The following is a 57,671-nucleotide window of genomic DNA, read 5'->3' as shown; positions in this document are numbered from 1 at the left end:
TGGACCGGGTATTGCCACGACGACGCTGACCTATTTCATCTATCTGAAGGCGCTCCTTCAGTGGGATATCGGTGGCGCTTCCGCTGCCGGTGTCGTCGCCATCATCCTCGCCAATATCGTTGCCGCGTTCCTCATCCGAACCGTGGCGCGCAATCTGGATAATTAGGGGAGACGAACGATGGCTGCAAAACGCAAGTTCGACAAAGCCGCGCTCTCCGCCGGGATTATCGGCTGGATCGTGGCGCTTTTGATGTTCTTCCCGATCCTCTGGATGCTGCTTGCGGCATTCAAGACAGAGATCGACGCGGTGGCCCCGCCAAAGTTGTTCTTCGAGCCGACGCTGGAAAATTTCGCGGCGGTCAATCAGCGCGCCGACTATTTCCGCTACGCCATGAACAGCGTGATCGAGAGCCTTGGCGCGACGATCCTGTCGCTGCTGATCGCCGTTCCGGCGGCATATGCGGCGGCATTCTTTCCGGGAAAACGCACCAAGGATCTGCTGTTGTGGATGCTCTCGACCAAGATGCTGCCTGCGGTGGGTGTTCTGGTGCCGATCTATCTTCTGGCGCGCGATACCGGGCTTCTCGACACGCGCACCGGTCTGATCATCATCTTCACCCTTTCCAATCTGCCGATTGTGGTCTGGATGCTCTATTCCTTCTTCAAGGAAGTGCCGCATGAAATCCTTGAGGCGAGCCGCATGGACGGGGCGAAGGTCGGCCAGCAGATACGCTATCTGCTCCTGCCGCTAAGCCTGCCCGGCATTGCATCGACGGCGCTTCTTTCCATCATCCTGTGCTGGAACGAAGCCTTCTGGAGCCTCAATCTCACGGCCTCGCAGGCCGGGCCTCTCACGGCATTCATCGCGTCCTTCTCGTCACCGGAAGGGCTTTTCTGGGCAAAACTCTCGGCAGCGTCCACGCTCGCCATCGCGCCGATCCTCGTCTTCGGTTGGGTTACGCAGCGCCAGCTGGTGCGCGGTCTCACCTTCGGCGCCGTGAAGTAAAGGGAACCCCATGGCTACGCTTTCTTTTCATAACGCCACCAAGTCCTTCGGCAATATCGATGTCATCAAGGGTGTGGACCTAGCCATCGAAGACCGCGAATTCGTGGTCTTCGTCGGGCCGTCCGGTTCGGGCAAATCCACGCTTTTGCGGATGATTGCGGGGCTGGAAGAAATCACCAGCGGCGATCTTTTGATCGACGGGCAGCAGTGCAACGATACGCCGCCGGATGAACGCGGGCTTGCGATGGTGTTCCAGACTTATGCGCTCTATCCGCATATGAATGTGCGCGACAATATGGGTTTCGCGCTCAAGCTGGCAGGTGTGGGCAAGGCCGAGCGTGACCGCAAGGTGGAAGGTGTTGCCAGGACATTGCAGCTGGACAAATTGCTGGACCGCAAGCCGCGCCAGCTTTCGGGCGGTCAGCGCCAGCGCGTCGCCATTGGGCGCGCCATGGTGCGCGAGCCGAAGATTTTCCTGTTCGATGAACCGCTGTCCAATCTCGATGCGGCGCTGCGCGTGCAGATGCGCATCGAATTGGCGCGCCTGCATGACCGGTTGAATGCGACGATGATCTATGTCACGCATGATCAGGTGGAAGCCATGACGCTGGCCGACAAGATCGTCGTGCTGCGCGATGGCAAGCTGGAACAGGTCGGTTCACCGCTGGAGCTTTATCACCACCCGGTCAATCGCTTTGTGGCGGGTTTCATCGGATCGCCGACCATGAATTTCATCGAGGTCAAGGCGGGCGCCGTCGATAGCGATGGCGTGACGGTGCAGCTTGCCAATGGGCGTTCGGTCAAGGTGCCGGTTGCCGGTGAAGGGGTGAGCGCCGGTGCGCCGCTTGTGCTGGGCGTTCGCCCGGAACATCTGCATCCGGCGGATGACGGCATTCTCGAAGGCGAGATCATGGTGGTCGAGCGTCTTGGCGGCCAGACTTATCTCTATGTGCAAAACGATGCCGCTTCCGGCCTGATCGTGGCGGAAGCTGGCGGCAACAGCACGGCCCGTGCGCATGAAACGGCGCGGCTCGGTTTTGATGCCGCCGACGCGCATCTCTTTACGCCCGATGGCCTGTCGCTCCAGCGCCGTGACCGCCATCCGCTGATCCTGTCTGAAAAGAAAACGCATCTTTAAAGAAGCATTTCCAGCAAAAGCGCGAAGCGGTTTTGCGTCGGATAATGCGTAAGGAAAAACAATCACATTATCGGAGAAAGTCCATGAGACTGAAAGACAAGGTTGCCCTCATCACCGGCGCTGCGCGTGGCATCGGGCTTGGCTTTGCGGCGGCCTACGCGCAAGAGGGTGCAAAGGTCATCATTGCCGATATCAATATCGAGCGCGCGGAAGAAGCCGCGCGCGGTATCGGTCCATCCGTGAAGGCGGTGAGGCTGGACGTGACCGATCTGGGCGCAATCGACAAGGTGGTGGCCGCCATCGATGCCGAATATGGCGGCATCGATATTCTGGTCAACAATGCCGCAATCTTCGACATGGCACCGATCAATGAACTGACCGAGGACAGCTACGAACGCGTTTTGGGCATTAATCTCAAGGGCCCCCTTTTTATGATGAAGGCGGTTTCGAATGTGATGATCAAGCGCGGACGCGGCGGCAAGATCATCAATATGGCGAGCCAGGCGGGTCGCCGTGGTGAGGCGCTGGTGACGCTCTATTGCGCATCCAAGGCGGCAATCATCTCCGCCACGCAGTCGGCGGCTCTCGCTCTGGTCAAGCATGGCATCAACGTCAATGCGATTGCGCCGGGGGTGGTCGATGGCGAACATTGGGATGTGGTGGATGCGAATTTCGCCAAATGGGAGGGCCTGAAGCCGGGCGAGAAAAAAGCAGCCGTGGCGAAGTCGGTGCCGATCGGTCGCTTCGCGACGCCGGAGGATATTACCGGCATGGCGGTGTTCCTCGCCTCGTCCGACAGCGACTATATTCTCGCCCAGACCTTCGGTGTCGATGGCGGCAACTGGATGGCGTAAGGCGAGGCCGGGATAGTGCAATGAAAGCGATCTATTTTACCGGCCATGGCGAAGCAGGCATGGCCGATCTGCCGGAACCGGCATTGCTGCCGGGTCACGCGCTGATCGACGTCAAGGCGTCGGGCCTCTGTCACACAGACATTGATGTCCTGCATGGCCGCTATGGGTCGAGTGCCTTTCCGCTGGTGCCGGGGCATGAATATGCGGGCAGGGTGATGGCCATCGCCGAAGACGTGACCAATGTGAAGGTCGGCGACCGCGTTGCGGTCGATCCGAATATTCCCTGTGGTCACTGCCGCGCCTGCCTCAAGGGGCTGACCAATCTCTGCTCCGACCTGAAAGCTTATGGCGTGACCCATAATGGCGGCTTTGCTGGCATGAGCCTCGTCAATGCCAGCCATCTCCATTCTATCGGTGATCTGCCTTATGATATCGCGGCCCTTGCCGAACCGTTGGCCTGCGTGCTGAACGGGCTTGGCGCGGCAGGCTTGAAGACTGGCCCGCACGGTACTGAAAATGCGCTGGTTTTCGGGGCAGGCCCAATCGGCCTGTTGCTGGCCCTGTCGCTGAAAGCGCAGGGCGTGTCCGAGGTTGCGGTCGCCGACATCAATGAACACCGGCTGGCTTTCGTTGAAAGCCTCGGGCTTGAGCCGGTCGTGTCCGGTTCGCAAGCGCTGGACAGGCGCCAGCGCAGCTTTGATTTTGTCGCCGACGCCACCGGCATAGCCGGGGTGGTCGAAAGCATGGTCGGCTTCACCGCCGATGGAGGAACCGTTCTGGTATTTGGCGTCTGTGCGCCCGACGCACGAATTTCAGTGGCACCCTTCGAGATTTTCCGTCGCCAGATCAGGATTGCCGGTTCGCATTCTTTGAACCGAAACATTCCGCAGGCATTGGACATATTGAAACAGGACTTTTCAAACGGTGGCTCTATGGCGCGGCTCATTTCCCACCGGCTGCCGCTGGAGCAAATGCTGCCATTCTTCACCAAAAATGGCGGCGATCCCGCGACCATGAAAGTCCAGTTCGTACCCGATTGAATAGAGGATACCGTCATGACCAAGCTATCGCGCGCAACGCTTCAAAGCTTCGATAAGGTGCACAAGCCCGGCTACGATCCTGCCGGGTTGAAGCCGGGTATCGTGCATTTCGGCGTCGGCAATTTTCACCGCGCCCATCAGGCAGTCTATCTGGACGATCTGTTTGCGACCGGCGAGGGGCATGACTGGGCGCTGGTGGGTGCCGGTGTGCGTGGTAGCGACGATGCCATGCGTGATACGCTCAAAGTCCAGGACTGGCTGACCACCGTTGTGGAACAGGAAGCCGATCATGCAGGCGCGCGCATCACCGCATCGATGGTCGATTATGTGACGATTTCGACCGAGGAAGGGCGCAAGGCCCTGATGGCCTATCTGACATCAGCCGATACGCGCATCGTTTCGATGACGATCACGGAGGGCGGCTATTATATCGACCCGGCGAGCCAGACCTTCGATCCGGCTCATCCGGATATCGTGGCGGATGCCGCGCATCCGGACCATCCGAAAACCGTGTTCGGCCTGATCGTTCAGGCGCTGAAACTGCGCAAGGCGGCGGGTGTCCAGCCTTTCACGGTCATGTCCTGTGATAACATTCCGGGCAACGGGCATGTGACGGAAGACGCCGTGACGGGGCTTGCCAAGCTGAGCGACCCGGCCTTTGCCGACTGGATTTCTGCCAATGTCGCTTTCCCGAATTCGATGGTGGATCGCATTACGCCCGCCACCGGCGCGCGCGAACGCGAGATTGCCGCGAAGGATTTCGGTGTCGATGACGGCTGGCCGGTCTTCTGCGAAGTTTTCAAGCAATGGGTGATGGAGGATAATTTCCCGACCGGACGCCCGGCTCTGGAAAAAGTCGGCGTCACCTTCACCGATCAGGTTGCCGCTTATGAACTGATGAAAATCCGCATCCTGAATGGCGGCCACGCGGCCATCGCCTATCCGGGCGGCTTGCTCGACATTCATTTCGTGCATGAGGCCATGGAGCATCCGCTGATCCGGCGCTATCTGGAGAAGTTGACCAAGGATGAGATCATCCCGGAAGTGCCGCCCGTGCCGGATACCGATCTTGAAGCCTATCGCGTGTTGATCGACAAGCGCTTCGCCAATCCAAGCATCGGCGACACCATCCGCCGCTTGTGTCTCGATGGCTCCAACCGCCAGCCGAAATTCATTCTGCCCACCGCTGCTGACCGCGTGGCGAAGGGCCATTCGGTGACCGGGCTTGCGCTCGTTTCCGCTTTCTGGTGCCGCTATTGCTATGGCACCACAGATAGCGGCGCTGTTATCGAGCCGAATGATCCGTCATGGGATCGCCTGACCAAGCAGGCAGCGCGCGCCAAGGCCGACCCGGCTGCGTGGCTTTCCATGGATGATATTTTCGGAGCGCTTGCCGCCAATCCCGCCTATGTCACCGCGTTCAGCTCTGCACTGAAAGCAATCTGGCGGGATGGCACGGTCAAGACATTGGAACGCTATCTTGCAGGTCAGCAGTTTTAATTACAAAGGAGCTGCAATCAGATGCCCGGTCGCGGCGTGGCGCATGACTTCCATCGGCACGCCGTAAATCTCCCGAAGCTGATTGGGCTCCATCACACCGGCGGGTGTTGATTGGGCGATCAGGCGGCCACTGTGCAGCGCGAAGATGGAATCGCAGAAGCGGGCGGCCATGTTCACATCGTGTAGGACGATGAAAACGCTCAGTTCCTTCTCCTGCGACAGCTTGCGTACCAGCGACAGAACTTCCAGCTGATGGGCAATATCGAGCGCCGATGTGGGCTCATCGAGAAGCAGGCATTGCGCATCCTGCGCCACCAGCATGGCCAGCCAGACGCGCTGGCGTTCGCCGCCGGAAAGCGTATCGACAAGCCGGTCCGCAAAAGGTGCTATGCCGGTCAGTTCGATGGCCTCTTCCACCTTCGCCCGGTCGGTATCACCAAAGCGGCCCAGAGCGCCGTGCCACGGATAACGGCCAAGCGCGACCAGTTCCTTGACCAGCATGCCCGATGCGGATGCCGTCTGCTGCGGCAGATAGGCAAGCTTGCGTGCAAATTCGCGGTCGCCCCATTGGTCGAGGCGCTTGCCTGCAAAATGGATTGTGCCTCCCGACGCTGGCTGCTGGCGGGCAAGTATTTTAAGCAGTGTCGACTTGCCTGAACCGTTATGTCCGATCAAGGCTGTCACACTTCCTGCCGGTATCGACATGGTCAAAGGCTGCAACAGCGTGCGCCCGGCAACCGAAAAGCTGACATTCTCAAGTTCGAACAAGTTGGTCATCAATCGTCGTCCTCTGGCGCAGTGCTTTCCCTGCAATAACGCAGCTTTTCGAAAGTTGCCACAAAAACATGAGTAAGTTATACCTCTTTTAGATTAAGATTTCAGGAAAGCAGATTTGGGTTTCCATCCGCATATGAAAAGCCGGATCGAAGACGTCACCTTGCTGGACGACCTTCACTATCGCGTCTGGAATGGCGCGATTGCCGACGTGTGGTCTGTCGAATGTGGTCCCGGCGCGCGCGGTGAATATGTCTCGCAAGCGCCACGCCTGTTTCTCGTCTGCGAAAGCCAGGGCGCGCTCGATATCCGTCCCGGCAGCAAGGGGCGTGCCGTTGCGCAAGGCGCGAACCCTTCGCGTCTTTGCTATATTCCGGCGGGCATGACGATCTGGAGCGAGAGTGCGAGACCGGGTAAGCTCAAGCATCTTGATCTGCATCTCGACATCAACACGCTGCAGCAGCGCTTTGGTGGCGCGCTCGACAGGGCTGCGGTCGAGCGTCCACGCCTTTTGTTTTCCAATGCCAGGATTGAGCAGATCGGCGGGCTTCTGGCGGAAGAGTGCCTGTCCAATGCGCCGTTGCACGATCTCTATGGTGAAGGCCTGATCAACGCGCTTGTCGCGGAACTGTTCGGGGCGGAAGCGCAGCCGCGTGCAGGCGCGAGCAGGCTGTCACCATGGCGGCTCCGGCGCGTGACAGATTTCATCGAGGACAATTACGCGCGCATCATCCGCTTGCAGGAACTGGCCGATCTGGCTGGTCTGTCGGAAACATATTTCTGCAGCGCCTTCAAGGCATCGACGGGGGTGTCGCCCCATAGCTGGCAGATGGAGCGACGCATCGCGCGTGCGCAGGCGCTGCTGCTTCAGGCGCACACGCCGCTGCCGCATATTGCGGCGCTGGTCGGGTTTTCCGATCAGGCCCATTTCACGCGTGTTTTCAAGAAGCAAACCGGCACAACGCCGGCGGCATGGCTGAGACAACAGGTGTAGCAGAGCCACAGAAAGGATTGCTTTTTTACTGCACGCTGAGATGAACTGAAGATCGTTCAATTTGCCATAAAAACGAACAATCCTGCCGAATATTCTTGATATAAGCACTCATATTAACGCGCCCGTCTGCGGGGTCGCGGGAGCCTGTGAAGGTTCGCGTTTTTATCCGTCTTAGGGGTCACATCATATGCCGTCGATGAAGCACAATCTTCTCGTCCTGCTGGCAAGCGGTACTGCGCTTGCCGCCATTCCTGCCTTGGCGCAGGAAGACAGCAAACCCCTTCAGCTAAACACGGTTGTCATTCAGTCTGATGGAAATGGCGGCACCACGCGGGCCGACGGTGTTGCGCCGGTCCGGGGCTTTGTGCCTCAGGCGACCACCACCGGCTCGAAGGACAGCGTTGCAATCGACAAGATCCCGCAATCCGTATCGGTCGTCGGGCGCGATCAGATGGATGCGCTCGGCGCGCAGAAGATCGACGAAGCCTTGCGCTATACGCCCGGCGTGCTGGCGCAGCCTTTCGGCGTCGATAATGACACGAACTGGCTCTATATTCGCGGTTTCGACGCGACGGCCAATGGCACCTATCTCGATGGGTTGCAGAATTTCAGCTACGGCTTTGGCGGCTTTTTAATCGACAGTTTCGGTATCGAGCGCATCGACGTGCTGCGTGGTCCGGCATCGGCTCTTTATGGCGGTGCCAATCCCGGCGGTATCGTGAATTACATCAGCAAGCGCCCGACCGGCGAACGCCTGCGCTATCTTGAGGCGGGCATCAACAGCTATGGCAATGGCTATCTCGGCTTCGACATTGGTGACAAGGCGACGGAGACGGTTAATTACCGCGTCAACGGCAAGATCCAGGGTGGCGACAACTATACGGATTTTTCCAAGGAATTTCGTGGCGTCATCTCGCCAAGCATCGAATACAAGCCGGATGAATCGACCAGCCTGACCATTCTGGCCAACTATACCCATCTGGACCTGACGCATGATGGCGGCTTTCTGCCTTACTATGGTACCGTGGTGCCGACCGAGTTCGGCAAGATTTCGCGCAAGGCGAATTTTACCGAGCCGGATGTCGATTCCTATAATCGCGAACAGCTATCGATCGGCTATGAATTCGAACACACATTCGACAGTGACTGGACCGTCCGTCAGAATGTGCGTTACGGCTTTGCCAATGTGAAGGAGCATAGCCTCTACCCTTACGGCTATGACGGATTTCTGGCGCAGCCAGCTGCTGGCAATCCCTACCTCGCCCGCATCAATTTCAAGCACGATACCACGGTCAACACCTTTCAGGCTGATAACCAGCTTGAAGGCAAGGTGACGACCGGGGCCATCGACCACAATCTGCTGTTCGGCGCGGAGTACCGCTATTTCCGCATCGACCAGATGCAGCAGACCGGCGGCGCAACGATCATCGACGCCTATAACCCGGTTTATGGCGAGCCGCAGGGGCCTATGTGGGACCCCTATATTGATCAGGATCTGCGCCGCAATCAGGTGGGTGTCTATGCGCAGGATCGCATGGAATTCGGCGATGGCTGGATACTGACGCTGAATGGTCGTTACGATCATGTCTGGACTGAAGCCTCAGGTCTGCCGAGCTTCGAATATGATACGGGCCGCTTCTCCGGTCGTGCAGGTCTCGGCTATGAGTTCGAGAACGGCATCACGCCTTATGTGAGTGCTGCGACCTTCTTCAATCCGATTATCGAGACCCTGTATGACGGCAGCTATGCCAAGCCGGAAACCGGCGTTCAGTATGAAGCCGGTGTCAAATATCGCCCGGCATTCTTCGATGGCCTGATCACCGCGTCCTTCTTCGATCTGACCAAGGAAAATTCGCTGACCGGCTCCAGCTTTGCCCGTGAACAGCTCGGCAAGGTCAATTCGCGCGGCTTCGAACTCGAAATGCAGGCCAATATTGCCGAGGACTGGAAGGTGACGGCAAGCGTGACCGCCTATGACCTGAAGGTCAAGGAAAACGCCTCGGACCCAACGCTGGTCGGCAAGCGTCCTTATCTCCTGCCGGAGCAACAGGCTTCGGTCTTCGTCGAGTATAAGGTGCCCGAAGGCGCGCTGAAAGGCGTGACGCTGGGCGGCGGCGTCCGTTATATCGGCTCGTCCTATGCCGACGAGCAGAACACGCTGAAAGTGCCCGCTGTGGCACTCGCCGATTTGAAACTCGGCTATGAAAAGGATAATTGGGGCATCGATCTCAACGTGACCAATCTTTTCGACAAGGATTATGTTGCTGGATGTCAGGGCGTCTATGTCTGCGGTTATGGCGAGGGCAGGAAGGCTTTGCTCAAGGTGCACACCAAGTGGTGATGCGACGGTTTTCGCCGCGCGTTCCGTCATGACAGTCACCCGTCGCGCGGTTCTCGGATTCGCAGGCGCCCTTTTTGCGGCGCCTGCACTGCGTTCGGCCCATGCCGCGACGATGCGTTTTGCGGTGATCGACTGGGCCATGCTTGAGACCGCTCTGGCGATCGGCGCTGTGCCGGTGGCAGCGGCAGAACTGCGCCAATACAGGCAAATGCAGCTTGAGCCGGCGGTGCCGGAAAATGTCGCTGATCTTGGTCTGCGCGGAGCGCCCAATCTTGAGCTTCTGCGCATGATGGAACCGGATCTGATCGTCGCGTCCAATTTTTACGAATATCAGCGTGCAGCCTTCGAGCGCATCGCGCCGGTCTTCGCGCCGACTGTCTATAGCGCCGGTCAGCCGCCCTATGCGATGCTGGAAGAGGCGACGTTAAGTCTTGGGGAAAAGCTCGGTCTGGCTGCGGAAGCGCGCGCTTACGTCGCGACTGTTGCACGCGAGATTGCGGAGGCGCGGCAGCGCTTCGCTGCGATACCGGGACGGAAGGTCTTCGTCATCAGTCTGGGCGATGCCCGGCATTTTCGCGCTTTCGGGCGCGACAGCCTGTTTGGCGATGTGCTGGTTCGGCTCGGTTTTGAGAATGCGTGGACGCGCGATACAAGCTATTCAGCCGCGGCGCCGGTGGGGCTGGAGCAATTGGCCGAAACGCCGGACGCATCCATCGTGATCGTCGGCCCGACCGATCCTGAAACGCTTTATCGTCTGCCGCAAAATGCCTTGTGGAACGCGCTGCCCGCTATCCGTGAAAAGCGGGTTCTGTTTCTGCCGCCGCTCGATCATTTCGGCGGATTGCCTGCCGCGCGCCGCTTTGCCCAGCTTCTTCGTGAAAACTGGAAGAGCAGCCCATGACGGAGAAGAGTGTTGCAGGCATAAGGCCGCTGCTGTTCTGGGCGCTGCTCGCGCTTGTCGCGGCACTGATGGCCGCTTTCGAATTCACGCGGGCGCTGAATGCCCCTGCCGGTTCACCGGAACTGCTGGCGCTGCACCGGGTCATCGCGTTTGACACCGTCTTACCGCGCAATGCTATGGCCCTGATCTGTGGCGCAGGCCTTGGGCTTTCCGGCCTGCTGTTGCAGCAGGTTTTACGCAATCCGCTCGCCGAACCCTCGACGCTCGGCATTGCTGCCGGAGCGCAGCTCGCCATGACGGCGGGTATACTTTATCTGCCCGCAGCCTTCATCTTTCGAGAATGGCTGGCTTTGGCGGGCGGTCTGGCGGCGGTCAGTCTGGTGCTGGCGCTCAACTGGAAACGCTCGCTGGAACCCGCTTCTGTCATTCTCTGCGGAATGATCGTGTCGCTGACCGCAACGGCGGCAAGCACGGCGCTCATCCTCGCCAATGGCGAATATGTGTTCTCGCTGTTCGTCTGGGGCGGCGGTTCGCTGGAACAACAAAGCTGGGGGCCGGGCATTGCGCTCTCCCTGCGGGTTCTGATCGGCGGCGGGATTGCCTTCTTCCTGCTGCGCCCGTTGACATTGCTGGCGCTCGACAATGCCAATGCGCGCAGCCTCGGCCTGTCGCTGGCGGCAAGCCGCCTTCTGGTGATTGCCATTGCCGTCTGGCTGGCGGCAAGTATCACGGCAGAAGTCGGCATATTGGGCTTTGTCGGTCTGGTCGCTCCGACGCTGGCGCAGCTTTCCGGCGCGCGCCGTCTCAAGACAAAGCTGATCGCCGCGCCCGCCATTGGGGCAATTCTGCTCTGGTTGACCGATGGCTGCGTCAGCCTGTTGCAGGCCGTCACCGGCGACCGCCTGCCGGTGGGCGCTGCGACTGCATTGCTCGGCGGTCCGCTGCTGCTCTGGATGCTGCCGCGTCTGCGCATGTTTGAATGGCCGTCGGGCCAGAGCGAGGCCAGCGCTGTTCGCCTCAAGCGTACCGGCTTGTTCTTCGCCATTTTGCTGCTGCTTGTCCTGCTTGTGGCCGCCATCACGCTGGGTCTCGGCCGGGGGCAGGACGGTTTTGTCCTTGCCCGTGGTGAAGTGTTCGATGCGCTTTTCGACTGGCGCGTGCAAAGACTTGCTCTTGCGGGCCTATCGGGCGGCATGCTGGCATTGGCCGGAGCCATTCTCCAGCGCATGACGGGTAACACGCTCGCCAGCCCCGAAATTATGGGCGTCGGCCTTGGTGCTGGTGCGGGTTTGGCGGTGGTTCTCCTGCTTCCCGTCGCAAGCCTTTCCCTGCAATGGCTGGGCGCTTCCATCGGCTCGGTGCTGGCGCTGATCTTCATTCTGGCGATTGCCGCGCGCAGCGGTTTTGGTGCGGAAAAGCTGCTTCTGGCCGGTGTCGGCCTTGGCGCTATGGTCAGCTCCATTCTGACAGCCATCATTGCAACCGGCTCTCCACAAGCCTTTGTCCTGCTCGGCTGGTTGAGCGGTACCGGCACGCAGGCGACGCCTATGCAGCTTTGGCTGGCCGCTCTTGCGCTGGCTGCCAGTTTCACGATCCTGCTTGCTTTGTCGCGCTGGCTCGACATTCTGCCGCTTGGTTCGGTGACGATGCGCACCCTCGGTCTTTCGCTCGTCCTGCCGCGTCTTGTGATCGTGCTGATTGCAGCGCTTCTGACAGCGATTGCATCGATGATGGTGGGGCCGCTCTCGTTTGTCGGGCTGATCGCTCCGCATCTGGCGCGCAATTTCGGCCTGCATACGCCGAAGCGCTTCCTGACGGCATCCATGCTGATCGGCGCGCTGATGATGGTAAGCGCCGATTGGCTCGCGCGGATGGTGGCCTTTCCCTACAATCTGCCGCTTGGCCTGTTCGCCTCGCTTCTGGGTGGGGCCTGCTTCATCGCGCTGCTATCGCGGCGCGGGTAGCCTTTATGACGTGGCCTTCGCCGGGGCGGTTCTAAGCACGCGCCAGCCGAGAAGACTGAAGCCGATGGTCATCAGCGGATTGAGAATGTTGAAAAAGCAAAAGCCGAGATAGGCGGTGGTGCTGACCCCCAGCGCCGCAGCCATATAGGCGCCGCAACTGTTCCATGGGATCAGCGGAGACGTCACGGTTGCGCTGTCGCCAATCACGCGGGAAAGAAGTGCCGGTGCCAGTCCGCGATTGGCAAAAGCCTGCTTGAACATGCGCCCCGGCAGGGCAATGGAAATATACTGATCGGACGTGACGACATTCGACAGGACAGCGGTTCCTGCGACGGTCGAGATCAGACTGGCATCGGATTTCGCGCGATGGATCAACGGGTCGATCAGGCGATTGAGAATGCCTGCATGTTCGATTACCGCGCCAAAGGCGAGCGCCGTGATGATGAGCCAGATGGTCGTCATCATGCTCGCCATGCCACCCCGGCTGAGAATCATGTCGATATCGGGATCGCCGACGGAGCTCGTATAGCCGGTGGCAAGCGCCAGCCATGCGCCTTTCAATAGGGCGAGCGCACTGGGAAGTGCTGCATCATTGGCAAATGCGATCACCCGTTGTGGGTCCATGATGACGCCCTGGATAGCGCCTGCCAAAGCGCCGCTGAATATCGCCACGACCGGAGATACCCGCGCTACCGACAGCACGAAGACCAGCAGCAGGGGCAGGAAAGCCCAGAGCGAAACCTGAATCTGGCTGTCGATCTTTGTGAGAAGCGAGCTTGCGTCAAAATCGTTTTGCTCACCAAGAAAGCCGAACAGCACAATGGACAAAAGCAAAGCGGGGATCGAGGTCCAGAGGGATTCCCGGATGTGGTCGAATATTTCCGAACCGGCGGAGGCGGCCGCCAGATTGACCGTGTCGGAAAGCGGCGATGCCTTGTCGCCAAAATAAGCGCCGGAAATGACGGCGCCCGCTGTGATTGCGGGGGAAAGGTCCATATGAGCCGCGACACCCATAAGCCCGATGCCGATAGTGCCTGCGACGGTCCATGAACTGCCGATGCTGAAGGCCACCACCGCGCAGACAATGGTGGTCGTCGCGTAGAAATAATCGGGGTTGAGAAGCTTCAGCCCGTAATAGACCATGGACATGATCGTGCCGCTGAGCGCCCATGTGCCAATCAACGCGCCAACCGCCATCAGGATGAGAATGGCGGGCAAGCCGGTCGCGATCCCGTCAACAACGGCGGCGCGGACCGCGGCCCAGCTCGATCCGTTCTTATAGGCAACACCGGCGGCGATCAGCCCGCAGACCGCAAGGGCGATCTGGTTGGGGCCGGACGAGGCCGCATCACCAAACAGATAATAGGAAAGGGCGAGGAAAACGATAAGCGCAATACATGGAACAAGTGCATCCAGCATGGATGGAATATGACCGCCAGTGGTCGGCGCCGGTTCGTTTTCGCTCACCTTGTGGTCTCCCCTGATAGCGACTTTAGTAGATTAAACGCTGAAAACTCCGGTCTTCCCTCAAAGACCGGAGCTTCCAATATTTCATTCAATGCCAGGTCAGTTTTGAAAAGCCTGTACTGACAATGGTTCCTTTTTTGCCATCGACAATGCCGGGAATGTCGGCCAGCGCGCCGATGGCGGCGGATTTTCCGGTCGCCTTGGCAAAATTGCAGGCGGCATCCACCTTCGGTCCCATCGAACCTGCCGGAAACTGATAGTGCGAAAGGGATTCCGGGGTCGCTTCGTGGATGCCCTTTTGCGTCGGCTTACCCCAGTCGGTAAAGACCGCTTCGGCGTCGGTCGCCATGATGAAGAGGTCGGCGCCAAGTTCACGTGCGAGAAGCTCGCTCGCCAGATCCTTGTCGATGACGGCCTCCACGCCGCCAAGCGAGCGTTCCTTGCCTTTCTCATACATGGTGGGAATGCCGCCGCCGCCCGCGCAGATGAGAATGGTGTTCTTTTCAAGCAGCCATTTCAACGGGCGAATTTCGAAAATCCGCTTCGGAAGCGGCGAGGGCACAACCCGTCGCCACTTGTCGCCGTCCTGCTTGAAGGTCCAGCCTTTTTCGCCACGGATGCGGTCGGCATCGTCTTTGGAATAGACCGGGCCGACGAACTTGGTCGGGTTTTGGAAGCCGGGATCATCGCCATCCACCTCAACCATGGTAAGGACGGTTGCGATGGGAATGTCGAATGGCAGAACATTGCCAAGTTCCTGTTCCAGCATATAGCCGATCATGCCTTCCGTCTGGGCGCCAAGCACGTCCAGCGGATAGGCCTCGTCAGGCTTGTAGGCAGCGCCCTGCAAGGCAAGCAACCCCACCTGCGGACCATTGCCATGGGTGATGATGACCTGATGGTCCTTGGTGACCGGCGCGATGGCTTCGACAGCGGTGCGGATATTCCTGCGTTGCACCTCGGCTGTCATCGGCTCGCCGCGCCGTAAAAGGGCGTTGCCGCCCAATGCGATGACGATGCGCATTCTCAATCTCCAATCGTTGCCACAAGCAGGGCCTTGATGGTGTGCAGACGGTTCTCCGCCTGTTCGAATGCGATATTGGCGTGGGATTCGAAAACTTCGTCGGTCACTTCAAGACCGTCCGAGATGCCGAACTGATCGGCAATCTGCTTGCCCACGACGGTTTCGGTATCGTGGAAGGCTGGCAGGCAATGCATGAACTTCACCTGCGGATTGCCTGCGGCTTTCATCAGCGCAGCATTGACCTGATAGGGCTTCAGCAGCTTGATGCGTTCGGCCCAGACTTCCTTCGCTTCGCCCATCGACACCCAGACATCGGTGTGGATGAAGTCCACGTCCTTGACCGCCGCCTTGACGTCATCGGTGATGGTGACCTTTGCGCCCGATGCAGCGGCGAGGTCTTCTGCAATCTTGCGATATTCGTCAGCGGGCCACAGTTCTTTCGGTCCGCAGATGCGGACATCCATGCCCATCAGGCTGCCGACGATCAGAAGCGAATGACCCATATTGGACCGCGTGTCGCCGACATAGGCATATTTGATCTGGGGGATCGACTTGTCGCTGTGTTCCCACATGGTCAGCACGTCGGCCAGCATCTGTGTTGGATGATATTCATCGGTCAGGCCGTTATAGACCGGTACTCCGGCATATTTGGCCAGCGTTTCAACACCGCTCTGCGATGAGCCGCGATATTCGATAGCGTCATACATACGCCCCAACACACGCGCCGTGTCCTTGAAGGATTCCTTGTGGCCGATCTGGGATCCGGCAGGATCGAGATAGGTGACATTGGCGCCCTGATCCGAACAGGCGACCTCGAAGGCGCAGCGGGTGCGTGTGGAGGTCTTTTCAAAGATGAGGCAGATTTCCTTGCCTGACAGGTGCTTTTGCTCGGTGCGGGCATATTTGGCGCGCTTCAGATCGCGCGCTAGATCGAGCAGGAAGCGGAATTCGCGTGGCGTGTAATCCTGCACCGTGAGGAGGGAACGATTGCGCAGATTAAAGCTCATGATACGTCTCCAAAACTATATTATGTTGCGATGGAAGTCCGGTTCTCAGACCGGATCGCGCCATATGGGGCAGGTCATGCAATGCCCGCCGCCCCGACCACGGCCAAGCTCGGAACCGCGAATGGTGATGACTTCAACGCCCGCCTTGCGCAGCAGCGTGTTTGTGTAGGTGTTGCGGTCGTAGGAAACCACCACGCCGGGCTCCAGCGCGACGACATTGTTGCCGTCGTCCCACTGTTCGCGCTCGGCTTCGTAGGCGTTGCCGCCAGTTGCCACCGAGCGCAGTTTCTTCAGTCCCAGCGCTTCCGCCGTCACTTCCAGCAGGTGCTTTGTTTCGGGACGAACGGCTATTTTTCCGTCGTCGCCCGGATAAATGCTGAAGCAGCGAATCTGGTCCACGACTTCGCCAAAAATCGTAACGAGGTCGCGGTCGCAGAAACTAAACACCGTATCGAGATGCATGGCCGCACGGCTTTTCGGCATCACACAGGCGATGACGCGGGTGGCGGCATTGGCGGCAAACAGCGCTTCCGCCACCTGACCGACAGCCTGATAAGTTGTGCGTTCGCCCATGCCGATCAGCACAACGCCATTGCCGATGGGCATGACATCGCCGCCTTCCATCGTGGCGTTGCCGTGGTCGGTGTCGAAATCGCCCCACCAGATTTTGAAATCGCCGTCCTTGAATTCCGGATGATATTTGTAGATGGCGCGCTGGATCAGCGTTTCCGGCTGACGGGCTGGCCAGAACATCGGGTTCACGGTCACGCCGCCGTAAATCCAGCAGGATGAGTCGCGCTGGAACAACGTGTTGGGGATCGGCGGAATAATGAATTCCGTACCGCCCAGCACGTCCAGCATCAGTTCCTTGCCCCATATGTCCGGCAGGTCGGAAACGGCCACGCCGCCGATGAGAAACTGGGCCAGGTTTTTCGATGGCAGTTCATCCAGCCAGGGGCGCATGGAATTGGCGACATTGCGCCCGATCTGATTAGGCAGAATACGCCGGTCGAGAACGAATTGGCGTGCTTCCTTGTCGTCCAGCGTTTCGGCGAGCAGGTCCTGCATTTCCAGAACCTCAACGCCGCGCTCCCGCATTTTGAGCACGAAATCGAAATGGTCCTTCTGGGCCTCGTGCACCCAGATCACGTCATCGAACAGAAGGTCATGGCAATTGGCTGGCGTCAGTCGTTGATGGGCGAGCGATGGGCTGCAAACCATCACTGTGCGTAGCTTGCCGACTTCCGAATGCACTCCAAATTGTCTCATCTCGATGCTCCTGTTTGAAAGGGTGATCTGGGCGGGAAGATTTTCCGGTAGCCGGCAAAAGATCGTTCCCGTGGATGAATGCGTTAGAATGGTGTGATAACTCCCGTCCACATCAGATAGATGGCGACGAGGGCGAGCAGGGTTATGCCTGCCGCGATCCAAACTTCATGTCCCTCAAAGATCGGTTCTCCATGTTCCTTGCGGGCTTTCGCGTAAACCAGAATGCCGGGTGCGAAGAGCACCGTGCACATCAGGAGAAAGCTTAGTCCCGCCGCGTAGACGAGCCAGACGCCGTAGAGCGTCGCTATCAGGCTCACCCACAGGTCTCGCCGTCGCGACTTGCTGTTGGCGCCATATGTCTCGCCGCTGAGCGCGAGTTTCAGTGCAAAAGCGCCGGAAAACACATAAGGCGGCAGAATGGCGACCGATGCGATGAAGTAGAAGAACTGGTAGGCGCTTTCGGAAAAATAGGTCAGCAGCAGGAAGAACTGAATCGCGAGGTTCGTTGCCCAGAGCGCATTGGCTGGCGACCCGTTCTTGTTCTCGACCGCAAACCACTTTGGAAATGTGCCGTCGCGACCGCAGGAAAATGGGATTTCCGCGCAGAGCAGGGTCCAGGACAGGAAAGCCCCACCCACTGAAATCAGAAGGCCGATATTGATGAGCAGCGCGCCCCAATGACCGACAAGCGGCTCGAAGACGCCTGCCATGGAGGGCACTTTCAACCCGGCGAGTTCCGGCTGGCTCATCAGCCCGGTCGAGAGCAGCGATACCAGCACATAGATGCCGAGTGCGCCGAGAAAGCCGATCACGGTCGCGCGGCCCACATCCTTGCGGTTGGCGGCGCGGGCCGAATAGACGCTGGCGCCTTCAATGCCGATGAACACCCACAGCGTCACCAGCATCGTGCTTTTGATCTGGTGCGTAATGCTGCCAAGTGTGGCTTCCTCACCACGGCCCCAGAAATTGAAGGTGAACTTGTCCCAATGGAAAGCAACGATGGCGATCAGGATGAACAGCATCAGCGGCACAAGTTTGGCTATCGTCGTGACGATATTGACGAATGACGCCTGCTTGATGCCGTAGAGGACAAGCGTATGGATCAGCCAAAGGCAGATTGACGCGCCGATGATTGATGGCAGGTTGGAACCGTCGCCGAAAACTGGGAAAAAGAACGACAAGGCCGAGAAGATCGCCACCGCATAGGCAACATTGCCGAGAAAGGCGCTGAGCCAGTATCCCCAGGCGCTGTTGAAGCCGATAAACGATCCGAAACCGGCCTTAGCATAGGCGTAAGGTCCGGCATCGAGATCGGGACGACGATTGGCGAGCGACTGATAGACGCGCGCCAGCATCAACATGCCGATGCCGGTGATGATCCAGCCGATAATGATTGCGCCCGGCGATGCCGCGCGAGACATATCCGATGGCAGATTGAAGACGCCGCCGCCGATCATCGATCCCAACACAAGCGCAATCAAAGGAAACAATGTCAGTTTGTGCGGCTCTTTTTCTGCCGTGACTTGCCCACTCTGCGTATCGGCCATGCAATTCTCCAATCGTGCGCGATTATGAGCATGAAACGAAATTTCACAGACAATGATGTGATCGCTAATCTCACGTCATTGATCAAGATCAATGGTATAATTATTATTTATCAAATGCATAGATGCGGGTTTAGTAAGTGATATTAGCGTAAATAAAATAAAGTCAATAATTTTTTTAAATTAAAATAGATCGAATAGACCTAGTTTTGCTGTTAATCAGTTAAACATATTCAAAAATATTTCTCGTACTGCGCAGGATGCTTGATATATATTTAAATTACGCAAAACTCCTTGGACGCCAATGGCAGTTAAGCCATGCGCCGGTTGTGGTGGATCAATCTCTCTTTTTTAAAGAGCCGATGAGCCGCGAAGCGGTCCCGGCTCATTCTTCAATAAGGTTTGTTTTTCATGCGATCCCCGCGATACGCATTTGATCTACACCGCGACCAGATCCAAAGTTCGCTATTAAGCAAACGATAAATCAGGCCAAGCTAACGGAGAGCTATGGCAGAGCTGGATTTTATCAATATGGTTTTCTTTAAAAAAATTCCGGTGGTGCCGCGTTTCAAGGCCGGCCGCGCAAATGGGTTGCGCAGAGCGCCCACATTGCGGGGATGGCCGCCAGCGCAAGGGCGCCGACGATGGAAAAGAAGACGCCATAGCCGAAATACTGGGCGGCATAACCCGCCGCCACACCGCCCGCCATGCTGATCAGCGCATCCATGCATTGGAACAGCGTGAAATCCACTCCTGCCTGGCGCGGGTCAGACCACAGCATAAATTGCGCATAAAGCGCAACGAAACCCAGCGCTACCACACCGGATGAGCTGATAATCGCAACCGCGATCAATTGCACGCTGGCGGTCTTGTCGCCGGCATGTATGGCGAAAAACAGGAAGCACAGAGCCTGAAGCAAGAGCGCTACAGCCAGTATCTTGCGCATGCCGAAGGCGCGCACCAGACCGCCACCGGCAAGTGCTGCGGCAAGGCCGACAAACATGCTTCCGGCGCCGTTCAGCAATCCGACGGTGGTGAGGTCGAGACCGCTATCGATCAGGAAGGGTCCAAGCATTGCGAGCCCCGCCTTCTGTGCGATGACATAGACCGCTGCCGCCGCCAGTCCGCGCCGGATATCACGCCGCCGCAGTGCTGCCGCCAGCGACGGCACATGCGGGCGTGTTTCCGCGACAGAACCTTTGCGGGCGAAAAGCGCGAAGGGCAGGCCGAGCAGCACGAGGATCAGCGCCATTGTCCAGATGGCGATACGCCAGCCGAATGCACCGACGAGAACGAGAAACAATCCGGCGCCGATCGCCGAACCGAGATAGGCGCCGCCGACCTGTGCGGCATTGCCCCAACCGTAATTGTCTTCCGACAGGCTTTGCACGGCATAACCGTCGCAGGCGATATCGACGGTGGCCGTTGCAAAGGCGATCAGCATCAATATGCCGAGAAGCGGATAGATCTGTGATGGGTCGATAAGCCCGATGATCAGGAGGCCGATGACCGAGACAGCGCCGCCGCCCAGAATGATGGTTGCCGTTCGGGCGGCGCCGCTATGCGGCAGCCGGAAACGTTCCACTGCGGGCGCCCAGAGAAATTTGAGCGCCCATGGCAGTATGATCAGCGAAACGAGGCCGATGCGGTCGAGCGGCACGCCGCTGTCGCGCATGATGGCAGGCAAGCCTGACCAAGTGATGCCGCCAATGACGCTTTGCGCCACATAGAGCCCGCTGATCGTCAGGAACACGCGGGCTGGCGCGACGGTCGGTGACGGCTGGTCGGCCTGTTTCTGCATCGACGTCATCAGAAGCGATAGCGCAGGCTGCCGAATATCTGGCGGCCTTCCTGCTGGTAGCAATAGCCAGCGGTGCAGACCGGATCGCGATTGTCGAAGATGTTCTTCGCATTCACTTGCAGCTGCATGCCGTCGAGCTTCGGATTGCGATAGCTGAAGTCATAGGACAGCGCCGCATCCACCATGACACGCGAGTCGTTCTTGAAGGTGTTTTCGTCATCGCCATAGCTGGAGCTGACATAGCGCACACCGGAGCCAAAACCGAGGCCAGCCAGCACGCCGTTCTCGATCTTGTAATTGCCCCACAGCGACAGCACGTCATTGGGCGTGCCGGAAAGCTCGTTGCCTTCCGTACCTTCGGTGCCGCCTTCGATCTTCACGCGCAGATGGGTGTAGGACGCGATGATGCCGAGACCGTTATCGAGCGTGGCATTGGCTTCCAGTTCGAAGCCACGCGAGTTGAGATCGAGCTGGCGCTGCTTATTGCGATCTGCCGAGGCGACGAGGACAACACCGTCTTCCTGATCGATATCGAAGAAAGCGGCGCTCACTACGGCATTATAGCCGGGGATTTCGTATTTGACGCCGATTTCCTTTTGCGTGGCGATGGTCGGCTTGGCGACATGTTTGTCGTCGCTGGCGATATCGTCATAGACGAAGCCGATATTGGGCGAGAACGAGGTGGAATAGTTCACATAGGGGATGAAGCCCCATTCCGTCTTGTAGGCTGCGCCGACGCGACCGGAGAAGGCGCTGTCCTTCTGTTCGCTTTCCGAATAATCCACATCGGTGGTGTTGGTTTTCACCCAGTCATAACGGCCGCTGCCGAACAGGGTGAAATTATCCCATTCGATCTGGTCATGGGCATAAATGCCGACCTGATTCATCTTCTGCCCGCCATAATAGGGCACGTCCTGGGCCCGCATGTCCTCGACGGACACATAGGACAGGCCGCTATAGGCGTTATAATCCGACCAGCCATAATCGATGCCAGCAATGGCCTTATGGGTCATCGGGCCGGTGTCGAAATCGAACTGCGCCATCGTATCGACGACAAAATTCTTCATCCGCTCGGTGTAATGGCCCCAGTAGCGTGACAGGTCTGTGCTGCCTGCTGTCGTGTAATGGCCGCTATATTCGAGATCGGCATCGACATCGCTGTAACGCAGGTTCTGGCGGATGGTCAGCAGGTCGTTGAAGCGATGTTCGAACTCATAGCCGATGCGGCCCTGGTTCTGAACGAAGTCGTTATAGGCAGGGTCGCCCTCATAAATATCCGAAACCTCGCCATAGGACGGATTGTAGAAGGCCGCCGTTCCACCGGTCTTGGAGCGGGAAAACTCGCTTAGAACCGTGAATTTCGTGTCTTCGTCCGGCTTCAGCGTGAAGGCTGGCGCGATGTAATATTTGTCGTCGGGATAGCCGGGCAGTTCGGTATCGCTTATGCGGCCAAGGCCGGTGATGCGATAGAGGAAGGTCTTCTCGTCATTGGCGGGGCCGGATACGTCGAAGGCAGCCTGATACCGATTATGGTTGCCGAACAGCAGTTCCACTTCGCGGAAATCTTCGTCCTTCGGGCGCTTTGTGACGACATTGACGATGCCGCCGGGGCCGCTGACGCCATAGAGCGACGAGGCCGGGCCTTTCAGCACCGTGATACCTTCAATGCCGTAAGGTTCCGCCTTCAGCCATGCGGAAGGGCCGTTCATGACGCGGAGGCCGTCGCGGAACATGCCGTTGTAATAAGCGGGAAAACCGCGCAGGTAGAACGCGTCATAGCGCGTATCGAAACCGTAATTGTTGGGATTGGCGCTTGCCGTATAGCTCAGCGCATCGTTGAGCGTGTTCGGCTTCTGGTCTTCCATCTGGCGCTGCGTGACGACGGAAATCGACTGCGGAATCCGGGCGATTTCCGTGTCGATCTTGGTGCCGTCGCGATCCTTCTTGGCGACATAGCCATCCTGCACCAGCGTATCGTTGCTCTGCGACTCGATGGTCACGGTGTTGAGCACCAGAGGCTGCGAGGCGTCCTGCGCAAAAACGATGGCAGTGGAGGCGAGAAGGGTGGAACTGGCGAGTGCAAAGCGTAGCGGGAGGCGGAGAGCAGGAGTCGGCATGGATGTCCCTCGAACAACGATCTTGCGTCGCTCGGCTCCCCCGATCCGGCGATGCAAATTTGAGTATGAGACTCCACTATAAAATTGACTCTAAAAGTCAACTATAAGCAGTTCATTAAATTAGCTCTCAATGATATTGCGCTGCGGCTTGCGATTTTTCTGCAACAGATGGGCGCTGCGGCGTGCCCTTTGGCGTCAGCGATTGCGAAATTGCGGCGGGCGCTTTTCGGCACTGGTAGAGATGCTGATGAAGCTGACTGCCCCGGAACAGCAAGCGCTTCGAGGGCAGGTTGAGCCCTCAAAGCATGAGTGGGACGCTTATCGCGCCAGACCTGCATCCTTCAGGAACTTGACCGATGGCATGATCTTGTTCTTGTCGCGCAGTTCGAGGATCAGGCGCGGATTGCTTTCGAGTTCAGCCAGAGCCGCGAAAACGCCATGCCAGCGGATGGTGCCTTCGCCGATGCCCCAATGACGATCCGCATGGCCGTCCGCGTCCTGCAAATGAACATGCTGCAGGCGGTTGCCCGCACGACGGATGAAGTAATCGACCGGATGCGCGCCCAGCGAACCATAGGTGAAATGGGCATGGCCGGTATCGACCGAAACGGCGACCGATGACGACTGGAAGCTGTCGGCGAGCAGGCAGCGGGCATCGGTATCGATATCCTCGATATTTTCGATCACCAGCGTGCAGCCGATTTCTTCGGCGCGGTTGACGACCGGCGCCAGCGTTTCATGGGCGTAGTCGATGATCTGCTGGCCGCTTTCGACAAAATTGTCGAGATTGTTATAGGTCCAGAAATTATAAGGGCTGTGGATCACCATCTGCGTGGCGCCGATGAATTCGCAAACCTCCAGTCCCTGAAGATAGCGCTGGGTGACGATCTTGCGAATGTCTTCGTCCTGATTGGAGAAGTTGAGACCCCAGAATGGACCATGAATGCCGAGGCGGCCCTTATAACCGTTGAGCAGAGTCTTGATGCGGCTTGCAGGCGTCTTCCAGTCGGCCTTCAGGAGAGCGACATGGACAAAATCCTGGATCTCCAGATCGCGGTTTTCCGACAGGATGAAATCGAGATTTTCTTCGAGATAGGACAGCGGCACGGCTGCGCCGAGAAGCGGCAGGTCGGACATAATCAATTTCCTGGATTGACCGGATGGCATGGGATGAAAGCGGTCCTGCCTCGCCTCCGGACTAAAGTGCAGGCAGAACCGTACTTGTATCGCCTTTCAGGCTGCTGCTTCAGCCAGCGCCAGACGCGACGCGATCACCAGATCGGGGCTGTCGGAGGTGATGTAGGCAACATCGCGCTCCATCCAGCGGTCGATCAGCGCGCGGTCGTTGAGCGTCCAGACGCCAAGGCGGTCATCGGGAAACAGCGACGTGATGCGGTCAAATTCGGCTTCGAACAATTCGTGATGCACGCCAACATAACGGACCAGAGGTTCCACGCTGCGGAAGAAATTTTCCAGCCCGCCATTGCGTTCCACCCATTGCGCGTTGAGCGAAATCAGCCGGTCGATTTCTGGCGCAACTTCCGCACAGCGTTCGACGACACTGCGGTCGAAGGAGTGCAGCACCACATGGTCGCCAATATTGCGGGCGCGGATGATTTCGACGGCCTTTTCCACGAGGCCTTCATAGGGCTTACCGTCGGCATCGGATTTTAGCTCGATATAGAGATGCACGTCCGGGCGCGTTGCGAGAACGTCCAGCACTTCCTCAAAGGTCGGGATGTGATCGCTTGTGACGGTGCCCTGTTCGTTTTTCAGTCGGACAGCACGGCGACCGGCATCGTCGAGCGCGCGCACATTGCCGGAACCGGTGGTGGTGCGGTCGAGCGATGCGTCATGAATGACGAGTATCTGCCCCGCATCGCTCAGGTGAAGATCGAACTCGACGCTGTCGATTTCGAGAGCCAGAACGTTGCGAAAGCCGGTGAGCGAGTTTTCCGCCCACAGATTGCGCGCGCCGCGATGGGCCATGATCTTTTTCATGTCTGTATGTCCTAATGAACGGTTGGGTCGAGCTTGTCGCGAAGCCAGTCCCCGAGAAGAGAAATCGAAAGTGTGGTGAGAACGATCACCAGCGCCGGAGCCAGCATTATCCATGGCGCGCGTGTCAGATATTCGCGCGCGAACCCAACCATGTTGCCGAGCGATGATTCCGGCGGCTGAACGCCGAGACCAAGGAAGGAAAGGCCGGATTCCATCAGGATGATTTCCGGGAATGTCAGCGTCATCGAGACGATCAGCGTCGAGGCGACATTGGGCAGGATGTGGCGGAAATAAACGCGGAACGGTGTTGCGCCAAGCTGCACCACGGCGCTGGCATAGCCCTGCGCTCCGGCGGAAATGGCAAGGCCGCGCGCGATGCGGGCATAACGCTCCCAGCCGTAGAAACCCATCAGGCCGATCAGCAGCGGCATGGAATTGCCGAAGAAGGCGAGCACTGCAAGCGCCAGAACCATAAAGGGCAGGGCGGCCTGAAAATCGGCCAGCATCAACACGATATGTTCGACCCAGCCGCGAAAGCGGGCGGCAAGAAAACCCAGTAAGGTGCCGAAGACGGCAGAAAGGATCGTCGCGCCAAAGGCGATGACCAGCGACACGCGGATCGACTGTATCAGCCGCGAATAGACATCGCGGCCCAACTCGTCGGTGCCGAGCCAGTGTCCCGGTGATCCCACCGGAACAAGCCGCGCCATCAGGTCCATCTTGGTGATGGAATAGGGCCGCAGATAATCCGCGAAGATCACGACGAACAGCATCAGCGCGAGCCAGAAACAGGCAAAGGCGACGCTCATCGGCATGGAGGTGCGTAGGCGAGTGATGAGCGCGGGCGCCTTGACGGCGGGGGCAGGGATAAGGGCGGTATCGGTCATGGCCTTCCTCAATGCGCGGCTTTGGTGCGCAGGCGCGGGTCGAGAACGCCATAGAGCACATCGACAACAAGATTGGAGATCACCATGCAGCTCGCGATAATCAGCAGCAGGCATTGCACCACGGCGAGGTCGCGATTGGCGACTGAGACCACCAGAAGGCGACCAATGCCGGGCCATGAGAAGATTGTTTCGACCACCACCGCCCCGGCGATGAGCGCGCCCACCATGAAGCCCACGATGGTGACAATCGGCACGGACGCATTGGGCAAAGCGTGTTTCCACACCACATCGCTCCAGCTGATGCCTTTGGCCGATGCCGTGCGGATATAAGGCTGTCCCAGCACTTCGATCATGGCCGAGCGTGAGAAGCGCGCCAGAATGGCCGTGCCACCAATTGCGATGGTGAGGGTTGGCAGAATACCGTGGACCCACGTATCGCTGCCGCCGGACGGCAATACGCCGAGCTGTACCGAGAAGATCAGCACCAGCACGAGGCCAAGCACGAAAGATGGCACGGTGAAGCCGAGGATCGAAAGGGTGATGACGCCACGGTCAGCGATGCCCTGACGGTGCAGCGCGGCATAGACACCTGCCGGAATGCCTAGGCAAAGCTTGATGATCAGCGCCGGAATGGTGATCTGGAGCGTGGCAGGCACACGTTGCAGCACCAGATCGATAGCCGGCGCCTTGTCGCGCATCGAGATGCCGAAATCGAAGCTCAATATGCCTTTGAGATAGGACAGATATTGCAGCCAGATGGGATCATCGAGACCCCAGGCCTTGCGGAAGGCATCGATGGATTCCTGCGGCGCATCGGGACCAAGCATGATCTGCGCCGGATCGCCAGACAGGCGCAGCACCACGAAGGCAAAGGTCATCACCAGAAAGACGGTGATCAGCGCACGGATGAGGCGGGAGGCGATGAAAGTAAGCATGGGTGCCTCACGCAGCACTTTTTGCCGGCTCAACGAAGTGACAAGCCGTGCGCCGGTCAAAGCCGGTCGATTCCAGATCGGGCATCGTTGTCGGGCATTGAAAGCCCGCCACCGGACACCGGGGATGAAACACGCAGCCGCTCGGGCGGTTTGCGGGGTTTGGCGGTTCACCTTTGAGGATCATGCGCTGGTTGAATTTCTTGCCCGGAATGGGAACCGAAGACACCAGCGCCTTCGTATAGGGGTGCTGCGGTGTTTCGAAAATCACGCCCGAGCTGGCCTCTTCAACGATCTTGCCGAGATACATGACGGCGACGCGGTCGCAGATGTTGCGCACGACTTTCAGGTCGTGGCTGATGAACACCATGGCGATGCCGTGTTTTTCTTGCAGGTCGCGCAGCAGATTGACCACCTGCGCCTGAATGGAAACATCAAGTGCGGAAACCGGCTCGTCGCAGACAAGCAGCCTTGGGCTGGTCGCAAGGGCGCGGGCGATGATGACGCGCTGGCGCTGGCCGCCGGATAGTTCATGCGGATAGCGTTCGCCCTGATCGCGGCGCAGTCCAACGGATTGCATCAGCTCGCCGACACGTTCTTTGAGTTCCGCGCCGGAGGCGATCCCGTGAATTTGCAGCGGTTCGCCGATCTGTGTCGCGATCGGCAGGCGGCGATCTAGTGCCGCCAGCGGGTCCTGAAAAACAAGCTGCATTTGTGCCCGCAGTTTGCGCCAGTCGGCTGTGTGGCGGCGTGGCAATGGCTTGCCGTCGAACAGAACCTGACCTTCGGTGGCGTCGTCTATGCCGAGCAGCATGCGTCCAAGCGTGGACTTGCCGCAGCCGGATTCACCGACAATGCCAAGGGTCTCTCCGGGCCGGACACGCAGGCTGACACCATACACCGCCTTGACCGGATCGGCCTTTTTGAAAAGGCCGTCGCTTCGGTAAACCCGAACCAGATTGTTTGCTTCAAGCAGGAAACTCATGCCAAAGCCCCTTCCGTCGGGATAGTACGGCTGTGATAGAGATGCGATGTCGCGCTTTCGCTATGGGGGTGGAAACAGGCCACCTTCTGGCCGTTGCGCATCTGCAAATCGGGAATTGCGCTCGTGCATGCTTCGCTGGTTTGCGAACAGCGGGGCGCGAAGGCGCAGCCTATCGGCAGATTGCGCGGGTCGGGTACAGTGCCGGGAATGGCGCGCAGGCGCTCACGTCCGCCGTCGAGGCGCGGGATGGCTTCGAACAAGCCGCGCGTATAGGGATGCTGCGGCCTGTCGAACAAGTCGACGGTCGGGCCGCTTTCAACGATGCGCCCGGCATACATGACGCAGACGCGTTCGCAAATCTGGCTGACCGCGCCGAGATCATGGCTGATGAAAACCACCGCCATGCCGGTTTCGCGGCGAATCTGATCCAGAAGATCAAGGATCTGCGCCTGAATCGTCACATCAAGCGCGGTGGTCGGCTCGTCGGCGATGAGTACATCGGGCTGACCGGCCAGCGCGATGGCGATCATCAGCCGCTGGCACTGCCCGCCGGAAAACTCGTGTGGATAGAGATTGAAACGACGGGCCGCATCGGGAATGCCGACGCGTTCCATCAGCTGGATGGCTTCGCTGCGCGCTGCCGTGTCTTTCAGTCCGCGATGTAGCGCCAGCGATTCAACGATCTGATGGCCGACTTTCTTGACGGGATTGAGCGACGAACTCGGGTCCTGAAAGATCATGGCGATGCGCCCGCCGCGAACGCTTTCCTTGACGGAGCGGGCGGAGCCGACCAGTTCCTGACCGTCGACCTTAACCGAACCTGACACAGAAGCCTTGCCGGGGAGAAGCCCAAGCGCGGCAAGCCAGGTTACGGATTTTCCGCAGCCGGATTCTCCGACGAGGCCGAGCGTCTCGCCACGGTCTACATCGAGATCGATCCCGTGCAGAACCTGCACGCCGCTGAAAGAGACCTTCAAGTCCAGGATGGAGACGAATGCCACGGGCGGCACCTTTTCATTGAGAGTAAGAAGGCTGGCATAGTGAAATGCCAGCCTTGGTCAGTGGATCAGACGTTCCAGTTGGTGGAACGGAAATCCATCGCGAATGCCGGTGCGGCTTTCCAGTTCAGTTCCTTCTTCATGCCGGTGAAGACGGCATTCTGATGCAGAACATTGTAGGCCGGGTCTTCCCGCTCGCAGATTTCCAGCATGCGCTTGATGGCCTTCTTGCGCTGGTCGCGGTCGGTGGATGTTTCCATGATGACCGACAGCTTGTTGACCTCGTCGTTCGACCAGTCCTTCTTCTGCTGCGCTTCGCCATTCGGGCCGAACTGGACCACCAACGGGGTGATCGGATCGTTGATGTTGTTGGATGCCGACCAGTCGCGGACGCCCTTGACGCCTTCCGGGTCGTGAACCTGCGCCCAGTTTTCCTTCATCTCGATTTCGACATTGAGGCCCACCTGCTTCCACATTTCCACCAGAACTTGCGCCGTTGGCGTCTGGTTGGTGTAGTAGTTGTTCAGCAGACGGTAGGGGATGGCGTCGCCCTTGTAATTGGCCTGCTTGAGCAGATCGCGTGCCAGTTCCGGGTCGAATTTCGGCGGCTGCCAGTCGTCGATGAACATATCGGAGGTGCGGAAGCTCTCAAACTGCATGCCAGCCGGTACGACCGTCTGTCCGGCCCACAGCGCATCCACAATCGCCTGACGATCGATCGAATGGGTCATGGCGCGGCGCACGAGCGGATTGCGCAGGATTTCGTTCTGCGTGTTGAAAACCGTGATGCGGTGGTTCCAGATGGTCGAGCTCTGGATTTCGAGGCCCGGATTGGCAGTAACAGTGCTGATCTGGTCTGGCGGCAGGTCGCAGGCAAAATCATACTGGCCGGAGATAAGGCCGTTCACGCGGCTTGCAACTTCCGGCACTTCGACAAAGCGGATCTGCTGCAGCGGCGGCTGTCCGCCCCAATATTCGTCATGGGCTTCAAGAACGAGTTCCACATCCGGCTTATAATCGGCAACCTTGTAAGGTCCGGTCGTGACCGGCTTGCGTGCCCATTCGGCATAAGACTTGGATTCATCCCAGGCGCGCTTGTTCGCGATCTGCGAGCCGAAGGCATAGAGACGGCCTTCCAGCGTCACATCCGGCGTCGCATTGTGGAAACGGACGGTATATTTGTCGACAGCTTCGACACCGCGCAGCGCAGGCCAGAGACGGCGCGAAATGCCCGGAATGGCGGCGGGCAATTCCTTGGCCGTCTGCGGTTTGAAATTGGCTTCGTAAAGCGTCTTGCCGCCAGCAGGCTCGGTGCCTGCAAAAAGGCGCTCGTCGGAGAAGGAGAAGACCACGTCTTCGGCGGTCAGCTCATCGCCATTGTGAAATTTCACGCCCTGACGCAGCTTCAGTTCGATGGTCTTGTCGTCCAGACGCTTCCATTCCGTGGCAAGGCCCGGAACCGGACCCTGATTGCCCATCCAGTCGCGCAGGATCAGGCCTTCCCACAGGTTCGGGAAGAACACGCGCTCGCCGACATTCGATTGTTCATTCCAGATATCGAGCGTGTTGTTGTTGGTGATCTTCTGAACCGCGACGGTGACCGAGCGGCGCTGATTGGCGCGGACGACCCCCGGCATGATGAACGTGCCAGCGGCAGCGCCCATGAGACCCAAAGCGTGACGACGGTTGATAAGCATGTTTTCCCCGTTCCGTAGCGGCCACGGAAATCCGCTGGCCAGACTAAAACTGAGGGCGGGGAATAGGCCTCAAATGTAACAGGCTTTTCTCAGTTTATTGAAGCTTTCTTGACGCTGTTGTGTGTATGTCAATACAAAAGCATATATATCTAGTTGTATATCGAATTTATTGCTTATTTATACGTGTGAAATCTTTTGTTGCAGGATAGCGATTTATCGGGCCGCACATGGCCATGCTAAATTTTTTTCATCCCCGCTTTCCGCCGATCATGACCTGCCGTACCTTTCGCCTGCAATCTGATTTGATCCGCGGGGTGCGCAAGCAGTGTTGACGTCCATCGATACCGGCAATCTGGAAAAACTCGCTTCGCAGCGCGTCAACGGCGTTGGCGGGCTGACCGTCCATTTCAAGGATGGGCGGTCCCGCATTTCCCGGCTTTATCAGGAAGGCGCGGCCAAAATCCGCATGCCGCAAGTGGCGCGTGACCCGCTGGAAGCGATCCTGATCAACACCTCCGGCGGACTGACCGGCGGCGACCGGCTGCGCTGGGATGTGGAATTGCAGGAAGGTGCTTCCGCCGTCATCACAACGCAGGCCTGCGAGCGCATTTATCGCTCCGGCGGCGGCGATGCGCGCATCGCTACACGCATCAAGGCTGCAAAAGGCACGCGTCTTGCATGGCTCCCGCAGGAAACCATTTTGTTCAACCGTTCCGCGCTGTCGCGGGGGCTGGATGTCGAGATGGAGGAAGGCGCGGACGTGCTGCTGGTGGAGGCGACTGTTTTCGGGCGGCTCGCCATGGGTGAGGCGGTCGAACAGGCATCGTTCAGTGATCGCTGGCGGGTGCGGCTTGGCGGGCGTCTGGTTCATGCGGAAGAGTTCCGCCTTGGGCCTGATGTTGCCGCTGAATTGCGGGCGAGAGCGGTTGCCGATGGGGGGCTTGCCGTTGCCACTGTGCTGCTGGTTTCGGATCAGGCCGAACGGCAACTGGGGGCCGCACGCGCGATCATCGGCGGAGAGGGCGGCGCCAGCGTCTGGCAGGTCGGCGGCGCCTCGAAGCTCGCGGCGCGGCTTTATGCGCCGGACAGTTATGCCTTGCGCAAGCGCCTTGTTCCTTTGCTGGCGCTGCTCAATGGAAAGGCAGGGCTGCCCAAAGTTTGGTCAATTTGAATTCGCGGCCATCGTGTCGCTTTTGGTGAGAAGGGTCGAAACAAGTCATGAATTTGACGCCCAGAGAAAAAGACAAGCTGTTGATTGCCATGGCGGCGATGGTTGCCCGCCGCCGTCTGGAACGCGGTGTGAAGCTCAATCATCCGGAAGCCATCGCCTTGATCAGCGATTTTGTTGTTGAAGGCGCGCGTGACGGACGCACCGTCGCCGATCTGATGGAAGCAGGCGCGCATGTCATCAGCCGGGAACAGGTGATGGCGGGCGTTGCCGAGATGATCCATGACATTCAGGTCGAAGCGACATTTCCCGATGGCACCAAGCTTGTCACGGTACATGAGCCGATCCGCTGATTTTGAAATCTAATTTTTGAAAAGGTGCACGATGAAGAAGATGACGGTCCTGACGGCAGCAGCGTTTGCGCTCATTGCAAACCCTGCCTTTGCCCACCTCAATCCCGCCGAACACGGCTCGTTTGCCGCCGGTTTCTCGCATCCGTTTTTCGGTGCGGATCATATTCTGGCGATGGTCGCCATCGGTCTCTGGGCGGCGATGCAGGGCGGGCGCGCGCTTTTCATCGTGCCTGCGGCTTTTGTCGGCGTCATGCTTCTGGGCTTCATGGCGGCGCTTCTCGGTATGCCGCTGCCATTCGTCGAGCCGGTCATTCTGGCCTCGGTGGTCGTGCTTGGTTTTCTCGTTGCACTGGCGCTGCCGGTCTCGCCGCTTGTCGGCGCGGTGATTGCGGGTTTCTTCGCTTTTTTTCATGGTCATGCGCATGGCGGTGAAATCGGCGCTGCGACCTTCTTCAGTTATGCGGCAGGCTTTGCGCTGGCGACGGCTCTGCTCCACGCAGCGGGTATCGCGTTTGGTCTTGGCATCGGGCGTCTGGTGTCGGGCCCGAGCGGACGCCTCGCCCTGCGGGTTGCCGGTGGCGCGACCGCGCTTGGCGGACTGATGCTGATCGCTGGTTGAGGTGCACCATGATACCCGGCGAAATCTTCACAGTTGATGGCGAAATTGAGCTCAATGCGGGGCAGCCCACGATCACGATCAAGGTTGCCAATACCGGCGACCGACCGATCCAGGTTGGCAGCCATTATCATTTCTACGAGGCGAATGCGGCACTTGCATTCGACCGCGAGAAGGCACGCGGTTGCAGGCTCGATATAGCGGCGGGAACCGCCGTGCGTTTCGAGCCGGGACAGGAACGCGACGTGACGCTGGTTCCGCTTGGCGGCAAGCGTGAGGTCTATGGGTTCCGCCAGAAAATCATGGGTAAGCTTTAATTCAGAGCCAGAGCACATCCCGAAAGGTGTGAAACGGTTTTCGGACGAGATGTGCGTCAAAACAAAGAGCGCCGACGGAGAATTTCATGCCAGCTAAAATCAGTCGCGCCACCTATGCGCAGATGTTTGGCCCCACCACTGGCGACAAGCTTCGCCTTGCCGATACGGAACTTATCATCGAGGTCGAACACGATCTCACCACCTATGGCGAGGAGGTCAAGTTCGGCGGCGGCAAGGTTATCCGTGACGGGATGGGCCAGAGCCAGCTCCCGCGGGCGCAAGGGGCGGTCGACACGGTCATCACCAATGCGCTCATTCTGGATCACACCGGCATCTACAAGGCAGATATCGGGTTGCGCGACGGGCGCATTGCAGGCATCGGCAAAGCAGGCAATCCTGATACGCAGCCGGGCGTCACGATCATTATCGGCCCGGGCACCGAAATCATTGCGGGCGAGGGCAAGATCGTCACGGCGGGCGGCATCGATTCGCATATTCACTTTATCTCGCCGCAACAGGTGGATGAGGCGCTGAATGCCGGCATCACCTGTATGGTGGGGGGCGGCACCGGCCCCGCGCATGGCACGCTGGCGACAACCTGCACGCCCGGACCGTGGCATATTGCGCGGCTGATCGAATCCTTCGACGGCATGGCGATGAATTTCGGCGTCTTCGGCAAAGGCAATGCCTCATTGCCGGGCGCGCTGGAGGAAATGGTGCTGGCAGGGGCTTGCGGCCTCAAGCTGCATGAAGATTGGGGCACGACGCCTGCGGCTATCGACAATTGCCTTTCCGTGGCCGACCATTTTGACGTGCAGGTGGCGATCCACACCGATACGCTCAATGAAAGCGGCTTTGTGGAAGACACGCTGAATGCCTTCAAGGGACGCACCATCCACTCCTTCCACACCGAAGGTGCGGGCGGCGGCCACGCGCCGGATATTATCCGCGTCTGCCAATATCCCAATGTTCTGCCCGCATCGACCAACCCGACGCGGCCTTATACGATCAATACGGTGGCCGAGCATCTCGACATGCTGATGGTCTGTCATCACCTCTCCCCCGCCATTCCCGAAGATATCGCCTTTGCCGAAAGCCGCATCCGCAAGGAGACCATCGCGGCTGAAGATATTCTGCACGACATGGGCGCGTTTTCGATTATCTCGTCCGACAGTCAGGCCATGGGCCGCGTCGGCGAAATGATCATCCGCTGTTGGCAGACGGCGGACAAGATGAAGCGCCAGCGCGGCAGTCTGCCCGATGACAGACCGGGCAATGACAATTACCGCGCCCGACGCTATGTGGCGAAGTATACCATCAATCCGGCCATCGCCCATGGCATGTCGCATGAGATCGGCTCGATTGAAGTTGGAAAGCGCGCCGATCTGGTGTTGTGGAACCCGGCTTTCTTCGGCGTCAAGCCGGATATGGTGCTGCTGGGCGGCTGGATCGCAACGGCTCCGATGGGCGATCCCAATGGGTCTATCCCCACGCCGCAGCCGATGCATTATCGCCCGATGTTCGGTTCTTTTGGCAAGGCGCGCACCAATACCTCAATCACTTTTGTTTCGCAGGCGGCAATCGACGGTGGGCTGCGTGAGAAAATTGGAGTGGACAAGCAGATGGCTGCGGTCATCAATACGCGTGGCGGCATTGGCAAGCAGTCGATGATCCTCAACAATGCGATGCCGCAAATGGAAGTCGACCCGGAAACCTATGAAGTGCGCGCCGATGGCGAGCTTCTGACATGCGAACCGGTTGACGTGGTGCCGATGGCGCAGCGTTATTTCCTGTTCTGAGATTTGAGGTGGAACATGTTTCGAGCAACAAACATCATCCGCGCGCATGAAGTGATCGACGCTGTTCCGGCGGCGCATGCCGTGCTGGAGCGTGACGAACGCCATCTGCGCCGCAAGGCTATCACGCTCGATAGCGGCGAGAAGGTGCTTGCCGATTTTCCGGAGCCGGTGGTGCTGGAACATGGCGACCGGATTGTTCTCGACGACGGGCGGGAGATCGAGATCCGCGCCGCCAGCGAAGAGCTTTACGAAATCCACGGTCGCGACCAGTTGCATATCGCTGAGCTTGCATGGCATATCGGCAACCGGCATCTGGCGGCGCAGATTGAGGCGGACCGCATCTTCATTCTGCGTGACCATGTGATCAAGGCGATGCTGGAAGGTCTGGGCGCAACCGTGACCGATGTGGTGGCGATTTTCAGCCCGTTGCGCGGCGCTTATTCAGGTGGCCATTCGCATCATGACCACGGCGGGCATAGTCACGGACATGACCACGCACATGGTCACGATCACGGCCACGAGCATGACCATCACCACCACCATCACGACTGACCCCAACACCGCCCTCCTGCGGCTGATGGCGTGGCTGTCGCCGGTGTTTCCGGTTGGCTCGTTCAGCTATAGCCACGGGCTGGAGCAGGCGGTGCATGATGGCTTCGTCACCGATGCGGACGCATTGAAGGACTGGCTGCGCTGGCTCGTCACACGCGGTTCCGGCTGGAATGATGCGGTCTTATGCGCTGAAAGCTGGCGGCGAGCGATGGCGGGTGAGGATTTGCGGGAAGTGGCCGATCTGGCGGAGGCGCTGGCCGGTTCGCGGGAACGGCATATGGAAACCACGCTGCAAGGCGGTGCCTTCCTGTCGGCGGCGCGCAGCTGGCCGTCTCCAGTCTTCGATCAACTGCCGGTCGATTGCGCCTATCCGGTGGCCGTCGGGGCCGTGGCCGCCGCGCATGGTGTTCCGCTCGGCTCGACGCTGGCAGCCTTCTTGCAAGCCTTCTGCATCAATCTGTTGCAGGCATCTATCCGCCTGTCGGTAACAGGACAAAGCGGCGTGACCACTACCATGGCGGCGCTGGAAACCACGCTGGCGGAAACCGCCATGCGCGCAGGACAGTCTGGTCTGGACGGCCTTGGCTCGGCGACATTTATCGCCGACATTATGGCCATGAAACACGAAACACAGCATTCGAGGCTTTTTCGCTCATGACACAGAAAAACGGACCGCTCAGAATTGGTATCGGTGGGCCGGTTGGCTCCGGCAAGACGACGCTGACCGAAAAGCTCTGCAAGGCGCTGCGCGACACATATTCGGTCGCCGTCATCACCAACGATATCTACACGCAGGAAGATGCCTATATTCTGGCGCGCCACCAGGCGCTGTCCGAGGACCGTATCATGGGCGTGGAAACCGGCGGTTGTCCTCATACGGCAATTCGTGAGGATGCGTCGATCAACCTGCAGGCTATCGCCGAAATGAACCGGCGCTTCCCTGATCTGGATATCGTGTTCATCGAATCCGGCGGCGATAATCTGGCGGCGACCTTCTCTCCCGATCTGGCCGATCTGACGCTTTATGTCATTTCCGTCTGTCAGGGTGAGGAAATTCCGCGCAAGGGTGGGCCGGGCATCACGCGTTCAGATTTTCTGGTCATCAACAAGAGCGACCTTGCACCCTATGTCCGCGTCGATCTGGAGGTGATGGAAGGTGACGCGGCACGCATGCGCGGCAAGCGTCCGTTCGGCTTTACCGATCTGCATCGCGGCGAGGGTGTGCAGGCGGTGATCGATTTCATCGTCGAAAATGGCGGGCTGGATATTCGCGCCGCCTGATAAACGGCGTTTCGTTAGAGCGGTTCCGGTTAAAATGGAATCGGGGAACCGCTCTATCTATTTGTTTTTACGCATTATCCTACGCAAAACCGCTACGCACTTTTGCTGGAAATGCTCTATATCCGAACCAGCGGCGTATCCTCATCGAACAGGTCGGAGAGGTTGTGCAGCGGGTCGTTGAGCGACCGCTTGCGGATGGTCAGCAACGTATTCAGCCCGTTTGCAATGCGCCTTGCATAGCCGAGATCGTTGAGAAGCGAGCTCAGCTGCAAGCCGCTGACTTTTTCCTGCCTGTTCGCTTCGAAAAGCTTCGCGCCGAAATCCCGCTCGAAGTCTTTGACCTTCTCGGTAAAAGTCTGCTGGTGGATATCCCAATTGTCGCTTGCTGCGTCGGCGCGGCTCAAAACGCGCACTTCATGCAGCACATTGACCAGATGTTCGCGCAGCTCGACATAGGCGTCGCGCACGGGTGAATTGGTCTGCCGGAGATAGAAGCCGAGATTCTTCTGGAGATGCTTGGCATCCTTGACGATTTCCGCCATTTGCAGCGCGATGATCTGGGCGGTCATCCAGAAATTCTGCTGGTCCTTGTCGTTCCCCGGATCGACCTTGCCGATGAAACTCAATATGTCACCATAGACGCCTTTGATGTAGAGCCGGTAGAGCAGGTCGGCATCCACATAATCGGCATCGGGCGCGGCGCGCATAACGGCGTCGTCATGCTTGGCACGGTTGATCTCGCTGATCGGCAGATAAAGCGCGTGGCAGATCACCTCCACGCTCAAGCGCCCGAGATGCTGCAATTCATGCACCAGCGCCAGAGCCGCCGTTTCCGGCGAGCTGAGCGCCGTCTTGTCGAGATAACGGGCGCGCAGCGCATTGTCCGGCAGGTCCGGTGTGCCCGCCGGGATGAGAACGCGCGGTTCCGGCCTGTCGGGCAGCATACGTTCGAGAAACCGCGTGAAGGGAACCAGTGCGGGCCAGAAGATCAACACGCCTAGAATGTTGAATTCGCTGTTGAAGATCGCAAGCTGGATGAGCTGGTTGTCGCCGACGCCCATTGCCTCCGACAGCCACACGGCAAGGCGAACAAGCACCCACATCAGGACAAGTGAAATGCACGCGGTGACGACATTGAAAATCACATGCGCCAGCGCCAGCCTTTGGCCGCTGCGGTTGCCACCGAGCGCACCGGCAATGCCGGTGGTGACACTGCTGCCGACATTGGCCCCGATGGCAATCGCCGCCGATTGCCAGAGATCGACCTGCCCGAGACCAAGTGCTGTCAGCGTCAGCATCAGGGTCGCATGGGTTGATTGCAGCAGCAGGGTCAACACAAGGCCGATGCCAGCGAAAATGACCTGACCAAGCCAGCCATCGATCCTGTATTGCGCGAGATCGAAATTCTCGGTGACAACGGAAAAGCCCTGCTTGATGCCGTCAATGCCAAGAAAGATGAAGGCGATGCCGAGCAGAATGCGCCCGATAGCCTTGATCTTCGGTCCGAAGAAACTCGCCAACACGCCGAACACCATCAGCGGCAGCGCCAGCGACGACAGGCTGAAATTCTGCCCGGCCAGCGACAGCAACCATATGCCGGTTGCGGAACCAAGATTTGCGCCGAAGATGATGGATATGCCCGCGGCCAGTGAAATCAGGCCGGTGGTGATGAAGGCGATGGTCATCAGCGAAACGAGCGTGCTCGATTGCATCACCGTCGCGCCGACCAGCCCGACCAGCAGACTTTTCCACGAGGTCGAGGTGCCGCGCGCCAGCATGCGCTCCAGTGCGCTGCCTGCCAGATTGCGCAAGCCGTCTTCAAGGCACTGCATCCCGAACAGGAAGATTGCAAGTCCGGCGCAGAGCGTCAACCAGCTTTCGTTGAGCCAGAAACTATAGCCGAGGACGGCGACCAGTATCAGGCCAAGAAAGCGCGCCGCCTTCTGCCCCATTCCATTTTCCGACGACACAAGCGCTGCCATGGTTGCTGTCTTTGTTTCCTTCGTGCGGGGATGTTTTGGGATTGCAATCAGTCGGTCAGATTTTTCGCGCCTTCGGATGAAGTATTGCTTGATGATAAGCAGCTCGTTCTGAAAGCGCTATCCGGAAATTTCGATCCGGGAAATCTGTTTGCTATGGGCACCCTGCCGGAGTGAAATTCGTTTCACCTGAATTAATTTGAATTGCAAAGCAAATTAATTCGTGCTTTATTGTCCCTATGCAATCCAGTTCGTCTTCTCCTCGGTCCCAATTCGGGATTCGCTTCTCGTTGCTTGCCCGACGCTGGCGGCGCGCGCTTGATACGCGCCTTGCTGAAGCGGGGCTTTCCGATGCCACCTGGGTTCCGTTGATCCATCTTCAGACCACCGGCGGCGGCGTGACGCAGAAGGAACTCGCCGCTCTGGTCGGGATCGACGGATCAAGCCTTGTGCGGCTTCTGGATATTCTGTCCCGTCAGGAACTGGTCGAGCGCCGGGTCGATGAAAACGACAACCGCGCGCGGTTGATCTTCCTTACGCCCAAAGGTGAGCAGCGCGTGGCCGAAATCCGGCGCGAACTGGCCAAAGGCGAGGAAGATATGCTGGCGGACATTTCCGATGCGGATCTGGCCACCATGCTTGACCATTTTGACTCTATCGAGCAGCGCCTCGCGGCCAAGCCGCTGAGACGCTCACAGGAAACCGGAGAATGAGTACCGAAACGTCTACGATGACATCGGCCCGCAGGCTGGATGCCGCGCGCCAGCTTTTGAAGCCGCAACAGTTTCGGGAAAGCGTCGCGCTTTCGCGGCAGCCTTCCATTCGCAATTCGTCGCTCGCTGGCCTTCAGTCAGCGGCCACGGCGGTCATCGCTTTGCCGCTGGTCTATCTTTCGCCCTGGTCGCATCTGATCGGCTTTGCTTCGCTTGGCGCTCTGGTCGCCCTGTTTGGGCGCTTCGCACCACAGGCACGCCGCAACCGCGTTGTGCTTCTGTGCGCCATCTGCCAGACGCTGGCCGTGCTCAGCATGTCGCTTGTCGCCGCAGCGGGTGCGCCGCTGGCTGTACAGCTTATGCTTCTCGCCGTTCTGTGTGGCGTGTTCTGTTTTGTGACCACCACCGGAAAATTCGGCCCTCCCGGAGCGTTGATCTTCATTTTTGCCGCCGGGGCGTCGATGAGCCAGTCGGTTACGGTACATCAGACGGCGGAACGCACCGCCGCCACTGCGCTGGTCGCGATACTGGCCTTTCTGGTCTGTGTGCTGACGGAGTATTTCCGCCATCAGGCAAGCCCAGAAAAGCCTTTCCCTTCGGAAGCGTTGCGACCAATTCGTCACCGGCTGATCGCTGCGGTGCGCGTCGCTTTTGGCGCGGGTGTAGCGGCGTTTGCCGCCTATGCGATGGACGTCGCGCACCCTGCCTGGGCGGCAATGGGCGCTGTTGCCGTAATGCAGGGCGCGCATCTGCATATCAATATGAACCGTGCCTTGCAGCGCATGGTGGGCACCCTTTTGGGTGCGGTCGTCGCGTGGATGATCCTGACGCAAGCACCGTCCATTTGGACGCTGATCGCGATACTGGGGCTCCTGCAATTTGCAACCGAAGTGATTATCGGTTCCAATTATGCGCTGGGGCAAATCCTCGTGACGCCGATGGCGCTGCTGATGACCTATATCGCTGCGCCGGGTCTGAATGGGGCCGATATGGTGTCGGAACGGGTTCTCGACACATTGCTCGGGGCTGCTATCGGCATTGTCTTTTCCGTGTTGTTTTCAACGCAGGACGACCGCGTCTATCTGGCCGAACATCACATAAAAAGAACGCAGCGCTGACGGCGCTGCGAGCGGATTAATTCCATTCGTTTTATAGAAAATAGAAAATGCTTTCTCTATTTGCGATGAGAAGGCAGTCAGCACCTTTGAACGCCAGTGCGTAGCGTGACACCATTCCGTTACGTTTGATCCGGTCGACCGGAGAGGCGATGACGGCAATAAACGATGGTGACAAGCATGGGCGAAAAAGCGTTGAGATTGGTGGAAGATACGGCGGATATCGCTGTTTCACCCGATGAGCTTAAGGCTGCAATGCGGCAGCTCGCTGGCGGCGTCAGCGTTGTCACCGCAGGCTTCGGCGACGGGCGCACTGGCGCGACTGTCACCTCGGCGACCGCGCTTTCGGTCGATCCGCCAACGATCATCGTCAACATCAATCGCGGTTCGTCGGTCTGGCCCGCCATCAACCGCCACAATCATTTCTGCGTCAATGTGCTGTCGGCGGCCCAACAAACGGTTGCGGATCGGTTTGCCGGTAAGGACGGTATCAAGGGTGTTGCGCGCTATGCCGGCGCCGAATGGTACACGCTGGAAAGCGGCGCGCTGGCGCTGACGGGCGCACTGGCCGCAGTCGATTGTGCCGTGGAAGACGTCATCGAGCGGCACACCCATGCCATCATTATCGGTCGTGTTTTGAAAATCGTAGCGGGCGGCGGCGAGCCGCTTGTCTATCACAATGGCGGCTACCGGCTGCTAGACCTGTTGTCAGGCGCTTAACCTGGCCCATTCTGGCGCTGTGCTGTCATCTTCGAGGCCACCGTTACGCGCGAATTGTTCCAGTGTCATCGTGTCGAGAACGCCAGCAATGGCTTCGCGCACGAGCAGCATCGAACGGCGCACCTGACAGGCGCGGTGGTCTTCACAGTCTTCGCATGGCTGATAGGCCATGCGGCTTGCGCAGCGGATCGGTGCGAGCGGGCCGTCGAGAACGCGGACAACCTGACCAATCGTGACCTCGGTTGCTGGTTTGGAAAGGCTGTAGCCGCCGCCGGGGCCCTTCTTGGAACGCAATATGCCGTCATTGCGCAGTTCCAGAAGAATGGCGTCGAGAAATTTCTTGGAGATATTGTTCTTGGAAGCAATCTCGGCGACGAACGCGCTTTCGCCGGGTTCAAGCAAGGCAAGATGCGCCAGTGCTTTCAAACCATATTTGCCCTTCTTCGTCAGCATGGACACTCCACCGATAATCGCCAATGGTTGGTTGCGCATGCTTTTGCATGAAATCGAGCGAATAGATAGTCTATTTACAGGTAATAGACCCCGATCCGTTTGCCGCCGATAATCTCAACCGAGATATCCATGTCGTAAATGTCGCTTAGAATTTCCGGATGGATCAGTTCGTCCGGCGTGCCCTGATGCGCGACCTTGCCGTTGCGCATGGCGACGATGTGGTCGGAATAGCAGGAGGCGAAGTTGATGTCGTGCAACACCAGCACGACCGTCTTGCCAAGCTCATCGGCAGCGCGGCGCAACAACTTCATCATCGATGCCGCATGCTTCATATCCAGATTGTTCAGCGGTTCATCGAGAAGCACATAGTCCGTATCCTGACAAAGCACCATGGCCACGAAGGCGCGCTGGCGCTGGCCGCCGGACAATTCATCGAGAAAGCGATCGCTTAAGCTTTCAAGGCCAAGATACTGGATCGCCTGTTCGATATGCTTGCGGTCTTCGCTGTTCGGTCGCCCCTTGGAATAGGGATAGCGCCCGAATGCCACCAGATCCCGCACGGTCAGTCGTGAATTGATGGCGTTTTCCTGCCTCAGTATGGAGAGGCGCTTTGCCAGCACATCGCCCGAGGTGGTGGTGACATCCAGACCGTCCACGGTCACGCGGCCTTTGTCCATCGGCAAAAGGCGGCTGACCATGGAAAGCAGCGTTGATTTGCCCGCGCCATTGGGGCCGATGATCGATGTTACGCCGCCCGCGGGCAGGTGCAGGGACACGTCATCGACGACAAGAGCGCCGCCATAGGATTTGCTGACTTGGCTTATTTCGATCAACGTGCATTTCCCCTGACAAGAAGGATAATGAAGACGAGACCGCCCAGGAATTCGATGATGACGCTGAGCGCGGTATTGAAGGCAAAGGCCCGTTCGAGAATGGTCTGGCCGCCGACAATGCAGATGGTGGCCAGCAGGACGGCAATCGGCAGGACGACGCGATGTTTCCCCGAGCCTGCCAGCATGTAGGCGAGATTGGCCACCAAAAGGCCGAAGAAGGTGATCGGTCCGACAAGGGCGGTCGAAACCGCGACAAGCACCGTTACCATCAGCAGGATGAGCCGCACCACGCGGCGGTGATCGACACCGAGATTGATGGCAGGCTCGCGTCCAAGCGCCAGTACGTCAAAGACATGCATCAGCCGCCAGCCATAAAGCGATACGGCGGCGACGATGATCGCCGAGAGCGTCAGAATATCGGCGTTGATCGTGTTGAAGCTGGCAAAAAAACGATCCTGCAACACCGCGAAGAGATCGGGATCGAGCATACGCTGCATGAGATTGGACAGGCTGCGGAAGAACACGCCGCAAATAATGCCGACCAGCATCACCAGATGCAGGCTGCGCGCCGCGCCCGAAAACAGCCAGTAATAGAGTGAACCTGCAAACAGCACCATCACCAGCGTTTCGGTGACAAAGCGCATGTTCGGTCCAATCCAGTCGACCTGCACCGCGCCGAAGAAGAACACCACAACGGTCTGGATCAGAATATAGAGCGCATCGAAGCCCATGATGGAGGGCGTGAGGATGCGATTATTGGTGACGGTTTGAAACAGCACGGTCGATACCGCGATTGAATAGGCCACCAGCACCATGGCGGCGAGTTTGGTGCCGCGGAAGGACAGGATGAACGACCAGCTGCCCTTCGCGCCGATTGTCATGAAGGCAATGGCGGCGAGTAGCGCGATCGCGCCGAGAAGCGGAATGAGGATAGCGGGGCGTTTAAGCAAGGCGTGAACCCCGCCGCAACAGGAGGTAAAGGAAGATGACGCTGCCCACGACGCCCATCATCGTGCCGATGGGAATTTCATAGGGAAAGCGGATCAGACGCCCGGCAATATCGCAGGCGAGCACCAAACCCGCGCCGAGAACGGCGATCCATGGCAAGGCGCGGCGCATATTGTCGCCGACGAACATGCTGACGACATTGGGCACGATCAGGCCAAGAAACGGGATCATGCCGACGGTGACGACGACCGACGCGCTGACCATCGATACGATGATGAGGCCGAGCGTCACCACACGGCGATAATTGAGACCGAGATTGGTGGTGAAATCCTCGCCCAGCCCCGCGACGGTAAACCGGTCGGCGGCGATATAGGCGACGACGGTGAGCGCGAAGGCGATCCACAGCAATTCGTAGCGTCCGCGCAGCACGCCGGAAAAGTCGCCGGTCGTCCACGAATTCAGCGATTGCAACAGATCGAAGCGGTAGGCGATGAAGGTCGTGATGGCGCTGACAACGCCGCCGAGCATGATGCCGACCAGCGGCACGACCAGCACGGAGCGAAGCGGGATGCTGCGCAGGATACGCAGAAACAGCGCCGTTCCCGCCACTGCGGTGACGGAGGCAACCAGCATCTTGACGAAGACGGGCGCTTCCGGCGCAAAGAGAATAACCAGAAGAATGCCGAGACTGGCGGATTCGACCGTTCCCGCCGTCGAGGGCTCGACGAAACGGTTGCGGGTCAGCATCTGCATGATCATGCCGGCAACGGCCATCGACATACCCGCCAGCACAATGGCGATGGTGCGCGGAATGCGGCTGACAAGCAGCAGTTCAAGCGCGCTGCCGGGGCTGCCATCCACGCTTTCACGGGAATAGAAAAGCGCATGCAGTGAGACGTCGCCGACCCCGATAAACAGGCTGATGACAGCCAGCACGGCGACAACAACTATAGCTGCAGCTAGTCCCTTCACGCTTTATCCTGTTCTCTTGCCTTGTCATGCATCGGGCTGTCCGGCATGGCGGACAGCCCGGGTGACTGGGTCAGAAAGTGCCTGACTTTTACTTTGCCTTGTCGAAGACTTCCGACAATTGATCGATAGTGCCGTGCAGGCCATTGAGACCGCCACCGACGAGATACCAGTTCTGCGACTTCAGATAGACGATCTGGTCTTTCTTCGCCGCCGTGGTCTGGCGAACGAGATCATTGTCGAGAATCTGCTTGGCGGAATTGCCCTCGCGACCGATGGCGGCGTCGCGGTCGATCACGAACAGCCAGTCAGGATTGGTCTTCACAATGAATTCCTGGCTGATCGGCTGGCCGTGATTGCCCTTGGTGGTCAGGTCTTTGGCGGCAGGCGTCACGCCATAGGCGTCATGCAGCATGCCAAAGCGCGAACCGGGACCATAGGCGCTCATCTTGCCGCCGGTGGTGAGGATCAGAAGACCCGTGCCCTTGTCTGCGGCTTTCTGCTTCAGCGCGGCAACATCGGCGTTGAGCTTTGCGATTTCTGCCTTGGCTTCCGCTTCCTTGCCGAAAATCTCGCCAAGCTTTTCAACATTGGCTTCTGTGCCGCCGATGAGGTCCTTCGAGGAGACCGTCAGATCGATGGTGGGCGCGATCTTTGCAAGTTCCGGATATTTGGCTGCCGAACGACCGCCCACAATGATGAGATCCGGCTCGGCGGCATTAATGGCTTCATAATCCGGCTCGAACAGCGTGCCGACTTTCGGATAATCGTCGGACTGGTACTTCTTGAGGAAGTCCGGGGCGGTGACCAGCGTTGGCACGCCGGAAACCTTGACGCCGAGGCGGTCGAGATTGTCGAGCGTCGCCAGATCGAGCACGATGACCTTGGCTGGCGAAGCAGGCACTGCCGTTTCACCCTGCGCATGCTTGATGGTGATGTCTGCGGCGCTGGCGGCGGAGGCCAGAGAAAGCGCCACGACGGCTGCGCCACAGAGGCGGGCGACATGTTGGCCGAAATTCAGCATGGTGCACAATCCTTTCGTCAATCCTGTGCTTTATAGTCCAGTTTTCCGCAGGTCAAAGCCCGACGGACAAAAAACGCTCAATTGTCTGTGTGTTCGGGCTTCCTGCCGAGCAGAATGAAGTTCAGGCTGTCCGCCACTGTCAGCGGGATCATCGAACCATGCCCCTCGTTGGCGAAACGGTGAAAAGCCGTTTCCAGCTGCGGCAGCGGTTCCAGTTCCTTGTACACATCCGTGCCCGATGGCCCGCCGCGCAGCTTGCGCATGCGCTGGATATCCGCAGGCGATTGACCGGGGCGGGAACCGCGCTTGCCGGAGGTTTCCATCAGCAGACGCAAAGGGTGGGGAGCCGATTTGAACGAGGCGATGAAACGATCCTTGTCCGACAGGATCGAATGATTATCCCACCAGATCGAAGGGTCGGCAGCGCTGTAGGTCTGGAAGGAATTCGTGTGATTGAACAGCGCATAGAGCGTGAAAAGCCCGCCCAGGGAATGGCCGAACAGCGCCTGCCTGCTTTTGTCGATGGAGAACCGCTTTTCGATTTCGGGCTTCACCCGTACTTCGATGAAAGCAAAGAACGCATCGCGACCGCCGGTCTTTGGCTGGTTGGCCGGATCGGGCGTCAACTGTTCACTGGTCGCCGACGTCAGATCGAAATAGCGCAGCCGCACGATTTCATCAGCATCGTCGGTCGGATAACCAATACCCACCAGAACGGCCTTGAGGTCATCGTTCTTCGCCATTTCAGCAGCGGCAAGCGGCAGCATGCGATTGCCGTCGACCATATAAATGACGGGATAGCCGCCTTCGGGAGCGGCTTCAGCGGGCGCTGCGGTGAAAATGCGATAGGAAATGCCGTTGGCTTCCATGTCGAAGGAAGCGCGCACCTGTTCTGCTGCCTGAACCGTGGAGGCAAAAATCATGCTGCCGACCATTAGCGACAAGGTCTTCTTTATGTTCTTCAGAGCGCTCATTGAGCATCCATTCAATCGAAAAAATGACGCCAGCCTTTCGTTTGGCTGGCGTCACACTGCGTCAGATCAGAAGCGCGACGTCATGCTGACCCAAAGGCGACGACCATCGACAACCGTGTTGAACTCATCGACATCGATTTGCTTGTCGAAGATGTTGTAGATGGCTGCGTTGAACGTCACGTTCTCGCTGAAGTCATAGGAACCGCCGAGATCGACCGTCGCGTAGGGCTTGTACTTGCGCGCCAGAACGGTCTTTCCGTCCGCTGCATAGACCGGCGTACCTGCTGTTCCGATACGCGCGCCGGCATTGGTTTCCTCGCCATGATAATTGGCGGCGGCCCATGCCTTCAGCCCCTCGACGGGGGTGATCCAGTCGCCGCGCAGGCTCGCCATATGCTTCGGCGTGCGGGCCAGCGGAAGGCCCGCATAGGTGCCGGTCTTTTGTTCGGAATCCGTATAGGTGTAGTTGCCGCGAAGGGTGATCGTGTCGGTTGCTTCCCAGTTGAAGGTCAGCTCCACGCCCTGCATGACAGCTTCATCGATATTGAAGGCATACCAGAGACGGTAGTTCGGATCTTCGCTCCAGCGGACGGGATCGCCGTTGCTGTCGGTGACAAGCGCGTTGGAAATCTTGTCCTTGAAGTCCGTGTAGAAGTAGGTGGCGCCCAGACGAAGGCCGGTCTGGTTGTCCCACAACACGCTGGCTTCGTAGCTGGTGCTCTTTTCCGGTTCCAGATTTGGGTCGCCGATGATGACGCCGCAGGTGCCGGTCGGGCCGTAGGAGCAGCCGCCGCCGCCCGTCGTATAAGCATAACCCGGTGCGATGGTGCGGATATCGGGGGCCTTGAAGCCGGTCGAAATACCGCCCTTGAAGGTGATCTGATCGGTCGCGTGCCATACCGCATAGCCGCGGGGACTCAAATGCGAACCATAGACCTCGTGATCGTCCATGCGCAGACCGCCGGTCAGCGAGAAGTCGGGCGTCAGCCACCATTCGTCTTCGGCGAACAGCGCCCATTGGCGTACGCTGAATTCTTCGTCCAGTCCGGTGCGGCGTCCCGGATTCTGGTCGGTGAGAACCGTGTCCATGAACTGGCCGCCGGTGACGAGCGTGTGATTGCCGTACAGTTCGAACGGCGTGGTGAATTTGCCGTCGAGCACCGAGTTCTTCACATGCGGAGAGCGAAGGTTCTCGACATAGCTCTTCGATGCGTTGTTCCAGTTGAAGTTGGTCCGCTCGGACCATTCCTGCATGAAGGAGAATTCCGACGTGGTCGGGCCCCAGCGGCCGGTATGGCTGATCGACCAATGGTCGCGGTCGTTGTAATTGTAGGAATCGACAGCCGACGCGGTTTTTTCCGTCGTGTTGCCAACGGTGCTGTCGCGGCGCAGGCGCGTCTTGCCCAGTTCAAGCTGGATATCGTGGTCTTTGTTCGGGGTCCAGGTGATGCGACCCGTGATGTCGACATCCTGCTGCTCGGGCGAGCCGCTGACGATCTTGTCTTCCTGACGCTTCAGGCCGCGTCCCCAAAGCTGCACGCCGATAAGGTCCGGCACCAGCGGTCCCGTGATATAATAGGAACCCTGAAGGGAATTGCCGTATTTGGAATGCTGCTGAGCAACGCCGTCCACCGTGAACGAGCCGCTCCACTTGTCCGACACTTTCTTGGTGATGACGTTGATGACACCGCCCATCGCATCCGAGCCATAGAGCGAAGACATTGGACCGCGAATGACTTCGATACGCTCAATGGCGTTAGCAGGCGGAAGGAAGCTCTGTTCGAAACCGGAATTGCCGTTGGTGCGGGCATCGCGGGTGCTCTGGCGCTTGCCGTCCACGAGCAGCAGCGTATAGGAGCCGGGGAGGCCGCGAATAAAAATATCGCGTTCGGCGGCAGGGCCGGTCACGGCCACACCCTGCACGTCTTTCAAGGCGTCGGTCAGGTCGCGATAAGCGCCTTTTTCAAGCTCTTCGCCCGGCACGACGGTGATGCTGGCAGGCGCATCGGTGATGTTCTGCTCAAAGCCCGTCGCCGTCACCACGATCTGGTTCAGCTTGACCGTGCCATCGGATGCAGTGTCAGCAGCCTGTTCGCCTTCCGCAGCCTTTTTCTTCTGGGCTTCGGTTTCTTCAGCGGTGGCGCTGGTCGCACTATTTGCTGCTTGCGCGAAGGCGCCCGTTTCGCTTAACAAAAGGGCGGTTGAAAGACACGTCCCTGCAAGGATCGCTCTGGAAGCAAGCTTTCCTCTGGTAATCTGCCTGCCTTGCGCGCCACTGGCACACAAGCCCCAAAACAAGCTGGTCATTTTCACCACCGTCTAAAGTTGAGTTTTCTACTCTCCTTATGTATGGCTATAAGATGACGTCAATCATCATGTTTTAGAAACTTTCCAAGTTTCAAAAAACGCAACTGACGAGGCAGGCATCGGAAATGGCGGATAAGCGGGCGAAGAGCGCAAAACCGGCGGAAAAGGCCGAAAGCGATGGCGCCAATCCTCGTCTGGGGCAGTTGCGGCTGCTGATTGCGCTTGATGCACTTCTTGTGGAAGGCAGTGTCGGTGGCGCGGCCAAGCAGATGGGCTTGAGCATTCCGGCGATGAGCCGTCTGCTGGGGCAGATCCGCGACCATTTTGACGATCCAATCTTTGTCCGCTCCGGTCGCGCCATGATCGCGACGCCAAAGGCGGAAGCATTGCGCGGTCGCTTGCGGCGTTTGGCGAATGAAGCCGATGCCTTGATGAAGCCCGATGCAGAAAACGCGCATGTGTCAGCCTGCACCGGACATCATGGATGGAACCGCAGCGCTATCGTTACGCCGCCGCCACTGACCATCCGCAAGGTGACGGATCTGGAGAACCACCCGTCGGCGGAATATACCGCCGCGCAGTTCGCCGATATCCAGAGCGAGAACGACCCGACGCGGCGGCTGGCCAAATATATTGCCGTCGTTGGCCGCAAGGTGGGGCACACCCGTCCGCTGGAACTGCATGAGGCGGAAGATGCCTTCACGACCATTTTCGCGGGCGAAGCGGACCCGATGCAGATCAGCGCGCTGTTGCGCCTGATCCATTATCGCGGGCTGACCGCGCCGGAGCTTGCAGGCATGGCGTGCGCATCCGCGCGGTTTTATGCGGCGGGAACGAATATCAACACGCCTGCGCTGGATTGGCCCGCCTACCTGTCTCCCAATTCTTCGCAGTCGCCATGGTTCATGCTGTCTGCACTGCTCGTCGCGCGCGCCGGTTACCCGGTGCTGATGCATGGCAGTTGCGGTGTCGGCGAACTGTCCGGCAAACTGGAGATTGCGGCGGAAGCGATCAACATGCCGATTGCCACATCGCATGAACTGGCGGAAAGTGCGCTCAGAGCGCATGGCATATGCTTCATGCCGATGGCGGGTTTTGCGCCGCAGGTGCAGGCGCTGCTGGCGCTTTATCCGCTATTCGAGTCCCGTTCGCCGGTGAACAGTCTTGTCCACCTCCTGAACCCGTTGGGGCTGAAATCGTCATTTCTCGGCGTGTCGCAACCCGCTTATCGCGAGTTGCATCGCGATGCTGCCGTGCTGCTCGACATGCAGTCGGTTTCGGTCGTCTCGACCAGCCGCGATGTGGCGGAACTGGTCCCGCACCGCAAACACACCATATATCGCCACGTGCAGGGGCATTCCAGCGCCTTGCAGCTGCCGACGCTTTCGAAAGCCAGCAGCGACAAGCATTCCAGCCTCAGCTCTTTTGAATATTGGCACGGTGTTTGGAGTGGCACCGCCACCGACGAGCGCGCCGAAAGCATAGTCATCGCAACGGCAGCCATGGCCATGATGACGGTATCCGCCGCTGATAATAACAGCTATGATGCGTTCCACCAGAAAGCCGCAGCCATGTGGCGCAACCGTCATTCGGCTAATACACAAGTCGAAAATCGGTAGGGGTTAACCCCAATATCTAGACCGCATCCTCCGTCCTATTATCCCCCTGTCAAGCAAATGGGGAGGATTTGCCGGAGGAGCGATACGTGCGAACTGATGGGCCAGGTTCTGGCACCCGTTCTGCCACGACCCACCCATCCAGCGTCCTTTCAAGCTGACTCACCACACCACCGCTTCAAGGCGTGCAGTGCGCGTATCCGCGCCGGTCAAGCCTCCCCATTTGGCGTCTGGTGCGGCGACCTGAGGAAGATCAGAAAGGACCCACTATGTCCAAGAAGAAATGCGCGATCATCGGTTCCGGCAATATTGGCACGGATTTGATGATCAAGGTGATGCGCACATCGAAGAATATCGAGATGGGCGCAATGGTCGGCATCGATCCGAATTCGGATGGTCTGGCACGCGCCGCACGGCTCGGCGTGCCGGTGACCCATGACGGCATCGACGGCCTGATGCGTATGCCCGAATATCGCGATATCGATATCGTGTTCGATGCAACTTCGGCCAAGGCGCATCTCCATAATGACGCGCTCTTGCAGAAGGACGGCAAGAAGGTCATCGACCTGACGCCTGCCGCCATCGGCCCCTTCACCATTCCCGCCATCAATGGCGACGCCAATATCGACGAGCCGAACGTCAACATGGTCACATGCGGCGGTCAGGCGACGATCCCGATGGTCTATGCCGTCAAGCGCGCCACCGACCGCGTGGTCTATGGCGAAATCGTCGCTTCGATCTCGTCGCGTTCGGCTGGTCCCGGCACCCGCGCGAATATCGATGAGTTCACCGAAACCACGTCGAAGGCAATCCGTGAACTGGGCGGCGCTGAACGCGGCAAGGCGCTGATCATTCTCAACCCGGCAGAACCGCCGCTCATCATGCGCGATACGGTGTTTGTTCTGTCGCAGGGTGGCAGCCGCGAAGCCATCGAGGCTTCGATTGCCGAAATGGTCAAGACGGTACAAGCCTATGTGCCGGGCTATCGCCTCAAGCAGAAGGTTCAGTTCGAAGTGATCGGCGACAATGCGCCGGTTCGCGTACCGGGCATCGGGCTCGTATCGGGTCTCAAGACGACCATCCTGCTCGAGGTCGAAGGCGCTGCGCATTATCTGCCCGCCTATGCCGGCAATCTCGACATCATGACATCCGCTGCATTGGTCACCGCTGATCATTGGGCAGCAAAAGCGCTTGCCAAGGAGGCTGCATAATGGCCCGCTCCAATCCCGATAAGCTCTATGTTCAGGATGTCACGCTGCGCGACGGCATGCATTCGATCCGCCATCAATACACGCTGAAGGATGTCGTCGCGATTGCGAAGGCGCTGGATGCCGCCAAGGTGGACGCGATTGAAATCACCCATGGCGACGGCCTTGCCGGTTCGACCTTCAATTACGGCTTTGGCCTGCATGACGATGTCGAATGGATCGGCGCGGTTGCCGAGGCCTGCGATCATGCCCGTGTCACCGTGCTGCTCATTCCGGGCATCGGCACGGTGCATGACCTGAAGGAAGCGTATAACGCCGGCGCGCGTTCGGTTCGCGTTGCGACCCATTGCACCGAGGCCGATGTATCACGCCAGCATATCGAGGCTGCGCGTGAACTGGGCATGGACACGATCGGCTTTCTGATGATGTCGCATATGGCCGAACCGGAAAAGCTGGTCGAACAGGCGAAGCTGATGGAAAGCTATGGCGCGGAATGCGTCTATGTTACCGATTCGGCAGGCGCGCTATTGCCTGAGCAATATACGCTTCGCGTCAAGGCGCTGCGTGATGCGCTGCAACCTGAAACCGAAATCGGCGTTCACACCCACCACAATCTGACGCTTGGCGTTGCCAATGCCGTTGCCGGTATCGAAGCAGGCGCTGTTCGCGTCGATGCGTCGCTCGCAGGCATGGGGGCAGGGGCCGGTAATGCGCCGCTTGAAGGTCTGATAGCGGTTCTCAACCGCAAGGGCATCGATACGGGCTGTGACCTCTATGGCCTGATGGATGCCGCCGACGATCTGGTGCGTCCGTTGCAGGACCGTCCGGTGCGGGTGGATCGTGAAAGCCTCTCGCTTGGCTATGCGGGCGTCTATTCGAGCTTCCTGCGTCATGCGGAAAACGCCTCGAAACTCTATGGCGTCGATACGCGCGAAATCCTCATCGAACTTGGCAAGCGCCGCATGGTCGGCGGCCAGGAAGACATGATCATCGATGTCGCGCTCGACATTCTCAAAAACAAGGCCGCATAAGCGGCCCACTCAGGAGGAAATGCTATGACCGTCTTGGAGGGCGCGGCTTCTGCACGCGTAGAAAAAGACACTTTGATTACCGATGGCGATCGCCGTCGCGCGCTGATTGGCAGCGCGGTAGGCAGCACCATCGAATGGTATGATTACTTCCTTTATGGCACCATGTCGGCCATCGTGTTCGGAAAGCTGTTCTTTCCGTCCGATGATCCGGTGACCAGCCAGCTTCTGGCGCTTGCCTCTTTCGCGCTGGCTTTCCTAATCCGCCCCATCGGCGGCATCGTGTTCAGCCATATCGGCGATCGTATCGGACGCAAGAAAACGCTCGTCATCACTCTGTCCATCATGGGCATTTCAACGGTGTTGATCGGCCTGATGCCGACCTATGCCACCATCGGCGTCTGGGCACCGATCATCCTGACGCTGCTGCGTCTGTTGCAGGGACTCGCGCTCGGCGGCGAATGGGGCGGCGGCGTGCTTCTGGCGGTGGAATATTCCCCGCGTAACAGGCGCGGCTTCTATGGCGCTGTGCCGCAGACGGGCGCATTGTTCGGTCTGGCGCTCGGCAATCTGGTGACGTCCGGCCTTGCGCTCGGCTTTTCGGAAGAAGCGTTCCTGTCCTATGGCTGGCGCATTCCGTTCGTGCTGTCCATCGTGCTGGTCGCCATCGGTATGTGGATCCGCAACACGGTTGATGAAACCCCGTCCTTCAAGCGCGTGGCTGCGGCCAACACCGCCAAGAAAGTGCCGTTGGTCGAAACACTGACCAAGCATTGGCGCGCGGTTCTGATCGTCATCGGCGCGAAGTTCATCGAAACCTCGACCTTCTTCCTGTTCGCAACCTTCACCGTGTCCTATCTCGTGGGACTGGGTTTCGAGCGCGTCCATGCTCTCAACTCGGTGCTGATCGCCGCATTGATCGCTGTTCCGGTCATGCTCTACTTTGGCAGCCTGTCCGACCGCATCGGTCGCAAGAAGGTCTTCCTGCTCGGCACTGTCGCCATGGTCATCTATACGGTGCCTTATTTCTGGCTGCTCAATCAGGGTTCGTGGGTCGTGGCGACGCTTGCCGTCGTGATCGGTTTTGCCATCATCTGGTCGACCTATGGTTCGGTTCTCGGCACGTTCTTCGCCGAAAGCTTCCCGGCAGATGTCCGCTATACCGGCGTGTCGCTCGGCTATCAGGTGGGTGCAGCTATTGTCGGTGGTCCGCTGCCGCTGATCGCAACGGCTCTGCTTGCCAAATATAATGGCAGCTATCTGCCGATTGCTGTGTTCATCGCCGCTTGCGGCGTTATTTCGCTGGTCGCGGTCGCCTGCACGACCGACAGAAGTGGCCAGCAGCTCGACGACTGATCCTGTTCTGCAAAACAAAGGGAGCCGGCTTATGCCGGCTTCTTTTTTGCGCCTTCGCTGAAGGACAGTTTCTGGCGCACCAGCTCCGCCACATTCGTCACCTGCATCTTTTCCATCACGCGGCTGCGATGCACTTCAACCGTCTTGATGCTGATATCCATCAGATCGGCGATCTGCTTGTTGAGCTTTCCCGCCACGATATATTCCAGCACTTCTTTTCGCGTTGCGTCAGGCTTTCATAGCGGCGGGCAAAATCATCCGCCTGCTGGCGCAACCTTGCGTTCTCCCGCGCCTTGGCGAGACAGAATTCGATCCGCTCCAGTACATACTTGTCGTCGAGAGGCTTTTCGATGAAATCCACCACACCGTCGCGGAAGGCCGTGACGGCCATCGGCACGTCACCATGACCGGTGACGATGATTGTCGGCAGATCGACGCCAAGCGTTCGCAGGCGCCGGTGCAGTTCAAGACCGGTTATGCCCGACATGCGCACATCGGCTATCACACAGCCGGACATGTCCGGGGATGCGGCATCCAGAAAAGCTTCCGCCGAATCGAAAGCGCGGACGGTGTACTGGCTCGATTCCAGCAGCCAGACGAGCGAATCCCGAAAAGCCTCGTCGTCATCGATGACATAGACCGCTTCGCTCATACGGCTTTTTCCCCAAGCGTGCCGCTGACAGGCAGCGTGAAATGAAAAGCTGTCCCGCCGTCCGGATTTGGCTCCGCCCAAAGCCTGCCCCGGTGGAACTCCATGATCGAGCGACAGATATTGAGCCCCACGCCCATGCCTTCGGCCTTGGTCGTGTAGAACGGGTCGAATATCTTGGCCATCTCGTCTTCAGCAATGCCTCCTCCGAAATCCAGCACAGCTGTTTCCACCTCCTGCCCGTCAGGACTGATTCTGGCCGAAACGACGATATCGCGCCGTGGCGCTGGCACGGCTGACGTGGCCTCGGTGGCGTTTCGCAACAGATTGAACACAACCTGTTCGATCATAACGCGGTCGGCCAGTACGGTCGGCAGGTCTTTCGCTATATCGACCTTGATCTTGAAACCGCGCCTGCGCGATTCAATCTCGGCGATGGATGCGGTCTCCTCGACAATCTCCCGCAATATTTGCGGCTGCGGGGTCGGCTCGCTGCGGCGCAGAAAATCGCGGATGCGCGACACGATGCCAGATGCGCGGCTTGCCTGCCGTGACGCTTTCTTCATGGCGTCGAGCAACGCTGCGCGGTCGTCGGTGCCTGCTTCCAGCCGCCGCACCGATCCCATGCAATAATTGCTGACCGCAGCCAGCGGCTGGTTCAGCTCATGGGCAAGGCTGACAGCCATTTCGCCCATCGAAATCAGCCTCGCCGTCTGTTCGAGCCGCAGGGCGCTGTCGCGCTCGAAGGCAAGGGCCGCTTCGCGTTCGGCCTGCGCTTTCGCTTCCTGCTCGCGCATCTTCGCCTGCAAAACCTCGAATTCCTGGCCGGTTTTCTTGAAAATCTCCACGGCGCGCGCAATATCGCCAATCTCGTCGCGGCGATCCTGATCCTTGACGGTCAGATCGTATTTGCGGCGGGTCAGTTGCCCGATTACCGCTGTCAGTCGCCCGAGCGGTCGCGTGATGCTGCGCGACAGGAGAATCAGAAGCGCCGTGGTGACAACGGCGATGGTGGCGAGAATCCCGCCTGCGCGCAGCAGCACGGCCTTGGTTTCACTGTCCACATCTTCCAGATAAATGCCCGTCGCGATAAACCACCGCCACGGCTCGAACGGCATGACATAGGCCATTTTCTCGCCGCTCACATTCGTGTTGGGCTTGGTGAATTCATAACGCACCACGCCGCCGCCGGACTTGGCGGTGTCGATCTGCATCTGCACGTAATGGCGGCCTTCGGAATCGACCAAGGCGGAAGCGTCGGTGCCTTCAAGATCGGGCCGGATCGGCAAAAGCACGGAATTGCCGTCGAAATCGTCGATGAAGAAATATTCGTCATTGGCATAACGCAGCTTGCGCAGCGTTTCGACGGCATTTTCCTTGGCGGCAGCTTCGCTGATCTCGCCGCTTTGGAAACGATCATATTCTTCCTGAATGATCTTGCGGCCGATTTCGGTCAGGTTGCGAACCATGGTGACACGGTCATCGATCATCTGTTCGCGCAGCGCATGCACCGTCACCGCCGCCATGACCAGCAGGCCGATCAGGCTGACAAGGCTCGACAGAAGAAGTTTGGAACCGATACCCAGTTTGATTCTCATCACGCCCATTCGCAGCAGCCGACGGGGCAATCTGCCCGCAATTCCCGTTTCCACGCACTGTTGCAGCAGCGTGGCGCTGTTGGCAACCGGCAGTGCACGCGGATTTTTCCGATGCCGGGGTCTATCAACTTTGTGTCATTTGCCCTAGATCATCCAGGAATACGATACAGATTATCAGCCGTTGTCGTCGGAATAGTGCGACAACCAAATATGCCGGGTTCCAGCCTGTTTGCAGTGCATGCCTCCCAATGCCACGCGACAGGCCAGCTGGTTGCATTTCTGAAGGGCCTAAAATGGAAAAAGCAGATATCGGAATGGTCGGTCTTGGCGTGATGGGTTCCAACCTGGCGCTGAACATAGCCGAGAAAGGCTACACGGTGGCTGTCTATGATCGTGACGAGCCGGTGCTGAAAGCTTTCCTCGATAAAGCCGGTCCGCTACGCGACAAGATCATCCCCTGCGCCACTTTCGAAGAATTGGCGGAAAACACGCGCAAGCCGCGTCCGTTCATCTTCCTCATCAAGGCGGGCGCGCCTGTCGATGCCGAAACGACTCGGCTGAAAGCTCTTCTCGAGAAGGGCGATATCATGATCGATGCGGGCAATTCCGATTATCGCGATACGGTCCGCCGCCTCAAGGCTCTTGGCCCGAATGATCCGACCTTTGTTGGCATGGGCGTTTCCGGCGGCGCGGAAGGCGCACGCCATGGCCCGTCGATGATGGTGGGTGGAACGCCGGAAGCTTATGAGCGCATCGCGCCGATCCTTCTCGCCGCCGCCGCGAAATATAAGGGCGAACCATGCTGCGCGCTGGTCGGTCCTGACGGTGCGGGCCATTTCGTCAAGACGATCCACAACGGCATTGAATATGCCGACATGCAGATGATCGCCGAAATCTACGGCATCCTGCGCGACGGTCTCCGCCTTTCGGCTCCGGCCATTGGCGATGTGTTCGAAAAATGGAATTCAGGTCCGCTCGATTCCTATCTGATCGAGATCACCGCCAAGGTTTTGAAAACCACCGATCCGGAAAGCGGCAAGGCGATGGTCGATATGATCCTCGACGAAGCCGGACAGAAGGGCACCGGACGCTGGGCCGCCATTGAAGCGCAAATGATGGGCGTTCCGGCAACGGCGATTGAAGCTGCGGTCGCCGCGCGTTCGCTTTCGTCTTTGAAAAGCGAGCGTGAGGAAGCCGCGAACATCTACAAGCCTGCGCCGCGCACGCTCGACGTCGCGGATCACACCAAGTTCCTTGCCGATCTGGAGCAGGCATTGCTTGCTGGCAAGATCGCTGCCTATGCACAGGGCTTTGCCGTGATGGAAGCCGCGTCGAAGGAGCATGGCTGGAACATTCCGCTGGCCACCACAGCTCGTATCTGGCGCGCCGGTTGCATCATCCGTTCGGAACTGCTGGACGATATCGCCCAGGCATTCGAGGGCAATGAAAGCCGCAACCTTCTGCTGGCTCCGGCTTTCGTGGAGCGCATGCAGAAGGCGTCGAAGGGCCTGCGGAACATCGTTTCCAAGGCTGCGATTGCTGGTTTGCCGGTTCCCGCACTTGCATCAGCGCTCAACTATTTCGACAGCTACACGCAGTCGCTTGGTACGGCGAATCTCATTCAGGGCCAGCGCGATTTCTTCGGTTCGCATGGCTTCAAGCGCATCGACAAGGATGGCGATTTCCACGGCCCTTGGGGCGAATAATCGCTTCCAACACCTACTGCTTAAAAAAGTCGCCCAGTTGGGCGGCTTTTTTCATGTCGCATCCAGATATGGCTTTAAAGGCATATCGTCATGGGTAGGAACGGTTTGGCGTTCGATCATGTGATGGATGCGGGGAGGGCTGTCGCCA

At 58.7% G+C, this 57,671-nt stretch carries 53 protein-coding genes (2 of these 53 running past the window's edge); 26 read left to right on the top strand and 27 right to left on the bottom strand.

Going from position 1 to position 57,671, the window contains the following annotated elements; translation table 11 throughout:
* The 6 genes from QLQ11_RS16285 to QLQ11_RS16260 all read left to right on the top strand — a co-directional run.
* On the top strand, nt 1-166 hold the final stretch of the coding sequence (locus tag QLQ11_RS16285) for a carbohydrate ABC transporter permease (RefSeq protein ID WP_109366946.1). 752 nt of this gene lie to the left of the window's left edge; only the last 166 of its 918 coding nucleotides appear in the window; its start codon lies off the left edge, out of view; it ends in the stop codon at nt 164-166.
* A gap of 12 nt (nt 167-178) precedes the next feature.
* Nucleotides 179-1,006 carry a carbohydrate ABC transporter permease gene (locus QLQ11_RS16280; RefSeq protein ID WP_109366947.1) on the top strand — a complete coding sequence of 276 codons (828 nt, stop codon included), beginning with the start codon at nt 179-181 and terminating at the stop codon, nt 1,004-1,006.
* A gap of 10 nt (nt 1,007-1,016) precedes the next feature.
* A complete protein-coding gene (locus tag QLQ11_RS16275; protein ID WP_109366948.1) occupies nt 1,017-2,144 on the top strand; it encodes an ABC transporter ATP-binding protein in 1,128 nt (375 codons plus the stop codon).
* An 83-nt stretch (nt 2,145-2,227) separates the two neighbouring features.
* Nucleotides 2,228-2,998 (top strand): L-iditol 2-dehydrogenase, encoded by a 771-nt coding sequence (locus QLQ11_RS16270; protein WP_109366949.1) that lies wholly within the window; start codon nt 2,228-2,230, stop codon nt 2,996-2,998.
* Nucleotides 2,999-3,018: 20 nt separating this feature from the next.
* Complete coding sequence (locus QLQ11_RS16265; RefSeq protein ID WP_109366950.1) at nt 3,019-4,038, top strand: zinc-dependent alcohol dehydrogenase family protein; 1,020 nt, start codon at nt 3,019-3,021, stop codon at nt 4,036-4,038.
* Nucleotides 4,039-4,053: 15 nt separating this feature from the next.
* Nucleotides 4,054-5,538 carry a mannitol dehydrogenase family protein gene (locus QLQ11_RS16260; RefSeq protein ID WP_283736225.1) on the top strand — a complete coding sequence of 495 codons (1,485 nt, stop codon included), beginning with the start codon at nt 4,054-4,056 and terminating at the stop codon, nt 5,536-5,538.
* On the opposite strand, the gene QLQ11_RS16255 is transcribed toward QLQ11_RS16260, so the two are convergent.
* Entirely contained in the window at nt 5,539-6,315 is a 777-nt protein-coding gene (locus QLQ11_RS16255) for an ATP-binding cassette domain-containing protein (RefSeq protein ID WP_109366952.1), read from the bottom strand.
* A gap of 115 nt (nt 6,316-6,430) precedes the next feature.
* On the opposite strand from QLQ11_RS16255, the gene QLQ11_RS16250 reads away from it, so the two are divergent.
* From QLQ11_RS16250 to fhuB, 4 genes are all read left to right on the top strand, one after another.
* On the top strand, nt 6,431-7,306 hold the full coding sequence (locus QLQ11_RS16250) for an AraC family transcriptional regulator (RefSeq protein ID WP_109366953.1): 876 nt from the start codon (nt 6,431-6,433) through the stop codon (nt 7,304-7,306).
* A 187-nt stretch (nt 7,307-7,493) separates the two neighbouring features.
* The gene (locus QLQ11_RS16245; protein ID WP_109366954.1) at nt 7,494-9,647 is read left to right on the top strand and encodes a TonB-dependent siderophore receptor; all 2,154 of its coding nucleotides are present in this window, start codon (nt 7,494-7,496) and stop codon (nt 9,645-9,647) included.
* A 28-nt stretch (nt 9,648-9,675) separates the two neighbouring features.
* Nucleotides 9,676-10,548, top strand: coding sequence for an iron-siderophore ABC transporter substrate-binding protein (locus tag QLQ11_RS16240; RefSeq protein WP_235859047.1), 873 nt, complete (start codon nt 9,676-9,678; stop codon nt 10,546-10,548).
* Nucleotides 10,545-12,512 (top strand): Fe(3+)-hydroxamate ABC transporter permease FhuB, encoded by a 1,968-nt coding sequence (gene fhuB / locus QLQ11_RS16235; protein WP_109366955.1) that lies wholly within the window; start codon nt 10,545-10,547, stop codon nt 12,510-12,512. Before QLQ11_RS16240 ends, fhuB begins: the two co-directional genes overlap by 4 nt.
* 3 nt (nt 12,513-12,515) lie before the next feature.
* Here the strand turns inward: fhuB and QLQ11_RS16230 are convergent, their stop codons facing one another.
* The 14 genes from QLQ11_RS16230 to QLQ11_RS16165 form a co-directional block, all read right to left on the bottom strand.
* Complete coding sequence (locus tag QLQ11_RS16230) at nt 12,516-13,979, bottom strand: Na+/H+ antiporter NhaC family protein (protein ID WP_209446017.1); 1,464 nt, start codon at nt 13,977-13,979, stop codon at nt 12,516-12,518.
* A gap of 88 nt (nt 13,980-14,067) precedes the next feature.
* Entirely contained in the window at nt 14,068-15,003 is a 936-nt protein-coding gene (gene arcC, locus QLQ11_RS16225) for a carbamate kinase (RefSeq protein ID WP_109366956.1), read from the bottom strand.
* 2 nt (nt 15,004-15,005) lie between these two features.
* Nucleotides 15,006-16,010, bottom strand: a complete 1,005-nt coding sequence (locus tag QLQ11_RS16220; RefSeq protein ID WP_109366957.1) for an ornithine carbamoyltransferase — start codon at nt 16,008-16,010, stop codon at nt 15,006-15,008.
* A gap of 45 nt (nt 16,011-16,055) precedes the next feature.
* Nucleotides 16,056-17,279 carry an arginine deiminase gene (arcA, locus tag QLQ11_RS16215; protein WP_109366958.1) on the bottom strand — a complete coding sequence of 408 codons (1,224 nt, stop codon included), beginning with the start codon at nt 17,277-17,279 and terminating at the stop codon, nt 16,056-16,058.
* 83 nt (nt 17,280-17,362) lie between these two features.
* Nucleotides 17,363-18,826, bottom strand: a complete 1,464-nt coding sequence (arcD, locus tag QLQ11_RS16210) for an arginine-ornithine antiporter (RefSeq protein ID WP_109366959.1) — start codon at nt 18,824-18,826, stop codon at nt 17,363-17,365.
* 565 nt (nt 18,827-19,391) lie between these two features.
* Nucleotides 19,392-20,633 carry an MFS transporter gene (locus tag QLQ11_RS16205; RefSeq protein ID WP_371831099.1) on the bottom strand — a complete coding sequence of 414 codons (1,242 nt, stop codon included), beginning with the start codon at nt 20,631-20,633 and terminating at the stop codon, nt 19,392-19,394.
* Nucleotides 20,633-22,741, bottom strand: coding sequence for a TonB-dependent siderophore receptor (locus tag QLQ11_RS16200; protein ID WP_109366960.1), 2,109 nt, complete (start codon nt 22,739-22,741; stop codon nt 20,633-20,635). The genes QLQ11_RS16205 and QLQ11_RS16200 overlap by 1 nt, the downstream gene beginning before the upstream one ends.
* A 318-nt stretch (nt 22,742-23,059) precedes the next feature.
* Nucleotides 23,060-23,878 (bottom strand): sugar phosphate isomerase/epimerase, encoded by an 819-nt coding sequence (locus QLQ11_RS16195; RefSeq protein ID WP_109366961.1) that lies wholly within the window; start codon nt 23,876-23,878, stop codon nt 23,060-23,062.
* A gap of 96 nt (nt 23,879-23,974) precedes the next feature.
* Nucleotides 23,975-24,742, bottom strand: a complete 768-nt coding sequence (locus QLQ11_RS16190; protein ID WP_109366962.1) for a glycerophosphodiester phosphodiesterase family protein — start codon at nt 24,740-24,742, stop codon at nt 23,975-23,977.
* An 11-nt stretch (nt 24,743-24,753) separates the two neighbouring features.
* On the bottom strand, nt 24,754-25,629 hold the full coding sequence (locus QLQ11_RS16185; protein WP_283736224.1) for an ABC transporter permease: 876 nt from the start codon (nt 25,627-25,629) through the stop codon (nt 24,754-24,756).
* Nucleotides 25,630-25,637: 8 nt separating this feature from the next.
* Complete coding sequence (locus QLQ11_RS16180) at nt 25,638-26,564, bottom strand: ABC transporter permease (RefSeq protein WP_109366964.1); 927 nt, start codon at nt 26,562-26,564, stop codon at nt 25,638-25,640.
* A gap of 7 nt (nt 26,565-26,571) precedes the next feature.
* On the bottom strand, nt 26,572-27,546 hold the full coding sequence (locus QLQ11_RS16175; protein WP_109366965.1) for an ABC transporter ATP-binding protein: 975 nt from the start codon (nt 27,544-27,546) through the stop codon (nt 26,572-26,574).
* Nucleotides 27,543-28,547: an ABC transporter ATP-binding protein gene (locus QLQ11_RS16170; protein ID WP_109366966.1), complete on the bottom strand. Its 1,005-nt coding sequence runs from the start codon at nt 28,545-28,547 to the stop codon at nt 27,543-27,545. The genes QLQ11_RS16175 and QLQ11_RS16170 overlap by 4 nt, the downstream gene beginning before the upstream one ends.
* A gap of 65 nt (nt 28,548-28,612) precedes the next feature.
* Nucleotides 28,613-30,241, bottom strand: coding sequence for an ABC transporter substrate-binding protein (locus tag QLQ11_RS16165; RefSeq protein WP_109366967.1), 1,629 nt, complete (start codon nt 30,239-30,241; stop codon nt 28,613-28,615).
* Between the two features lie 328 nt (nt 30,242-30,569).
* Here QLQ11_RS16165 and QLQ11_RS16160 point away from each other — a divergent pair, with 328 nt between their 5' ends.
* The 8 genes from QLQ11_RS16160 (at nt 30,570) to ureG (ending at nt 36,327) form a co-directional block, all read left to right on the top strand.
* Nucleotides 30,570-31,412: an urease accessory protein UreD gene (locus QLQ11_RS16160; protein ID WP_109366968.1), complete on the top strand. Its 843-nt coding sequence runs from the start codon at nt 30,570-30,572 to the stop codon at nt 31,410-31,412.
* A 47-nt stretch (nt 31,413-31,459) separates the two neighbouring features.
* Nucleotides 31,460-31,762, top strand: coding sequence for an urease subunit gamma (locus QLQ11_RS16155; RefSeq protein WP_109366969.1), 303 nt, complete (start codon nt 31,460-31,462; stop codon nt 31,760-31,762).
* A gap of 31 nt (nt 31,763-31,793) precedes the next feature.
* On the top strand, nt 31,794-32,381 hold the full coding sequence (locus tag QLQ11_RS16150) for a HupE/UreJ family protein (protein ID WP_109366970.1): 588 nt from the start codon (nt 31,794-31,796) through the stop codon (nt 32,379-32,381).
* A gap of 8 nt (nt 32,382-32,389) precedes the next feature.
* Nucleotides 32,390-32,695, top strand: a complete 306-nt coding sequence (locus QLQ11_RS16145; RefSeq protein WP_109366971.1) for an urease subunit beta — start codon at nt 32,390-32,392, stop codon at nt 32,693-32,695.
* 86 nt (nt 32,696-32,781) lie between these two features.
* Nucleotides 32,782-34,494, top strand: a complete 1,713-nt coding sequence (gene ureC, locus QLQ11_RS16140; RefSeq protein WP_109366972.1) for an urease subunit alpha — start codon at nt 32,782-32,784, stop codon at nt 34,492-34,494.
* Nucleotides 34,495-34,509: 15 nt separating this feature from the next.
* A complete protein-coding gene (ureE, locus tag QLQ11_RS16135) occupies nt 34,510-35,046 on the top strand; it encodes an urease accessory protein UreE (RefSeq protein WP_109366973.1) in 537 nt (178 codons plus the stop codon).
* The gene (locus QLQ11_RS16130; protein ID WP_109367946.1) at nt 35,018-35,704 is read left to right on the top strand and encodes an urease accessory protein UreF; all 687 of its coding nucleotides are present in this window, start codon (nt 35,018-35,020) and stop codon (nt 35,702-35,704) included. Before ureE ends, QLQ11_RS16130 begins: the two co-directional genes overlap by 29 nt.
* The gene (gene ureG, locus QLQ11_RS16125; RefSeq protein ID WP_109366974.1) at nt 35,701-36,327 is read left to right on the top strand and encodes an urease accessory protein UreG; all 627 of its coding nucleotides are present in this window, start codon (nt 35,701-35,703) and stop codon (nt 36,325-36,327) included. The genes QLQ11_RS16130 and ureG overlap by 4 nt, the downstream gene beginning before the upstream one ends.
* Nucleotides 36,328-36,443: 116 nt before the next feature.
* On the opposite strand, the gene QLQ11_RS16120 is transcribed toward ureG, so the two are convergent.
* The gene (locus QLQ11_RS16120) at nt 36,444-38,309 is read right to left on the bottom strand and encodes a Na/Pi cotransporter family protein (protein ID WP_209446018.1); all 1,866 of its coding nucleotides are present in this window, start codon (nt 38,307-38,309) and stop codon (nt 36,444-36,446) included.
* A gap of 287 nt (nt 38,310-38,596) precedes the next feature.
* Here QLQ11_RS16120 and QLQ11_RS16115 point away from each other — a divergent pair, with 287 nt between their 5' ends.
* The 3 genes from QLQ11_RS16115 (at nt 38,597) to QLQ11_RS16105 (ending at nt 40,854) form a co-directional block, all read left to right on the top strand.
* The gene (locus tag QLQ11_RS16115) at nt 38,597-39,019 is read left to right on the top strand and encodes a MarR family winged helix-turn-helix transcriptional regulator (RefSeq protein WP_235859049.1); all 423 of its coding nucleotides are present in this window, start codon (nt 38,597-38,599) and stop codon (nt 39,017-39,019) included.
* Nucleotides 39,016-40,137 carry an FUSC family protein gene (locus tag QLQ11_RS16110; protein WP_109366977.1) on the top strand — a complete coding sequence of 374 codons (1,122 nt, stop codon included), beginning with the start codon at nt 39,016-39,018 and terminating at the stop codon, nt 40,135-40,137. The genes QLQ11_RS16115 and QLQ11_RS16110 overlap by 4 nt, the downstream gene beginning before the upstream one ends.
* Nucleotides 40,138-40,314: 177 nt before the next feature.
* Nucleotides 40,315-40,854: a flavin reductase family protein gene (locus QLQ11_RS16105; RefSeq protein WP_244597120.1), complete on the top strand. Its 540-nt coding sequence runs from the start codon at nt 40,315-40,317 to the stop codon at nt 40,852-40,854.
* Here QLQ11_RS16105 and QLQ11_RS16100 read toward each other — a convergent pair.
* The 7 genes from QLQ11_RS16100 to QLQ11_RS16070 form a co-directional block, all read right to left on the bottom strand.
* The gene (locus tag QLQ11_RS16100) at nt 40,843-41,307 is read right to left on the bottom strand and encodes an Rrf2 family transcriptional regulator (RefSeq protein WP_109367947.1); all 465 of its coding nucleotides are present in this window, start codon (nt 41,305-41,307) and stop codon (nt 40,843-40,845) included. The genes QLQ11_RS16105 and QLQ11_RS16100 overlap by 12 nt on opposite strands.
* A gap of 74 nt (nt 41,308-41,381) precedes the next feature.
* Nucleotides 41,382-42,140, bottom strand: a complete 759-nt coding sequence (locus QLQ11_RS16095) for an ABC transporter ATP-binding protein (protein WP_109366979.1) — start codon at nt 42,138-42,140, stop codon at nt 41,382-41,384.
* Nucleotides 42,137-43,090, bottom strand: coding sequence for an iron chelate uptake ABC transporter family permease subunit (locus QLQ11_RS16090; RefSeq protein ID WP_124915326.1), 954 nt, complete (start codon nt 43,088-43,090; stop codon nt 42,137-42,139). The genes QLQ11_RS16095 and QLQ11_RS16090 overlap by 4 nt, the downstream gene beginning before the upstream one ends.
* Nucleotides 43,083-44,060 (bottom strand): ABC transporter permease, encoded by a 978-nt coding sequence (locus tag QLQ11_RS16085; protein WP_109366981.1) that lies wholly within the window; start codon nt 44,058-44,060, stop codon nt 43,083-43,085. Before QLQ11_RS16085 ends, QLQ11_RS16090 begins: the two co-directional genes overlap by 8 nt.
* Nucleotides 44,061-44,148: 88 nt before the next feature.
* On the bottom strand, nt 44,149-45,081 hold the full coding sequence (locus QLQ11_RS16080) for a siderophore ABC transporter substrate-binding protein (RefSeq protein WP_283736222.1): 933 nt from the start codon (nt 45,079-45,081) through the stop codon (nt 44,149-44,151).
* Nucleotides 45,082-45,158: 77 nt separating this feature from the next.
* A complete protein-coding gene (locus tag QLQ11_RS16075; RefSeq protein ID WP_109366982.1) occupies nt 45,159-46,055 on the bottom strand; it encodes an alpha/beta hydrolase in 897 nt (298 codons plus the stop codon).
* A gap of 66 nt (nt 46,056-46,121) precedes the next feature.
* Entirely contained in the window at nt 46,122-48,362 is a 2,241-nt protein-coding gene (locus QLQ11_RS16070) for a TonB-dependent receptor domain-containing protein (RefSeq protein WP_109366983.1), read from the bottom strand.
* 125 nt (nt 48,363-48,487) lie between these two features.
* Between QLQ11_RS16070 and QLQ11_RS16065 the strand changes: the two genes are divergently transcribed.
* The 4 genes from QLQ11_RS16065 to QLQ11_RS16050 all read left to right on the top strand — a co-directional run bounded on the left by QLQ11_RS16065 (nt 48,488) and on the right by QLQ11_RS16050 (nt 53,570).
* Nucleotides 48,488-49,981, top strand: a complete 1,494-nt coding sequence (locus QLQ11_RS16065; RefSeq protein ID WP_124915327.1) for a glycosyl transferase family protein — start codon at nt 48,488-48,490, stop codon at nt 49,979-49,981.
* 266 nt (nt 49,982-50,247) lie between these two features.
* Entirely contained in the window at nt 50,248-51,189 is a 942-nt protein-coding gene (locus tag QLQ11_RS16060) for an acetaldehyde dehydrogenase (acetylating) (RefSeq protein ID WP_109366985.1), read from the top strand.
* Nucleotides 51,189-52,217 carry a 4-hydroxy-2-oxovalerate aldolase gene (gene dmpG / locus QLQ11_RS16055; protein WP_109366986.1) on the top strand — a complete coding sequence of 343 codons (1,029 nt, stop codon included), beginning with the start codon at nt 51,189-51,191 and terminating at the stop codon, nt 52,215-52,217. The genes QLQ11_RS16060 and dmpG overlap by 1 nt, the downstream gene beginning before the upstream one ends.
* Before the next feature lie 24 nt (nt 52,218-52,241).
* Nucleotides 52,242-53,570, top strand: a complete 1,329-nt coding sequence (locus QLQ11_RS16050; protein WP_109366987.1) for an MFS transporter — start codon at nt 52,242-52,244, stop codon at nt 53,568-53,570.
* Between the two features lie 29 nt (nt 53,571-53,599).
* Here the strand turns inward: QLQ11_RS16050 and QLQ11_RS16045 are convergent, their stop codons facing one another.
* From QLQ11_RS16045 to QLQ11_RS16035, 3 genes are read right to left on the bottom strand one after another with little or no spacing between them, the layout of a single operon-like run.
* Nucleotides 53,600-53,767 carry a LuxR C-terminal-related transcriptional regulator gene (locus tag QLQ11_RS16045; RefSeq protein ID WP_371835969.1) on the bottom strand — a complete coding sequence of 56 codons (168 nt, stop codon included), beginning with the start codon at nt 53,765-53,767 and terminating at the stop codon, nt 53,600-53,602.
* Entirely contained in the window at nt 53,731-54,222 is a 492-nt protein-coding gene (locus QLQ11_RS16040; protein WP_371835968.1) for a response regulator transcription factor, read from the bottom strand. The genes QLQ11_RS16045 and QLQ11_RS16040 overlap by 37 nt, the downstream gene beginning before the upstream one ends.
* A complete protein-coding gene (locus QLQ11_RS16035; protein WP_167836164.1) occupies nt 54,219-55,817 on the bottom strand; it encodes a cache domain-containing protein in 1,599 nt (532 codons plus the stop codon). The genes QLQ11_RS16040 and QLQ11_RS16035 overlap by 4 nt, the downstream gene beginning before the upstream one ends.
* Before the next feature lie 293 nt (nt 55,818-56,110).
* Between QLQ11_RS16035 and gndA the strand changes: the two genes are divergently transcribed.
* Nucleotides 56,111-57,523, top strand: coding sequence for an NADP-dependent phosphogluconate dehydrogenase (gndA, locus tag QLQ11_RS16030; RefSeq protein ID WP_109366990.1), 1,413 nt, complete (start codon nt 56,111-56,113; stop codon nt 57,521-57,523).
* Between the two features lie 51 nt (nt 57,524-57,574).
* Here gndA and QLQ11_RS16025 read toward each other — a convergent pair whose 3' ends face one another.
* Nucleotides 57,575-57,671 carry the 3' portion of an MFS transporter gene (locus tag QLQ11_RS16025; protein WP_121539464.1) on the bottom strand. It continues 1,532 nt past the right edge of the window, so 97 of the gene's 1,629 nt are visible here — the last part of the coding sequence; its start codon lies beyond the right edge, outside the window; its stop codon occupies nt 57,575-57,577.

Origin of the sequence: Ochrobactrum sp. SSR, assembly GCF_030067775.1 — a bacterium.
Lineage (GTDB): Bacteria > Pseudomonadota > Alphaproteobacteria > Rhizobiales > Rhizobiaceae > Brucella > Brucella teleogrylli.
The sequence above is the reverse complement of the archived record's forward strand: the minus strand, read 5'-3'. Positions and strand labels throughout refer to the sequence as shown.

Coding starts and splice junctions, on each gene's coding strand:
- QLQ11_RS16280 (WP_109366947.1), top strand. CDS start 179: ATGGCTGCAAAACGCAAGTTCGACAAAGCCGCGCTCTCCGCCGGGATT.
- QLQ11_RS16275 (WP_109366948.1), top strand. CDS start 1,017: ATGGCTACGCTTTCTTTTCATAACGCCACCAAGTCCTTCGGCAATATC.
- QLQ11_RS16270 (WP_109366949.1), top strand. CDS start 2,228: ATGAGACTGAAAGACAAGGTTGCCCTCATCACCGGCGCTGCGCGTGGC.
- QLQ11_RS16265 (WP_109366950.1), top strand. CDS start 3,019: ATGAAAGCGATCTATTTTACCGGCCATGGCGAAGCAGGCATGGCCGAT.
- QLQ11_RS16260 (WP_283736225.1), top strand. CDS start 4,054: ATGACCAAGCTATCGCGCGCAACGCTTCAAAGCTTCGATAAGGTGCAC.
- QLQ11_RS16255 (WP_109366952.1), bottom strand. CDS start 6,315: ATGACCAACTTGTTCGAACTTGAGAATGTCAGCTTTTCGGTTGCCGGG.
- QLQ11_RS16245 (WP_109366954.1), top strand. CDS start 7,494: ATGCCGTCGATGAAGCACAATCTTCTCGTCCTGCTGGCAAGCGGTACT.
- QLQ11_RS16240 (WP_235859047.1), top strand. CDS start 9,676: ATGACAGTCACCCGTCGCGCGGTTCTCGGATTCGCAGGCGCCCTTTTT.
- fhuB (WP_109366955.1), top strand. CDS start 10,545: ATGACGGAGAAGAGTGTTGCAGGCATAAGGCCGCTGCTGTTCTGGGCG.
- arcC (WP_109366956.1), bottom strand. CDS start 15,003: ATGCGCATCGTCATCGCATTGGGCGGCAACGCCCTTTTACGGCGCGGC.
- QLQ11_RS16220 (WP_109366957.1), bottom strand. CDS start 16,010: ATGAGCTTTAATCTGCGCAATCGTTCCCTCCTCACGGTGCAGGATTAC.
- arcA (WP_109366958.1), bottom strand. CDS start 17,279: ATGAGACAATTTGGAGTGCATTCGGAAGTCGGCAAGCTACGCACAGTG.
- arcD (WP_109366959.1), bottom strand. CDS start 18,826: ATGGCCGATACGCAGAGTGGGCAAGTCACGGCAGAAAAAGAGCCGCAC.
- QLQ11_RS16205 (WP_371831099.1), bottom strand. CDS start 20,633: ATGACGTCGATGCAGAAACAGGCCGACCAGCCGTCACCGACCGTCGCG.
- QLQ11_RS16200 (WP_109366960.1), bottom strand. CDS start 22,741: ATGCCGACTCCTGCTCTCCGCCTCCCGCTACGCTTTGCACTCGCCAGT.
- QLQ11_RS16195 (WP_109366961.1), bottom strand. CDS start 23,878: ATGTCCGACCTGCCGCTTCTCGGCGCAGCCGTGCCGCTGTCCTATCTC.
- QLQ11_RS16190 (WP_109366962.1), bottom strand. CDS start 24,742: ATGAAAAAGATCATGGCCCATCGCGGCGCGCGCAATCTGTGGGCGGAA.
- QLQ11_RS16185 (WP_283736224.1), bottom strand. CDS start 25,629: ATGACCGATACCGCCCTTATCCCTGCCCCCGCCGTCAAGGCGCCCGCG.
- QLQ11_RS16180 (WP_109366964.1), bottom strand. CDS start 26,564: ATGCTTACTTTCATCGCCTCCCGCCTCATCCGTGCGCTGATCACCGTC.
- QLQ11_RS16175 (WP_109366965.1), bottom strand. CDS start 27,546: ATGAGTTTCCTGCTTGAAGCAAACAATCTGGTTCGGGTTTACCGAAGC.
- QLQ11_RS16165 (WP_109366967.1), bottom strand. CDS start 30,241: ATGCTTATCAACCGTCGTCACGCTTTGGGTCTCATGGGCGCTGCCGCT.
- QLQ11_RS16155 (WP_109366969.1), top strand. CDS start 31,460: ATGAATTTGACGCCCAGAGAAAAAGACAAGCTGTTGATTGCCATGGCG.
- QLQ11_RS16150 (WP_109366970.1), top strand. CDS start 31,794: ATGAAGAAGATGACGGTCCTGACGGCAGCAGCGTTTGCGCTCATTGCA.
- QLQ11_RS16145 (WP_109366971.1), top strand. CDS start 32,390: ATGATACCCGGCGAAATCTTCACAGTTGATGGCGAAATTGAGCTCAAT.
- ureC (WP_109366972.1), top strand. CDS start 32,782: ATGCCAGCTAAAATCAGTCGCGCCACCTATGCGCAGATGTTTGGCCCC.
- ureE (WP_109366973.1), top strand. CDS start 34,510: ATGTTTCGAGCAACAAACATCATCCGCGCGCATGAAGTGATCGACGCT.
- QLQ11_RS16130 (WP_109367946.1), top strand. CDS start 35,018: ATGACCATCACCACCACCATCACGACTGACCCCAACACCGCCCTCCTG.
- ureG (WP_109366974.1), top strand. CDS start 35,701: ATGACACAGAAAAACGGACCGCTCAGAATTGGTATCGGTGGGCCGGTT.
- QLQ11_RS16120 (WP_209446018.1), bottom strand. CDS start 38,309: ATGGCAGCGCTTGTGTCGTCGGAAAATGGAATGGGGCAGAAGGCGGCG.
- QLQ11_RS16110 (WP_109366977.1), top strand. CDS start 39,016: ATGAGTACCGAAACGTCTACGATGACATCGGCCCGCAGGCTGGATGCC.
- QLQ11_RS16105 (WP_244597120.1), top strand. CDS start 40,315: ATGGGCGAAAAAGCGTTGAGATTGGTGGAAGATACGGCGGATATCGCT.
- QLQ11_RS16100 (WP_109367947.1), bottom strand. CDS start 41,307: ATGCTGACGAAGAAGGGCAAATATGGTTTGAAAGCACTGGCGCATCTT.
- QLQ11_RS16080 (WP_283736222.1), bottom strand. CDS start 45,081: ATGCTGAATTTCGGCCAACATGTCGCCCGCCTCTGTGGCGCAGCCGTC.
- QLQ11_RS16075 (WP_109366982.1), bottom strand. CDS start 46,055: ATGAGCGCTCTGAAGAACATAAAGAAGACCTTGTCGCTAATGGTCGGC.
- QLQ11_RS16070 (WP_109366983.1), bottom strand. CDS start 48,362: ATGACCAGCTTGTTTTGGGGCTTGTGTGCCAGTGGCGCGCAAGGCAGG.
- QLQ11_RS16065 (WP_124915327.1), top strand. CDS start 48,488: ATGGCGGATAAGCGGGCGAAGAGCGCAAAACCGGCGGAAAAGGCCGAA.
- QLQ11_RS16060 (WP_109366985.1), top strand. CDS start 50,248: ATGTCCAAGAAGAAATGCGCGATCATCGGTTCCGGCAATATTGGCACG.
- dmpG (WP_109366986.1), top strand. CDS start 51,189: ATGGCCCGCTCCAATCCCGATAAGCTCTATGTTCAGGATGTCACGCTG.
- QLQ11_RS16050 (WP_109366987.1), top strand. CDS start 52,242: ATGACCGTCTTGGAGGGCGCGGCTTCTGCACGCGTAGAAAAAGACACT.
- QLQ11_RS16040 (WP_371835968.1), bottom strand. CDS start 54,222: ATGAGCGAAGCGGTCTATGTCATCGATGACGACGAGGCTTTTCGGGAT.
- QLQ11_RS16035 (WP_167836164.1), bottom strand. CDS start 55,817: ATGAGAATCAAACTGGGTATCGGTTCCAAACTTCTTCTGTCGAGCCTT.
- gndA (WP_109366990.1), top strand. CDS start 56,111: ATGGAAAAAGCAGATATCGGAATGGTCGGTCTTGGCGTGATGGGTTCC.